Here is a 45104-nt window from a genome sequence, read left to right on the forward strand (position 1 = left end):
TTGCAGGGGAAGCAGCGGCAAAAAAAGCAGTAGCAAAGTTTAATACAATACGCGCTGCAAAAATCGGTGGAATCTATGGAGCTATAGCAGGAAGTGGTGAAGGGGAAGGTTGGGGGAATACTATAGTAACTACTGGATTTGGTGGGTTATTTGGTGGTGCTGCGCCTTTTGCTCTATCAGCAGCAGCGCCTCTTGTCACAAAACCAGCTAGTGCAACGCCTTCTTTTGTTAAAAAAACGCTTCCAAAATGGGTTCGTGGAAGTCAACCAGGTGAAGTTCAAATAAGCAACAAAGCGCTTAAAGAGATAAGTCGTGCTTTAGACAGTGCAGGTATTCATGATCTTGACAAGGCTTTAAAGTGGAAAGGCCCTGATTCAATGATCATTGATTTAAGTGATCAGCTTGCTGCACGGGCCTTAAGAGAGGCAAAAAAAGACTATCCTACACATTCAACAATGAGCAATCGTTTAGGAGCTAGGCAAGCTGAAAGTACTCAACGTGTAAGGGAAAGGCTGAATGAAGCACTTGGTGAGAAAGTCAATACACTTGATTTAAAGCAAGACATTATTAACAACGCAAAAAGAGAGGCTGAACCGCTCTATGAAAAGGCATTTACTGCACCCATTGCAGAGTCTGTTGTGAAGGATTTACCTCTTTTAGAGGACAGTCCTGCGTTTAATGATGCACGTAAAAAAGCAATTGCGGGTTTGTTGAATGTGGGAGATGAAACAGTTAGGGCAAATCGTAAAAATCCAGAAATGAGTATGCGGATTTTGCACAGAATAAAGGGCGATATAGACAATCAGATTAAATTAGCTCTCAGAGAAGACAATCAAACACATGCTGCAGATTTGATGAATGTGAAGGAACGTTTGCTTCGTGTTTTAGATACATCATCTCCACATTACACCCAGGCGCGCAAATTTTACCATGACGAGCGCACTCTGGGTAATGCCTTATCTCAGGGTGAAAAAGCGTTTGATAAGAATGTTACGCTTGATATGATCAAAAATCAGCTTTCAGGCTTGGAATCTAAAGAACTGGATGCGTTTAGAAAAGGTGCACGTTCACAGATAGAACATGCAGCAGCCAATGTACAAAGCCCTGAAAATAATCTTTCAAGTTTGTTTAATACGCAAAGTGGACAAGAGAAATTACGGCTGATTTATGGTGAGGATAAAGCAAACCAAATGGTGAAAGCTTTACGGCCAGAGGTTGAGAGATCAGAGTTATTTGCGCGCCTTCCAAGGAACGAGGGTGAGCTCGGATCAAAGGCAGGAGAAGCACTTGATAATGTAAGTAAGTCTAGCCTTCGTACTACAATAATGAATTTTTTTACAGGACCAGTAAAGCGTGGAGTGTCATCAATCGATAGAAATGTCGAGAGAGATATTGCAGAACTGATAACAGCCCATGAACGTGGGGATGTTAGGTTATCGAGACAAAAATCTGTTGAGTTAATTAACAAGTTTCGTAAAGCAGAACAGAAGCGTTTAATCACACAAGAAGAACTTGTAAAGTTCATCAATTTGCTTAATGTTCTATCGACGGGCAGCTATACTAGATGGCTTAAAAATTAATGATTAATTTTCATCCTCATGTTCACAGTGCCATTTCCCAAGCGGCACAAAGGTATGATTTACCCGAAAGCTTTCTTAAACGCGTTGCGATGATAGAAAGTGGTGGTGATCCCAATGCAAGAAATAAGAACAGTAGTGCAGGTGGGCTTTATCAATTTTTAGATTCCACAGCACGCCAATATAAGCTGGATAATAAGTTTGATCCCCTTCAATCGATTGATGCGATGGCGCGGTTAACCAAAGACAATATTCGTTATTTGCAAACAGCTTTGGGAAGAGCCCCTTCAGAAGCTGAACTTTACTTAGCACACCAACAAGGGCCAGCGGGGGCTGCAAGGCTTATTAAGAACCCCGATGCACCAGCAAGCCAGCTGTTAAGCGCCCAGGCAATAGCGCTTAATGGTGGCCGCCCTGGTGCAACAGCAGGTGATTTTATGAATCATGTTTATCAGCAGTACAATAGAACAGCACAACCTGAGCAAGGTTATAGGAATACAGTTCCACCACGTGGCATGCAAAGACTTCAAAATGTAATGCAGGGTGATCAATTGGTGGCACAGAATGCTCCATTGCAGGAGCAGGGTGGTCATGCTGATTTTCTAAAAAAAGGCGTGGCAGGTTTGACGCAGTTAATCAAAGAGAATGCGCAAAATTATGATCAACAGATACAGATGGCACAAAATCAAATGATGCAGCAACCTGTGTTTGCACAAGGTGGGACACGCCCTGCGGATTTAACGCCTTTGATTGATCCGTCACGGCGTCAACCTGTTTCTTCTTTAACTGGTCGACAAAGAGGAGATCAATTGCGCAAAGAGTTCTTAACAAGGGCAGGAGTTTATAATGTCTGATATTTATGATTGGTCACTGACAGCGGATACAAACGCACACTCAGATGATATTATTAATTGGGCACAAGGACAGCCGCCTAGTTCTGTTAATAATAGTGCCCGTGCTATGATGCAGCGTATACGAGAATATCTTGCAGATAATGGCGGGACAATTGAAGCAAAATTTATCGTCAATAGTGAAGGTAAGACAACATCAATTACATTGAACACGATTTCCCCCATCACGGAATATAAGAATGATGTCTTTATACGTTTTAGAGCAAGCGACACAAATGTTGGTGCGACAACAATAACCGTCAATCGTTTGAGTGAAAAGCCTGTTTATAAGATGACCGATGCAGGTGTTATATCCTTAGAAGGCGGTGAGCTGCAAAAGGATGGCATTTATGAGCTGATCTATAATAACAGCACACTAACAAGAAGTCTTGATGGTTGGTATTTATTAAACCCAACCCCAAAAACACCTCCTCAGATAGAAATTTTTCCCCCTGGGTTTATTGCGACATTTGCTATGAAAGCATTACCTAATGGTTGGCTTTTGTGTGATGGTGCAAGTTATGAGCGTGTAAAATATCCTCGTTTATTCAAAGCAATAGGTGAGCATTGGGGGACAGATAGTGATACTACTTTTAAGGTACCCGATTTTAGGGGGATGTTTTTACGTGGTTTTGATGATGGGCGCGGTATAGATAAAGATAGAAAGTTTGCTGAAAAGCAGCAAGATAGCTTGAAAGCGCATACACATAACTGCACCGTTCAATCAGCAGGGGCGCATGTGCACCAGTTTCAGTATGAGGCGTTAAGAATACCTGGCAGTCCTATTGGTGGAAAAAACCCTGCCTTTTATAACCAAAATATAAGAGCAAATACAGGCTCAGCAGGTGCACATACGCATAGTGCAACGATTTCTTCAACAGGTGCAGCAGAAACCCGCCCTGTTAATACAACGGTTGTTTACGCCATAAAATCATAAGGTTTTTTAAAGATGATCAATAGTCCCTCGGCAATTGATGAGATTGCCGACACAGGGCAGATTCGTGTTCTTTTTTATGCAAGTCATAGATTAGTTCATGCGCCCTTAAATAAGATCCTTGATAAGGTCAAAGACGATATTCAACATGATCTTTCAAGCGCTTTTACAGCTTATCAAAAAGAAACAGATCAACGCATTAAAGCTTTGCAAAAAGCCATTGATGAATTGCGTTTACAACTTGTCAATCTAATACATCCCGAGGATATAAATTAAGGAATTTAAAGCGATGCCTATTCCCTATCACACACACAAGTTTGAAATTGAACCAGCAACAAATAAGGAAGTCAAAGAAGGTGTTTTAGACAGTAAGGTTGTTGCACCCTCTTCATTAGGCAGTGCAGCGGCTTATTCTATGGGTTATTTTGCGACTGCTGCTCAAGGGAAGAAAGCTGATGAAGCCGTTGCAAAAAGAGATGTTGGAGCACTGGCTTACAAAGATACGGTTACAGTTAATGATATCAACACCAGTGGGGATCCTCATGAGAATACAGTTTTATCGGGTAGTGGCTGGATAAAGCTATCGCCTTTGGGAATTGGTGATATGAGTGTTGCTATTTATGATCCTACTCATGTGAGGTCAGATGCCTTCTCTATGGAGAATATGGTTGAAGGTGATACAAAGAAGATTTTGACTGCAGAAGAAAGGGTAAAGCTACAATGGATAAGTTCTGAATGCCCTACAATAGAAAAATGGAAGAAGGCAGATGAGGATATCAATTATCCTATATCGCCTGTCGATCTTAAAGATACCATCAATCATTTTGCATTATCAAAATCTCTTGCGATGTCAAAATCAGTTTATGATCCAGATAAAATAGCAAAAGATGTTTTTGCTATGGATCATATGAAAGAGGGAGAGAAGCATCTTATCCTAACGCCTCAAGAACGTATCCAGATTACAAAGATTGATCAAATTGAAGAGGCTGCACAACAAGCACAAACAACAGCTCAATGTGGGGTCAATCTAGCCGGTGAGACTAAGGAGATTGCGGAGAATGCTTTAAGCATAGCTAAAGATGCACAAAGCACTGCAAAAGATTCTCAGAGTACTGCTGATAAGGCACAAGAGACTGCTGTGGCTGCACAAGAGACTGCCGATAAGGTGCAAAGCACTGCAGAGGCTGCAAAAGAAACGGCAGCTGATGCTTTAAGCGTAGCAAAGGATGCAAAAGAAACTGCTGATAAGGTATACAGTAATGTCGTGGATGCAAAGGAAGCAGCGACAAGTGCAAAAACAGTGGCAGATAAGGCGCAAGAAACTGCCGATAAGGTGCAAGAAGAAGTGACAGGTGCCTTAAATACAGCAAAAGATGCACAAAGCACTGCAGTGGCTGCACAAAAGACTGCCGATAAGGTGCAAAAAGCAGTTGATCTTATTCATCCTCTTGAAAAGCAAGATTGGATTGATGGCATCAAAGCAGAAAATGCATTGATATCCCCGGCTCACCTTGTTGCTTCTATCAAAGCAAATGCTGGAAGTGGTAATGGTGGCAGCAGTAATAGTGTGGGTGTGGGCATTAGCAAACCTGTTGAGATTTTTATGACGGAAAGTGGGGAAATTGCATGGCCAGAAGGTGTTACTGAAGATACCGAGCTTGAAATATGGGCTTGGGGTGGTGGTAATGCTGGTGATAATAATGCTCGTCATGGTGGTAATGGTGGGTGTTGTGTTTATGTGAGAACAAAGAAAAAGTTTCTTGGCGACAGTAAAGTAACTATCGGCAAGGGTGGGGGGACAGCTGAGAATAGCAGTTTTGCTGGAAAAAACACAAAAGTTGGTCAATTTATTACAGCTTCTGGTGGTTCTTTCGGATACGATCCTAGTGGTATTCATGGTGCCAAGGGCGATAATGGAGCTGATGCAGAGGATCAAAATGGTATTGGGGGTGATGGCAAGAATGGTGAAGTTGGTAGGCTAGGTGGATTTGGTGGTAATGGGGGTGAAGGGGGCAAAGGCGGTAAAAATGGCACTGGAGGGCAAGGGGGCAGAGGGGGCATAGGGGGCGATAATTTTTTAAAAAGTGCCGGTAATGGAGGTAGAGGCGGTGAAGGTGGGCGTGCCGGTAATGGTGGTAAAGGCGGCGGAGGTGGCGATGGTGGAAACAGTATATATAACTGTGGCGGTGTTGGAGGTTGGGGTGGTCATGGGGGCTGGGTCAGTAGCAGCAAAAGTGGTTTAGGTGGTGAAGGCGGTCGGGGTGGTAAAGGAGGCAATAGTATGTGGGGTGGTGGCGGAGGAGGTAGTGTTGGAGGTAAAGGCGGTGATTGTGATCAAGGAATTGGTGGTAAAGGCGGCATGGGCGGTAATGGTGGAGACAGTGTTTATGGTGGTGGAGGAGGAGGGGCAGGGGGTGGCTTAGGTGGAAAAGGTAAGGAAAAAAACGGTGATAATGGTGTTAGAGGACGTGGGGGGCATAGCATGTGGGGTGGTCATGGGGGATGGGGGAGTGTTGGCAAAGATAAGAGTTACCATGGTGGCGGTGGTGGATATTTTCCCGGGAAAGATGCGACATCTTCATCGAGTGGTGCTGGGGGAGACGGCGCTGTATTAATTAAAGTGTATTTATAGAAATGGAATGAAACGATGGCACGAAGAATAAGTAAAGACTGTTTAAACTATTTAAAAAAATGGGAAGGTTTGCGACTGAACGCTTATCAAGATGCATCTGGTGTTTGGACCATTGGATATGGCCATACGGGAAAAGCTGGTAAACCAGATGTTGTTGAGGGTATGGTGATTACCAAGCAAAAAGCTGAAACCATGCTGTTAACTGATTTGCAGAAATATGAAGCAGCAGTAGAAAAATCAGTTTGCGTTGATTTAAGTGATGAGCAGTTTGGGGCTCTTGTTTCATTTTGTTATAATGTTGGTGTGAATGCTTTTCAACGCTCTACCTTGCTTAAAAAGCTTAATAAAGGGGATTATGAAGCTGTACCGGCTGAATTACAAAAATGGACAATGGCTGATGGCAAACGTTTGAAAGGGTTAGTCCACAGGCGTGCTGCTGAAGCGGGGTTATGGGCAACGAGTGCTTATGTTTCTTCTAATTATCAAGCAGTAGAAGCAAAAGAATCAACAAGTGCTTTTAAAGTAGAAATGTTAGCTCCCATCATCGGGTCTTTTTCTGGGCTTGGAGGGTTGCTTGCTGGTAATGGTCCGGTTCAGTGGGCTTTTGCTGCAATTATGGTTTTAGCAGCTTGTGTAGGCGTTGCTTTTGTTGCTCAACGTTTTTGGGAGCAACGGTTATGATTTGGTGGGGAAAGAAATACTTACTGATGGTGGCGGCGGCTTTTGCCGCTTTTTTTGTAACTTTAGCTAAGATTTTTCGGTTTGGAAAGAAAGTTGAGCAACGCAAACGGACTGAGAAAACTTTAAAAATAGCTATAACACGGTTTGAAGTAGAAGATGAAGTTAACAAGAAAAGTGATGTGGATATACGCTCTGATCTTTCTGAGTGGGTGCGCAAAAAATGAATACACTTCTTGTCTCGGGTGGTTGCCAATATATTTGGAGAGGCAAGATCTCAATGCAATCAGTCCAAACTTAGCACGAGACATTTTAAAGCATAACCAAAACGGAAAACGTTCCTGTGGGTGGAGACCTATTAACAAGAAATCAGGATGATCTTAATGCAGTTTGGAAAGACAAATTGCAAAATCCTATTCCCTAACCCTTATTATTTTATCCCTAACCTTAAATAAATAGCAATAAAATCAATGGGTTATACGCTATAAAAAAGAGGCTGGTGCCCAGACGCGGATTCGAACCACGGACACGCGGATTTTCAGTCCGCTGCTCTACCAACTGAGCTATCTGGGCACGTTTCAATAAATATATGAAACGTGTGCGGTTATAACATTAAAATTCTCGCTGTCTAGCCGTCAAAATAAAAATAATCAATTTTTACAAGTTTATCTTTATATTTCAGATATTATGATTATTCTTTTGTGAAATTAATTTGATAAGTATTTTGTGGTAAATTAGATGTGTTGTGGTTAGAATACTATCTTCTTTTGATGTAAATAAAGAACAATTTTAATTAAAAGTGCTCTTGATTGAAGTGTTATTCATAATGGCTTTTTTTATGTTTAATTTTATACAAAAAAATGGAAAACATTCTTTATGCTCGCATAATTGAGCTATAAGAGTAACGTTTTTATAAGCGATTTTTTTCAACGAAAAGTGAGCTTTTTGTCGGAATGGAATAATGATATTGTTGAAGGAGCCGTGTTCTCGTCCAAATAATCCTCATTTTTCTTCAGGTCCTTGTAGTAAGAGGCCTGGGTGGAGTGTGGAGGTTCTTGAAAATGCATTACTTGGGCGTTCGCATCGCGCCCAAATGAGCAAATTAAAACTTTCTGAAGTTATTAGTTTAACCCATGATATCCTTAATGTTCCTTCTGATTATCGTATTGGTATTGTTCCTGCCTCGGATACAGGTGCTGTTGAGATGGCTCTGTGGTCTTTATTGGGGGAACGCGGTGTTGATATGGTGGCTTGGGAAAGCTTTGGTTCAGGTTGGATTACCGATGTTGTTGAGCAATTAAAACTTTCTGATGTGCGTCGGTTGGAAGCACCTTATGGTGAATTGCCAGACTTAACACAAATTGATTTTGATCGTGATGTTGTATTCACATGGAATGGGACAACTTCAGGTGTGCGCGTTCCTAATGCATATTTCATTCCAAAGAAACGTGAAGGATTAACAATTTGTGATGCAACATCAGCAGTTTTTGCACAAAATCTTGATTTTTCAAGATTAGATGTTGTTACTTTTTCGTGGCAAAAAGTTTTAGGTGGTGAAGCAGCTCATGGTATGTTGATTTTAAGTCCTCGTGCTGTGAGGCGGCTTGAGCATTATAGTCCAGCTTGGCCTTTGCCTAAAATTTTCCGTATGACAAAAGATGGAAAATTAAACGAAGGTATCTTTAATGGTGAGACGATTAATACACCTTCTTTGTTGTGTGTTGAAGATTATCTTGATGCATTAAGGTGGGCAAAATCTCTAGGTGGTTTGCAGGCCTTAATAAGGCGAGCTGATGAAAACTTTGCCGTTCTTAATAGTTTTGTCCGCAGAACACTTTGGTTAGAACATTTAGCAAAGGTCCCTCAGACACGTTCTAATACATCTGTTTGTTTAACAATTGTGGATCCAATTATTGCTAATCTGGATATTAAAGGGCAGAGGTCTTTTGTAGAAGCGATTGTAACCCGTCTTGAGAAAGCTGGTGTTGCTTATGATATTGGTGCTTATCGGGATGCACCTCCAGGGTTTCGGATTTGGACTGGTGCAACAATTGAAGCTTCTGATCTTAAGTTATTAACAAATTGGCTTGAATGGGCATTTCAAGTTGAAAAAGCTCATCTTTAAATAACTTTTAATGTTTTCATAATGCTGTTTTTTAAGCAAATAAAATGAAAAAACTTATGTGATACTTTGTGTGTTTATATCAGCTAAATTATACAAACTATTGTTTAGGTTTTAAAGATCGGGATGTACAAATTAGTTATTCGCCATATGTTGGAAAAGACAAGAAAAAATGAGCTAAATTGGTACTTATGGTGTGATTTATCTTGATTATCGAGGAATTTGTGGCTTAATAATATAAAATCGGCAAAAAGTTGAAATGAAAAGTCGCACTTTTTATAGGATCTGTCTATAAAAAGCCTCTTGTTTTGGGGTGCTGGCGTTATTTCACCAAACACGACGGAGAAAATTATGGCCAATGTAGTAGTGGTCGGCACACAATGGGGCGATGAGGGCAAAGGTAAAATTGTAGATTGGTTGTCAGAACGTGCAGATATTGTTGTCCGATATCAAGGGGGGCATAATGCAGGTCATACATTGGTTGTTGACGGGGTGAGTTATAAATTATCACTTTTACCGTCAGGTTTGATTCGTGGAAAGTTGTCAATTATTGGTAATGGTGTTGTGGTTGATCCCCATCATTTTGTTGCGGAATTAAACAAGTTGTATTCTCAGGGTGTAAAGATTACACCAGAAATTTTGCGTATTGCTGAAAATGCTCCTTTAATTCTTTCTGTACACCGTGATCTTGATACAGTGAGAGAAAATAATATTTCAAGTTTGCCAATTGGTACAACAAAGCGTGGTATCGGTCCTGCTTATGAAGATAAAGTAGGCCGTCGATCTATCCGTGTGATGGATTTGGCTGAAGCTGATACACTTATGGCTAAGATCGAGCGGCTTTTGGAACATCATAATGTTTTACGTCGTGGTATGGGAATTGCAGAAATTAATTCACAAACTCTATATGATGAATTAATGCAGGTGGCGGATAAAATTATACCCTTTATGGATTGTACATGGCGTCTTTTGAATGAAAGCTGTCAAATGGGAAAGCGCATTCTTTTTGAAGGTGCGCAAGGCGCGTTGTTAGATAATGATTTTGGGACTTATCCTTATGTGACATCGTCTAATACAGTTTCTGGGCAAGCTGCTGTAGGGTCAGGTATGGGGCCTGGTTCAATCCATTATGTTTTAGGTATTACAAAGGCTTATACAACACGTGTGGGGGAGGGGCCATTTCCAACAGAGCAGATAAATGATGTTGGTGAATTTCTTGGGACGCATGGGAATGAGTTTGGTGTTGTGACTGGCCGAAAACGTCGATGCGGTTGGTTTGATGCTGTTTTAGTACGTCAGACGGTAGGTATTTGCGGCATTCATGGTATTGCACTGACAAAACTTGATGTTCTGGATGGCTTAGAAGAAATTAAAATTTGTGTGGGTTATGAACTTGATGGTAAAAGAATTGATTATTTACCATCTTCTATGGAGGCGCAAGCTCATGTGAAGCCAATTTATGAAACATTAAAAGGTTGGAAGGAAACGACAGCGTGCGCAAAGAGCTGGGCAGAATTACCGGTGCAGGCTATAGAATATATACGCTATATTGAGAAATTGATAGGTGTACCAATAGCTTTATTGTCAACTGGCTCTGAGCGTAAAAATACAATTATGATTACTGATCCTTTTGCAGATTAGTCGTTGTTTATAAATTTCAATATTGGCTTTAATCCTATATTTTCTTTATTTTTTATGCGTTTTAAAACTGCTACAGTATTTTGTGCCAATAAATTATAATCAATTTATAAGATTCAAGAAGAGAGACTGCAAACGGTTTAAGCTTTTGTGAACTAAATTTTTCTTAAATTTGAGAAAGACTATATAAAATATGGTAGATTTCATTGGGATTTTAAAAAAGAAAATTGATGCACAAAATAATATTACACCACAGTTGCGTGAGCGGATTTATAAACAAGCCTTTGAAATACTAGAGCATAAATTTTTAGAAATAAAAATGCCCCAAAAAATGGCAGATGCACAAAGACAGGCTTTACAAAGTGCTATTGTGGCTATTGAAGAGGAATATTTAACTGCTGAAAAAGAGTTGCTTTCTTCGGTTATGGGGTGGGATCTTACAGGTAAAGATAACAATAACGAAAATGTACAAAAGTCTATACTATCACAAAGTGGTGATACATCAGCTGTAGTTACAGAAGAAAAAAAGCAACAACCACCTGTTAGTGGTAGAAAGAGTAAAAAAACGCCTGATAAGCTTTCTGTAGAATCGAAAGTGTCAAATACAGAGCCTACCGATATGGATACTTCTTTAGCTCCTTGTTCGAGTAAAGTGCATTTGAATATTAAAAAAAATACTCGAAAAAATGTAGCTTTACAAACAGATACTTCTCATGTTGTTTCACATATTTTTGCTCAGGCTCTTCGGCGTGCTAATCGGTCAATTATAAAAAAGCGTATCTTAATAGGTATCGTTATTTTTATTGTTTTTTTAATTCTATTGATCGGCGCTTTTTTTGTTGGTGAATATATGTTCACATCATACAATAATCAGATACAAGAGGTAAATATTCAAGCTTCTAATGGATTACAAAAAGAGGGCCAAGCTAATCAAAAGTTGACGCAACGCTTATTAGAAGATGGGAGTGAAATTGATGCTGGTTCAATTGAAAAAAAAGATAAAAAAACAGAACTGAGTGAGGAAGAGGCATCAACAGTTGTTGCTGGCAATTCGAAAACAATTGAACATCCAGGTGAAGCTATATTCTATAAGACACATGCAGATCATGATTCAGAAAAAGTGGTAATGGGTAATGTTTGGTGGTCGCTTATAAAAGAAGCTTCTGTTAAAAATGCACCAGAAGAATTAGCTATACGAGGTGATATAAACATTCCAAGTGAGGGGTTATTATTACAGTTAACTTTGCGCCGTAATGTTGATCCATCTTTCCCTACAGCTTATATTATGGATCTTGTTTTTATGACTACTGATAAATTTTCAGGTCAAGCAATACATGATATTAAAGAGTTAACCTTTAAGGCCAGTAAACAAGCAGTCGGTCAACCCTTAGAAAGAGCTTCTATAGCTAAGATTGATGATGATTTTTTTCTTTTTGCATTAAGTAACAATCATCCATTTCTTGACCAAAACTTACAAATAATTCGCGAATTAGATTGGATTCATTTGGTGATAAGTGACAAAAACGGCCATATGAGCGAATTAACTTTTACAAAAGGGCCAACAGGCAAGGCTATTTTTAATGAAGTTATTGAACAATGGCTTGCACAAACAGCAAAACAAACAATTTTTGATTAGGAAATAATATATTAAAATGAAAAAAGAGCTCAACCCCTATAAACCAACCTTTTAATAGGTTGGTTTAAGATGGGTTGAGGTATCTCTCTACTTTAATTCCGATTCACTTCACAAATGCGCAAAGAGCGCTGTTGTTGTGCTTTTTTCTGGGATAGAATAGCTGCTTTAATAGAATTGCGCACTTTTTCAAATGCACGCATTTCGATTTGTCTTACACGCTCTCGACTGATGTTGAATGTATTTGAGAGTTCTTCAAGTGTCAGCGATTCATCACTTAAACGGCGTGCTTTAAATATATGCTTTTCACGCTCATTAAGATTATCTATAGCGTGTATTAACATAGAGCGGCGGTTTTCTAATTCGTCTTGTTCAATTAAAAGTTGCTCTTGGCTATTTGAATCATCAACTAACCAATCTTGCCATTCGGTTTTCTCACCTTCTTTTGTACGAAGAGGCGCATTGAGTGAAGTATCGCCGCTAAGCCGATGGTTCATGGATACAACTTCATCTTCCGTGACATTTAATCGGGTTGCGATCTCTTTGACTTGTTCTGCATTGAGATCACCGTTGTCAAGAGCTTGAAGTTTATTTTTTAGTTTACGAAGATTGAAGAACAAACGCTTTTGATTAGCAGTTGTTCCCATTTTTACTAAACTCCAAGAACGTAAAACATATTCTTGGATCGATGCTTTAATCCACCACATCGCATAAGTTGCAAGACGGAATCCACGTTCTGGTTCAAAACGCTTAACAGCTTGCATAAGTCCAATATTACCTTCTGAAATAACCTCTCCAATAGGTAAGCCATAACCTCGATATCCTATTGCAATTTTAGCTACGAGACGTAAATGACTCGTTACTAGTTTATGCGCAGCTTTTGGATCGTCATGTTCACGATACCGCTTAGCTAGCATATACTCTTCTTTTGGCTTAAGCATTGGAAAACGACGTATTTCTTCTAAGTAACGATTTAAACCTCCATCACCTGCTATGATTGATGGCAAATTTACATGGGCCATATAGCACCCTCCTTTCATATGAATTCCCTAATAAGGCGAATTCTATTTCCAAGTACTATATAAGTATTTCTTTCTTTTTTCCATCACTATAATTTTTAATTTTGTTCGAAAATGGATATTTTATTATTGAAATCATTGAGATGGGTAAAAGTTCCAATCAAGTTTTTTAAAATGATTGATAAGTTCAGCCATATCTTGAGGAGGAGGTGAGGAAAAAGACATAATTTCACCTTTAGCGGGATGCTCGAAAGTTAGGCTAACTGCATGAAGTGCTTGCCGGTTGAATTGATCAATAGCATTTTTAATCGTCGAATTAAGAGTATTCGCTTTTGTTTTAAAGGCATTTCCATAAACTGTGTCACCTACAAGTGGATGTCCGATATGGGCCATATGAACACGGATTTGATGTGTGCGTCCAGTTTCCAGGCGACATTCCAGAAGGCTGGCGAAGGGTTCTGCATCCGCACAGGTTTTATATTTTTCAAGTAAAGAAAAATGCGTAATAGCATGGCGAGCATGAACATTTTGGTGGCGGACAACAGTTTGCTTTATTCGGTTATGGGGGGAGCGGCCAAGGGGCACATCAATTGTTCCAATGTTGCGACGTGGAGCGTTCCAAATCAAAGCATGGTAGCGCCGATCTAATGCGCAAGTACGCCCATGGTCAGAAAATTGGGCACTGAGACTTTTATGAGCAAAGTCATTTTTAGCAACAACCATCACCCCGCTTGTGTTTTTGTCAAGACGGTGGACAATACCAGGGCGTTTAACACCACCAATACCAGATAAACTATCACCACAATGGTGAATAAGGGCATTAACCAATGTTCCAGTCCAATTTCCATTACCAGGATGGACAACAAGACCAGCTGGTTTATTGATAACAATGACGTGATCATCTTCAAATAGAATGTCAAGTACAATAGCCTCGCCTTCAAGATGTACGTTCTTGAGAGGAGGTATTATCAATTCAATCGCCTGGTTAGGTTGCAATTTTGTTTTTGGTTCTTTTATTAATTGACCATCAACTTTAAGGTAACCTTCACGTATCAGAGTTTGCAAACGTGAACGCGATAGCTCATTATGATATTTTTGGGCAAGCCATTGATCAATACGTTGCCCAAGAGCGCTTTCATCTGTTATTTGTTGTATCACCATACGGTCCTGTTTTTGAAGTTTTTTATGAGATTCTTTTACCAGTACGAAATTGCTTTGGTATCCAGAAATTCTTCAATTCCCCATCTTCCACCTTCACGGGCACGTCCGGAAAATTTTACTCCTCCAAAATAACTACCATTTGGTAAGTCATGTCCATTAATTTCCACCATGCCAGAACGCAATTGTGCAGCGATACGCCGACATTTAGCTTGATCTTGCGATTGTATATAATTTGTGAGTCCATATTCTGTGTCATTGGCCAAGGCTACAGCCTCATCTTCTGTATTAAAGGGAAGGATCGAAAGGACTGGACCAAATATTTCTTCTCGGAAAATGCGCATGTCAGATTTAACATCGGCAAAAACTGTTGGGCGTACATAATAACCACGTGTCATTCCTATGGGCAAACCAATTCCACCTGCGACAAGAGTTGCACCCTCATCAATTCCAGATTGAATAAGGGCTTGGATTTTATCATATTGCTGTTTTGAGACTACAGGGCCAATATGATCTCCTGCTTTGTGGTTTGGGGCTACTGTGGTTGTTTGCGCAATATGCTGTGCTGTTTTTACAGCTTCATTATAGATTGAATGTTCCACAAGCATGCGCGTTGGTGCATTGCAACTCTGCCCACTATTGTAAAAACAGTGCCGTACACCGCGTTGAACGGCATCTATATCGGCGTCGGCAAAGATGATATTGGCTCCTTTACCTCCAAGTTCTAGACAGACCCTCTTTAAAGTATCACTAGCGTTTTTAGAAATAATTTTTCCTACTCTGGTTGAGCCGGTAAAACTAATCATTGCTATATCTGGATGAGAAGATAAATAAGAGCCTACGTTATCTCCATCGCCATTGATGAGATTAAAAACACCGGCAGGTAGAGCAGCTTCATCTAAAATTTCAGCAAAGAGCATGGCTGAAAGAGGAGCAATTTCAGAGGGTTTTAAAACCATAGTGCAACCAGCCAATAATGCGGGGATAACTTTAAGGGTTATTTGATGTATGGGCCAATTCCATGGAGTGATCAATCCTACAACACCGATAGAATCATACTGAAGGATTGCGTTATTGTTTCCTTCTATTAAAGCTTTTTGGAATAAAAATTCTTCAAAAGCTTTAATGAAATCGCGAATATTATCACTACCAGCTGCAGTTTGCGCATTGCGTGCCATATCGATAGGCGCACCCATTTCCATTGAAATGGCTTTAGCCATATCTTCAGAGCGTTTTTCATAGATTTCTAAAATTTTTTTAACAAAGGAAAGACGTTGACTCGGTGTGGTTGTTTTCCAGTTTTGAAAAGCCTTTTTAGCGGCTACAATCGCTTTATCTGTATCTTGGATACTGTTAATATTGATAATAGCGCAAGCTTCTTCTGTTGAAGGGTCAATGACATACAGATCATTGGGAGTACTCGGATCATTCCAGAGGCCATTAATATAAAATTTTCGTTTATTTAACATGGCTTGTTTCCTATTTTTTCGTTTTTAAATTGTATACTACTAGATTTTTATAACAAGAGTATTTTGCTTAAGTATGCGTGAACGTTAATTATTATATCGCAAGTGTGCACTTAAGCATATTTGAGATGGTGGGGTTTTGCCAAATTGAAAAAAGGTAATAATTATTTTTATATAATTTTATAAAATAGTGTTTGCATTAATAGAGCAGTTGGTTTGACATATTGTTCATAGAGTATGTCTTATGAAAAGTTTTCAGTATTGAAAGTTTATGAGGAAATAAAATCAAGCTCTTCTTATTAGATGGATTTCTGAAGTTTTTAGATGCATTTAAATTTTTCTTAATAAAAATACAATTAATGATGCTTATTTTTCGTTTAAAATTGGCTGATGACAAAAGGTTATTAACCTTCATAGTGTATCGTTTGCGCATTCTTTTTTGAAAGATCATTCTCGTTACTATAATTTTGTTGGATATTATGCGTAATTTAAAAACTATATCTATGTCTACGTCTTGTTTGGTTGATAAGGATGCAGAAAATGCATCAGAACAAAACTCATCTGGCAGTTCTGATAAGATGTTTTCTTATCCGACAGTGTGGAAAAAGGCATTTACTCTTGAACAGAATGTGCGTTTCACTCGAACTCCAGAAGTTGAAATTTTGCGTCGTCGTATAGAAGAAAATCCAATTTTTGCAAAGCGATTTGAAACTTTTGCAAAGCAAGAACCGCAGAAATTAACGGATGTTGCAGAATTTAAAATGCAACCTCAATTGACAGAAGAGGTATTTCATTCTCAATCACTTGAAAATAAAGTATCACTTTATTGTTCAACAACTCTTGGACAATCAGTGCAACAGACTATTAGTACACCAATCGAAAAAAATACAGTTGAGAATACCTTGCAGGTAGAGAGTGTAGCGCAAGAAACAAAACCTGTTTCTTATCTTTCTGATGATGCATTTTTTGAGTGTGAGCCCTTTTTACTAGAGCAAGTCAATGTTAAAATTTCACAAGAAAAAGATGCATCTGTTAATTTAGAAAATAATAAGGCTTTGTTGGGAAAGACTTCTTCTTTTGATGAATCAGTTTCTACTTTTTACCGTGTGCTTGAATGCCATTTCCCGCAATCTTGTAATGTGACTGTGCCAGAAGTTTCAGAAAATGATGTTCAGGGTAATGAGGGAACTTCTGATTTAGATCATACTAACGATGAAATTGTTAGAGAGGCTCAAATACAGAGCACTGAGCCTGTTTTGGGAAAAAATGAAGAAATTGAAAAGGTTCAAGAACTGTCTGTTGTTGAAACGCCTAATCATGAGATAAGCGACGTGATAGACACTGCAGTAGGCGATGATCCCCATAACATTGCTAATTGTATGACAACTGATGTAACAAAAAGTGTGGAAGATCTTTCTGTAACAAAAGCAGTAGGAAGTACGATGGAAACTACAGATATGTCGTTTAGCAATCATACTTCTGCTTTTATACCAAGCTCTCAATCTGTTAACAGTAATATTTATGAATTACCTCCGATTGAATTATTACAAGAGCCTGTTTTTCAGGATGATACAGCGATTTCTCAAGAAATGCTGGAGCGCAGTTCTGGACTTTTAGAAAGCGTTTTGGAAGATTTTGGTATTAAAGGCGAAATTATTCATGTTCGCTCAGGACCGGTGGTAACAATGTATGAATTTGAGCCCGCTGCTGGGGTAAAATCATCGCGAGTTATAGGTCTTTCTGATGATATTGCTCGTTCTATGTCTGCCATGTCTGCACGTGTTGCTGTGATTCCTGGGCGTAATGTTATTGGAATTGAATTACCAAATGCAGTACGTGAAACTGTTTATTTGCGTGAATTAGTTCAGTCGAGCACTTTTCGCGATAGTGAATTTAAATTAGCTCTTGCTTTGGGGAAGGGAATTAATGGTGATCCTGTAATTGCAGAATTAGCAAAAATGCCTCATTTATTGATTGCAGGCACGACAGGGTCGGGTAAATCTGTTGCTATTAATACAATGATTTTGTCACTTCTTTATCGAATGACACCAGAGCAATGCCGTTTAATTATGGTTGACCCTAAGATGTTAGAGCTTTCTATCTATGATGGCATTCCTCATCTTCTAACACCTGTAGTAACTGATCCAAAGAAAGCTGTAACAGCTTTAAAATGGGCTGTTCGTGAAATGGAAGAACGTTACCGCAAAATGGCAAAACTAGGTGTACGTAATATTGATGGCTTTAATGCACGAGTTGCGCTTGCGGTCGAAAAAGGTGAAACAATTATGTGCACCATTCAGTCCGGTTTTGATAGAGAAAGTGGTGAAATACTTTATCGTGAAGAAGAGATGGATTTAACACAATTGCCTTATATTGTTATTATTGTCGATGAAATGGCGGATCTCATGATGGTTGCTGGTAAAGAGATTGAGAGCGTCATTCAACGTTTAGCACAAATGGCGCGTGCTGCAGGTATTCATCTTATTATGGCAACACAGCGTCCTTCTGTTGACGTGATTACTGGCACAATTAAGGCAAATTTTCCTACACGTATTTCTTTTCAGATAACTTCAAAAATTGATAGTCGTACAATTTTGGGAGAGCAAGGTGCTGAAACACTTTTAGGTCAAGGAGATATGCTTCATATGGTTGGTGGAGGACGCATTGAGCGTGTTCATGGGCCTTTTGTTTCTGATGAAGAAGTTGAATCTGTGGTTGCACATCTTAAAGTACAAGGAACACCTGATTATTTAGCGACAGTAACAGATAGTGAACACGATGATGATAAAATGGAAGATGCTCATTCGGTTGCTGAAATTATTGCTGCAGGAAGCTCTAGTGAGGATGGTGAAGAACTTTATATGCAAGCTGTTAAGGTTGTGATGCGTGATAGAAAATGTTCAACATCCTATATCCAGCGTCGACTTGCAATTGGTTATAATAAGGCTGCTTCTCTTGTTGAAAGAATGGAAGAAGAAGGTATTGTTGGAGCTGCCAATCACGTGGGAAAACGTGAGATTTTACTCAATGGGCGCAATGATCAAGATGGTTTTAAGAGTACATAACGACAGTAATTTTAAAAACTAAAAACTTGATTTTATTTCATAAGGGCGGACATTATTTCCGCTCTTATTTTTTGTCGCGAAATATTAAAAAGAATTTATACAGAAAGACAAAATAGAAATGCTATCTTATATTTACGATTATTGGTAGGTAGTGCAGATGAATAGAAAAGAGGTTGAAAATGTCTTTAGCATTTTTAGATTATCTAAAATGTAAAGAAATTAAACAAGCCTTTATAAAAGGAAAGGTAGCTTTTGTCTTATCCTTCGATGGTAGAAATATTCTTTGGTTAAATGGTGCTGCAGCGTGCTTTTTTGGTCTTTCTTCTGTTACAGATGCAATTAAACAGCAGTCTTTTTTTGATGAAGAATTGCGTCGCCAAATATTAAATAATGCTCAATATACACGCTCTATTACGTTGCGTGGTTTAAAACGCTGTGCTGAATTTTCTATAGCTTCTATTGATATTACTGGTTTAGGTAAAGCATTTTTACTTGAAGCTTTGCTAGAAGAGAATGTCTCTCTTATTACTGGTTTGGATGACGCAACAATGTCTGCTGCAATCATTGATCAACATGCAACTGTGTTGGAGGCTTCTTCTCATTTTAATTTTGTTGATGAAACAATTAAAATTCTACTCAAAACGATTGATGATGATCTTCCGGTGAAAACTGTTTTACCTATAGCAGGTGTTAATACACAAGTCGGTGTAATCCGCTTAGGAGTAAAGCCAACGAGTTTTTTAGTGTTATATGCGCAATTGAATGGGGATGAATTGAATAGAGGTCAGGGGTCTTTTAGTTTTAAGCCACATCTTTTACCACGGCGTTTTATCTGGAAAATGGATGCAGATGGCTATTTTTATGAGGTTTCAAAAGAGTTAGCTGAAACTGTCGGCCCTATGTCTTCCCGTATTATAGGATCTGATTGTCATAAACTTGCTGATCAATTTAATGATGAAGGATATCGGTCATTAAGTAGCTTTATTGAAGCTGCTATACCTTGGAGAGAACAGAAAGTTCAGTGGCCTGTTGATGATTGTCTAGAACGGGTTGATGTTGAGTTGTCCGCTGTTCCAGTTTTTGATACTAACCGTCAGCTTAAGGGATTCCACGGTTTTGGGGTTTTAAAGGCGCAAGAAAATATACAAGATAAAAGTGATAAAAAGCCGGGTATAAAAACATCGGGTCTTTCAGAAATAGAGCGCTCAGCTTTTCATGAAATTGCAGAACGGTTGCGCGGGGAATTACATTTGTCTTTAGGGTATGAAAATACAGCTAAGGAAATACCAGTTCAATTGCCATGTGCACAGACATTATCGGTGAATATCATAAAACAGGCTTTAATCAAGGAACCTGAAGTAATTTTGTCATTGTTGGATACAGTAACTGATGGCGTTTTGTGGCTTGATGGACAAGGCTGCGTTCAGTTTGCTAGTGATGCTGCTTTGGCATTGATTGGCTATGAAATAGATGAGTTACTGGCGCAGCAGTTATCATCATTATTTGCTTTTCAAAGCCGAGATTTGATTGAAGAGTATTTTAAATTGATTCGTATGAGAGGAAAAAATCAAATATTTAATCATGGTGAGACAGCTGATTTAATGACAAAAAATCATGAGAATATGAAGGTTTCTATGACAATTGTACCTTTGACTCTACAAGACAATTATGTCGTTATGTTGCGTGATATGACAGGGATGGCTTTATCACCTTTAGATAAAATATCAGAAGAAAATAAAATGATTGAAGTTGTTCATGAAATGCGAACACCTTTGAATGCTCTTATTGGTTTTGCAGAAATTATGAAAAATGGCCGTTTTGGTTTAATAGAAAATGAGCGTTACCGTAGATATTTACGTGATATTGTCTCGTCTGGAAAACATATATTATCTCTGGTTAATCAATTATTAGATCACTCTAAAGCAAATTATTCTAGCTCCAATAGCACAATTGATGCACCTCTTATGACCCAAAAATTTGATGTAAAGGCTTGTTTACGTTCCAGTATAGCTTTTCTTGAAACGCAGGCGAATCATAATGGCATTATTATGCGTATTGTTTCACCGGCACGTGTGCCATTTATCGATATATCGCAACAGATATTTCAACAGATTATATGGAATCTTCTTTCCAATGCCATCCGTTTTACGCCTTCAGGTGGACAAATTGTTATTCATGTTTCCTATGGAAAAAAAGAGCGAGTAAAGATTTCAATTAGTGATAATGGTCTTGGGATGAGTGATGAAGAGGTTGTGCAAGCTATGCAACCTTATGGTCAGGTAGAACGCAAAGATAGCCAGTGTGGAGACAACATATTTGCCGGGACTGGTTTAGGGCTTCCAATATGTAAAACAATGGTGGAAGAGGTTGGTGGTCAGTTTTTGTTATTTTCAAAACCCAATCACGGAACAACTGTGGAGATGTTTTTTCCTATACTTCGTGAGTGAAGCTATGGAATGGATTTATTTTTTTCGGTTAATAAGTCTCTGATTTCTGTCAAGAGTTGTTCTTCAAGAGACATTTCTTTTAGCTTTTCCACTTCTTCTTTTTCCCGGCGCATTTTATTTAAGCCTTTGACAAACAAAAAAAGGATCCAAGTAATAATCAAAAAATTGATAAAAAGTGTTATAAAGTTTCCATAAGCAATGGTAGCGCCTGCCTCTTTTGCAGCACTTAATGTGGCTTTTTTCTCTCCAGCGAGCTGAATAAACATGTTAGAAAAATCAATGCCGCCTGTGATAAAGCCGATGATTGGCATAAAAATGTCGTTAACAATTGAATTGATCAAGCCACTAAAAGTGCTACCTATAATCACACCAGTAGCGATATTGATCATATTTCCTTTTAAGGAAAATTCTTTGAATTCTTTAAGCATTGCATTTCCCTCCTCGTGTATATGATGTACAGCAATTTTAACTATCACTTTTGGTAAAAAAAGAAAGAGGGAGAAGTTTAGTTTCTTGAAAAATTACATTTCAAATATCAGCATTCTTTTCTTATAGTATTACAATGTATAAAAAGTGCTAATTAATGTTTCATTATATGATAGTGTGCTTTTAAGGTTCAGATGAATAGAAAGCTTCTTGCTAAAAGGCTGTATATCTTCTTCTTTTCAATGATAAAGTGAGAAAATATATTTGATTGATGAAATCATTTCAGGAATTTTATAGAAAATTTTGAAAAAGAGGATGCATTTGCGAGACCACCTTTTTCTCTTCGAGGAAATTAGTCAACTTTTTAATATGTGGGTGGGTTATTAAAGGAAGTAGGAAAGAATTTTCGAAATAAGGACAATCTTTTAACCACTCGATGTTTTTTTAATAAACTTGATTAATTGTTTCTTCTCGTTATGGGAGTTAATTTCTGTTATTTGTATAGTATATTTTATTGGTATTTTTTATTTTGAGAAGTTTAAATGAGATGAAAAGGGTAGTTTTCATTTTATGGAGGGGGGTTTTGTGAGTTTTTTTCATTGTATTGGTCGTTCTGTTTTATTTATGTTGGATCCAGAGCGTGCGCATCGTTTGGCCATTGCTGGATTGAAAACGGGGTTGAGTGGGTATCAAAAAATTTTTGATGAGCGTTTGTGTGTAACTGTTGCAGGCCTTAAATTTAAGAATTTTGTTGGTCTTGCTGCAGGTTTTGATAAAAACGCAGAGGTTATAGATGCTGTTTTAGACTTAGGATTTGGTTTTACTGAGATTGGGACAGTTACACCAAAACCGCAAATGGGAAATCCCAAGCCACGAATTTTCCGTTTGGTGGAAGATGAAGCTATTATTAATAGAATGGGTTTTAATAATGACGGACATCAGGCTGTTTACAAAAGGATTTGCATGCGTAAGCAGGCCGGTATTGTAGGGATCAATATTGGTGCTAATAAAGATACGGTCAATAAGATTGACGATTATATTGCAGGCATTACTTGCTTTTATGATGTAGCTGATTATTTCACGATTAATGTTTCTTCACCTAATACACCAGGTTTGCGTGATTTGCAGACACGTAGTAATTTGAGTCTTTTAATGAAGGCTGTTTCACAAGCGCGCAATGAAAAAAAGAAAAAACATGGTGTCTCTGTTCCGATTTTTTTAAAAATTGCGCCTGATTTAACGGAGCAAGAATTAGACGATATAGCTGAGGAAATGAAACTATCTGATTTTGATGGTTTAATTGTTTCCAACACCACTCTTTCACGTCAAGGCCTTAAGAATAGTGCATTGATTGGCGAGGAGGGAGGGCTATCAGGACATCCACTGTTTGAGCATTCCACCGTTGTACTTGCGAAAATGCGTAAAAGATTGGGTAAAGATATTGCAATCATTGGTGTTGGTGGTGTACATGATGGACAAACGGCTTTAGAAAAAATCAAAGCCGGAGCAGATTTAGTTCAGCTCTATAGCGGAATGGTTTATGAGGGGCCGGAACTTGCCGTAACTATTATGAGGGATGTTTTACAAATTATGCAGCAAGATGGCGTTGATACTATAAAAGCTTATCGCGATCATCATGTTGAAAATTGGGCAAAACGTGCACTTCTTTTATCATGAGGTTGTTGTATTTTCACAAAAAAATGTAAGATTCTTTTTAAGGGGCTTGCAAACTCTCTTGATCTTCCGTATGTCACACAGATAGAGGATAAATATTTTTTAGGCGGTTGTAGCTCAGTTGGTTAGAGCGCTGGTTTGTGGCACCAGAGGTCGTAGGTTCAAATCCCACCAACCGTACCACTTTTCCAACATATTTTAAGATAATGGAAAGCTTAAAAATATCACGAAGCGCATTTTATCTTGATAAAGGTTGTGATGTTTTGTAAAACAAATTAAGTTGATGCAGTTTTACACGGTGTTTGTGCATAAAATGATGCCATAAAAAGGGGGAGCTTTAATTGTTTTTTAAGTTTGTGTGTTATAGCTGTGAGAAATAGCGAGCCAATGAAACGCAAAGGTTATAAGCCTGTTTCTGATTTTCTAAAAAGTTTGCGTGGTGTAAATAATTGGGAACAAGTTTCGCAATGGCTTTCATTCCGAGATGTGGAAGATATTGAGTGTATCACACCCGATCAGGCGGGGGTAGCGCGTGGCAAGATGATGCTTTCTAAAAAATTCACATCAGAGACATCTTTAGCATTGCCTTCAGCAGTTTTTATGACAACAATTTCAGGATCTTATCCTGAGGATGGAAATGGTTTTGAATATCCAAAAACAGATGGTGATTTACGTCTTGAGCCTGATCTTTCTACACTGAGTATTGTGCCATGGGAAGATGCACCTACAGCGCAGGTGATTTGTGATCTTGTATATCAAAATGGGCAGGCTGTTGATTATACACCACGTAATGTTTTGCGCACAGTAATTGATTTTTATACTCAAATGGGGTTGAAACCGATTGTTTCACCAGAAATTGAGTTTTATTTAGTGGAAAAGAACCCTGATCCTGATTACCCTTTGGTACCTCCAGTTGGTCGTTCTGGGCGTTCAATTGGTGGTGGACAAGGCTACTCGATTGCGGGTGTTAATGAATTTGATGAGCTGATTGACGATATTTATCAATTTTCAGAGGCACAAGGATTGGAAATTGATACTCTCATTCATGAGGAAGGAGCCGGTCAATTTGAAATTAATTTACGTCATGGTGACCCTATTGAATTAGCTGATCAGGTTTTTATGTTTAAACGAACAATTCGTGAAGCAGCACTTAAACATAATATGTATGCAACTTTTATGGCTAAACCTATTCAGGGGCAACCGGGGTCTGCCATGCATATTCACCAATCTGTTATCGATCAAAAAACTGGAGACAATATTTTTACAGAGAAAGATGGTGGGGAAAGTATGCGTTTTCGCCACTTTATTGGTGGTTTGCAAAAGCATATGGCAGGAGTATTTGTTATGCTTGCTCCTTATGTTAATTCTTATCGGCGCCTTATGCCGTGTTTTTCTGCACCGGTTAATTTGCGGTGGGGGTACGATAATCGTACTACAGCGTTTCGTGTGCCACGTTCTGTTCCACAGGGACGACGCGTTGAGAATAGACTTCCTTCATCGGATGCCAATCCTTATTTAGCACTTGCTGCTTCTTTAGCTTGTGGTCTTATTGGTTTGCAGAACAAGCTTGAACCAGATGAGCCGGCAGAAAAAACTGTAAATGCTGATAATATTGAATTACCGCGTGGGTTAATTGAGGCGGTCAATTTATTTGAACAAGATAAAGCATTACGTGCTATTTTAGGAGATGCATTTGTAAGCACTTATGCTGCTATTAAACGACAAGAGTTTGAAACTTTTATGCAAGTGATTAGCCCGTGGGAGCGTGAATATCTTCTGCTTAATGTTTAAATATTATTACTATGATTAATTCTCATCAAATTTCTCCAGGAGTCTCTTGGTATGAGGATACGTTGGAAGAGCGTCCTTCTTATCCGTTGTTTATTGGTGAACAGATACAATGCGATGTAGTTATTGTTGGAGGCGGATTTACAGGGCTTTCAGCTGCTTATCATTTAGCTAAGGCTGGAATGAGTGTTATTTTGTTTGAGGCTTCATGTTTTGGCGATGGCGCTTCGGGGCGCAATGGTGGGCAATTGGGGACAGGTCAACGACAATGGGTAGAAACACTAGAGAACAAGTATGGTTTTGAACGAAGTAAAATATTATTTGATTTAGCTGAAGAGGCCAAAAGAGATATTTTATCTTGGTGCACCATGCCTGATTGTAATATCGACTTTATAGCAGGCCAACTTTCCGTTACCCATAAAAAACGTGAGATCAGAGCTTATCAACAGCATGTTGAGGCTATGCAGCGTTATGGTTATCGTGGTCTTACTTTTATGGATAAGGCTGAAACAGATGAACGGCTTGGTTCGTCTTTTTATCATGGTGGTATTTATGATGTAGATACTGGCCATATCAATCCATTAAAGTTAATTGTTTGGTTGGCAAAAAAAGCAAAGAAAGTTGGCGCTAAACTTTATGAGAAGACTCAAGTAAAAGCGATAGAGCGCAGCAATAATCAATGCGTGGTGGTGACAGAACGAGGCAATATAAAGGCTGAGAATGTATTATTGGCGACCAATGCATATAATCTTGGGCTGCAGGATTTTGTGCAGAAACATATTTTTTCTATTCGCTCTTATATTGGAGCAACTGAACCATTATCAGAGTGTAGTCGGATTCTTCCTAGAAGAGAAGCGGTAGATGATTCCCGTTTTATGGTTCGTTATTTTCGAAAAAGTATCGACAATCGTTTATTATTTGGTGGGGTGGAAAGTTATAGTAACCAGTATCCAGTTGATTTAGATGAGCGTATACGTCGGCAAATTGTTGAAATTTATCCACACCTTCAGTCTATAAATTTGACCCATCGTTGGGGAGCAACAGTAGCAATTACATTTGAGCGTATGCCTTATGTTCGCCAACTTATGCCAGGTGTTACTTATTGTGGAGGATATTCAGGGCATGGGGTTATGCTTGCTCCCTTTATAGGAAAATTATATGCTGAATGTTTATCTGGAAAACGTGAACGTTTTAAGTATTTTCAGGATTTAAAGATTTCATCCTTTCCGGGTGGTAAGATTTTTCGTTATCCGCTTATATTTTTAGCAATGAACTACTTTTCTTTGATGGACCATTTTTAATCAGTTACTATTTGAAATGAAGAAAATTAATGGTTTGTTTAATATCTGTCTATTGTAACGGTAAAAGCTTGTGTAACTGAGCGGAAAAATGAATAAGTCCGTGATAGTTAGTGAAATTATTCCAATATCTTTTTCTGATTGTGTTTAATGGTAGTGGTATTTGACGGAACGAAAATTGTTCTTGTTTTTATCATTGTTAATATGTGAGGCAGTTTAGTGAGCCAACAGTTGTATTATAAAAGTTTTAAGATTTCTTCTGAGCAACGAAAAATGGTGCAATTTTTCATTCTTTTTCTTGAAAAGCATATTTATTACGTAGTTTTCAATCAGGCTAAATTTGATCACTTTCTTATGTATTTACCTCTTATATTTCTACTGAGATTATGTTGAACTGAGAAGACAGAAAAATCTTACTTTGTTGTTGTCGAAAGATACGGTTAATATTTGAACTTTTTATTTGGTAGTTAGTTTATCACTTTTTGGTATCTCATAATTAAATTGGGATAGAACGGTTTAGTAACGTCCGCTACACGTGAGTTTTTATTTATGAAAATCCAATTGTCCGTGATTAAAAACGGCAATTGAATTAAAGATACATTTGCGTAGATATTTGATGAAAGGCAGATTTTTTTGCATTAATCATTATCTTAAAAGGAAATAGCGCAAATCAAGGAATACTATTGTGATGGCAAAATGAGAACACAAAACGCAGAGAATTTACGTGCATGTGGTAAAAGTGCAAGAAATTTTAAAATTTTGGTATAGGTAATTTATGTGCTTGAGCAGCAGCTTTAAGCGTATTGACCATAAGCATGGCAATTGTCATAGGACCAACACCTCCTGGTACAGGGGTAATAGCAGCAGCTTTTTCTTTAACTTCTTCAAAATCTACATCACCAACAAGACGGGTTTTATTAGTACCTTTTTCTGAAGCTTCAATCCGGTTAATACCAACATCAATAACAATAGCTCCCTGCTTTACCCAATCTTTCTTAATGATATGTGGGCGACCAACAGCTACAACTAAAATATCAGCACTACGACACACTTCGTCAAGATCACGGGTACGACTGTGGGCAATTGTTACGGTAGCATTAGCTGCCATTAATAAGACTGCCATAGGTTTGCCAACAATATTAGAACGTCCAACGATGACCGCATCAAGACCTGATAAATCTCGCCCACATTGTTGTTCGATTATCATCATAACACCAGCAGGTGTACAGGGAATGATAGTATCTTCAAGTATATTTGCTGCAAGTTTTCCTATATTGATATAATGAAAACCATCAACATCTTTTTGGACGGCGATAGCTTGCGTTATTTTGTTCGTATTGATATGAGCAGGTAGGGGGAGTTGTACCAAAATCCCGTGGATTTTAGGATCGGAATTTAACGTTTCAATGAGTTGTAGGAGTTCTTCTTCTTTCGTGTCTTGGGGAATTGTATGCTTAATTGAAAGAAAACCACATTCTTCAGCTTTTTTACTTTTTGAGGTAACATAAACCTGACTTGCAGGATCATCTCCAACAATGATAACGGCTATCCCGGGCTGTATTTTATGATTGTTATGGAGTTTCTTTGTTTCTTTCTTGACTTTATTAATAATGTTTTCAGCAAGCTTTTTTCCGTCAATAATATTGTCCATGAGGAGAATCCTTTCAGGTAGGGATATTCAGTTTTAAAGTATTTGCTGATAGTAAAAAGAGTTTTATGGCACTATTTGAATAACCATAATTTACATGGTTTGCCTATCTTTTTTCTTTTGGAGAGTAATGAAAAATAGTTGCCTTATAAAGAGAGAGTAACATTGTTGTTTCAATAAAATTTGAATAAAAATAAAGATAATTGAGTTATTAAATAGATATAGCAGATTATAAGATTATCAAAACCATTTTTTAATGATCATTTAGTTTCATTTTAATCTATTATAGGGTAAAAAATATAGAGGAAATTGTGCTCATCAGAATAATAAAATTTTTGAGTGGGGTTTTTGTAGCAGTTGTTTTTTTGCTTGGAACTTCTGTTATCGTTTTACCTTATCTTGTATCAACAGACGCGATTCGTGTCCGAATGGCACAAGATTTAAGCGCGTGGACAGGCTATAATGTGCAATTGCGTGAACCACCACGTTTAAAACTTTTTCCTTATCCAAAAGCATTTCTTTCAGGAATTACTTTAACATCCAAAGTTGATGATATTGCACCTTTAATGGAAGCAGAATCGATAGAAGTAGATCTTTCTTTAATTGATCTTCTTAGGGGATGTGTTTCTTTTTCAGAAACACGAATTGTGCGTCCACAATTTGTTATGGAAAAACCTTTTAAAACAGTGTCTGATTTTTTTAATACACTTTCAGGATCGCAAGGTACTTTGGGGTTAGCAGTACGTAATGCTCGTGAAATTGTTAAGCTCAATCCTGATCAACCAGATATAGAGAGCTTTTTAAACCAACCTTTTGGACGTATTGTTATCGAAAATGGTGTTCTTATTTATCGTGATAGTGTTTCTGAGGTGACAGAAAAAATAACAGGACTGAATGCAACTATCGATTGGTCAGAATCAACACAAGCAGCGCGGTTTCGCGCAAATGCTCGTTGGCGTGGAGAGTTAACGGAATTATTAATTAATGCTGATCAAGCTTTATTGCTTTTAGCAGGGGGGCAAAGCTCGCTTAGAGTGAGCTTCAATTCTTTGCGCGGTGGTATAACGTTTACGGGGAAAGCACGATTATCTGAATATTACATTTTTGACGGAAAAGTATCGATGCGTTCTCCTGGCTGGAATCAGACATTGGCTTGGATTGGTGGAAATCAGTTTTGGGGAGGAAGATTAAAGCTACCTATTGTATGGGAATCTCATTTTTTAGCACAGCCAAAACGTATCGAAATGAATAATATTACATTTAATATGGGTGTTGTAAATGCGCGTGGAGCTTTGGAATTTGATTTTCAAAACCATGTTCCTAATATAATCGGATCTTTAGCTTTTGATAGTATGAATCTCAATATATTGGAGTCGATATTTTCACCATTTGGTGAGGAAAATAAATTCCTTGATACAGCAATTTTTGATCGTATTGGATTAGATGTGCGAATTTCAGTACCTCAAGCAAAAATAGGTAAAATTGCACTTACAAATTTGGCAGCAGCAATGCAAATTAAAAATGGGCATGGGATTTTTGATCTTGGAAATGCAAATATTTTTGGTGGATCTATTCAGAGTAATGTCCAAATTGTACCAAATGGTAAAAAGGCGCGTTTTGAAGGACGCATTTCGGGGACTTCTGTTGATGCGCAAACTTTTTCAGAGGCTTTAGGACTAACTCCATCTATACAGGCTAAAACTGACTTCATTGTCACAATACAAATGCTTGTTAGTAGTTGGTCAGAAGTCCTTGAAAAAATGCAGGGACAATTAACAGTGAATATGCCTTCTGGCCGATTATTGAGATATGATTTAAATGAGTTGCAACACAAGCTTTCAGAGAATGAACAGTTTTTTTTAGTAAATAACCACGCGTTTTCAACACCTTTTGAGCGTTTAAATATTAAAGCAAAATTTTCTGATGGCATAGTGACGCAGATAGAATCATTAATGCATACGGCAGATTGGAATTTATCTATTGGTGGTTCGATTGCAGTGCCTATCACCAAGAGAAAGAAGGAGGATTTTATATTGCAAGGACGATTACAGAAAAATAATCGTTCAGATACTTTATGCAAAGATGTTCAGTGTCTTACTAATAGCCTTGTGCGGCCTTTTAGTTTTTCACTTAGCTCTACGAGGCAATCTCTAGGACAATTTTTTGTTAAGAAAAATATCGATGAGAATTAAATCTTTGTTTTTCATTGTTGATTTTGATTTTAGAAAATCACTCGAAAAATATTGTTTTAAAATGAAATTTAAAGACTACAACTTTTAAGTTGTCTAACGCATCTGAGAGGAAATACCATAACCATCTGTGGCAATTATATGCTTTCCCTTTGTTCCAACTGAGCTAATTCCTATGGTGATCAGAATAAAGGCTAAAATTGTAGCAATAGTAATAACAGTGGCTCTTTTAGCAGACATATCTTCCTCCAATCATAGGGCAAATCGTTGAGTGTAAGAGAGAGTATTTTGTAATCAATTTTTATGCAAACAGAATCATTTAATATTCTATTTGTTCCAATTATTGTAAATAAAAGTAAATAATTCTACTACTCTTCAATATATTGTAGCTTTATGGAGCTGATTTTTTTGATTGTACTTTTTATTTTATCATCTTGACGATTGTGATTTGCTCTGTCACAAATTTTTTATGCGTGTGAATTATAAATTTCAAAGGTTGTTTATTCAGCAACCACTTTCTTTGAACAGAGAAATAGAGATAGAAGGAGTTCAAGTTTCTTACCTTGTGCATGTTTTGCGCATGAAAGAGGGAGCTCAGATTTTGCTTTTTAACGGGCAAGATGGTGAATGGTTGGCCAAGATTACCGCTATTAAAAAAAAGTTTGTAGTGGTTCAGCTTATTCATCAAACAAGGCTTCAAACAACATGTTCAGATCTTATTTATTGTTTTGCTCCACTTAAACATGCGCGTTTAGATTATATGGTACAAAAGGTTGTAGAAATGGGGGTATCTGTTTTGCAGCCTGTTATAACACATCATACACAAGTTTCTCGTATCAATATGGCACGTATAAAGGCTAATATTATTGAAGCAGCTGAACAATGTGGCATTTTATCTTTACCGGAATGCTTACCTGCTGTATCATTAAAAACACTTTTAGCACATTGGGATAAGACACACTCTTTGTTCTTTTGTGATGAGTCGCATGAAATACAAAATCCATTATCTCTTTTAAAGAAGCATGGAACTATTCCGCTTGGTGTTCTTATTGGACCAGAAGGAGGATTTAGTGAAGAAGAACAGGTCCTTTTAAGAAAACATTCTTTTGTGATTTCTATATCATTAGGTCCACGTATTTTACGTGCTGATACTGCAGCTGTTGCGGCTTTGGCCCTTATTAATACTACAATAGAGGCTTGGTCCATCGATTAAGAAGCTTGCAATATCATTTAAAACAATTCATTTAAAATAGTGGAACTTATTGATAAGGTAAAATAATTTATGGCGCTTGATACAGCTGATGAAAGTGAAATTCACAATTTAGATTCTCTAGTTGGTTATCTCCAAGAGGGTTGTAAAGCAGAAAATGACTGGTGTATTGGTACAGAGCATGAAAAATTTCCGTTCTATATAAATGGTTTTCGTCCTGTTCCATATGAAGGTGTAAAAGGTATTCGTGCACTTTTAGAGGGGATGCAACAGGCTCTAGGGTGGAAAGCTATTTTAGATGAAGGAAATATTGTTGGGCTTGTAGAATCAGCGGGACAAGGTGCAATTTCTTTAGAACCTGGTGGGCAGTTTGAACTATCTGGTGCACCATTGAAAACGGTTGGCCATACTTATTATGAGCTGATGGAACATTTGACTCTCCTCAAAAAAATTTCGGGACCATTAGGTATCGGTTTTTTAGGTATTGGAGCTAGTCCAAAATGGACTTTAGCTGAAACACCGCAAATGCCCAAATCACGTTATCAAATTATGACTAAATACATGCCAAAAGTTGGTCATAATGGTCTTGATATGATGTATAGAACAGCGACTATTCAAGTAAATCTTGATTTTTCATCTGAAACGGATATGCGGCGGAAAATGCAAGTGTCAATGAAATTGCAATCCATTGCAACAGCATTATTTGCCAGTTCACCTTTTATTGAGGGGCGACCAAATGATTTGTTGTCGTGGCGTTCTCATGTTTGGTGTAATACTGATAATCAAAGAACAGGAGTACTTCCTTTTATATTTTCCGAACGCTTTGGGTTTGCTGATTATGTTGAGTGGGCACTTGATGTACCAATGTATTTTATTATACGCGATGGGCATTATCATGATTGTACACATATAACTTTTCGCCAATTTATGAATGGAGCATTGAAAGGGCAAATTGTAGATTCAACACCTAATATAGGAGATTGGGTAGATCACTTGTCGACTTTGTTTCCTGAAGTGCGTTTAAAACGCTTTTTAGAAATGAGAGGTGCTGATGGCGGGTCTTGGCAACATATCTGTGCATTATCTGCTTTTTGGGTTGGTCTTCTTTATGATAGCGAAGCACTTAATGAGGCAGAAGCTTTGACGAAAGATTGGTGTTTTGAAGAAGTTTTGGATATGCGTAGACGTGTTCCAAAAGAGGGATTACAAACGCCTTTTCGTCAAACGATGATTTTAGAATTAGCACGTCAGGCTATTGCGATTTCACGCAAGGGTTTAAAAAATCGCAAGCAATATGATACTGGCGGTTATGATGAAGAAAGTTTTCTTAATCCTTTAGAAGAAATAATTGCAGTGGGTCAAACGGATGCTGATAGGTTGTTATCTAAGTATTATTCTATTTGGAGCGGATCTGTAGAACCAGTGTTTTTAGAATGTGCTTATTAGATTTTTGAAGTAGGAAAATTTTTGTGTCTTTATGGTAAAAAACCATACACGTACTTTCTCTTGTCTATTCTTTAGGAATAGCTAAAATTTTTGTAATTATGAAGCTCTCAACAATAGATGAGAATCGGTAATCATATTTAGGAACAGAGTAAAGTTTATTTAAAATAAAAAGAGAATTTTATTTACAGATTACCATTTAAGACTGGATATTTAATATCAGATAACTCTCTTGTTTGAGCTATTTTGAGCGCATAAACAAAAAATATATTATCGTGCAAAAATAGCTCGACCGTTACTAATGAGGCCTTCTCTTTGCGCGCGTTTACGAGCAAGTTTACGTGTACGACGAATAGCTTCAGCCTTTTCACGAGCCCGTTTTTCCGATGGTTTTTCATAATATCCACGCATCTTCATTTCACGAAAGATGCCTTCGCGCTGCATTTTCTTTTTTAGCGCACGCAATGCTTGATCAACATTATTATCACGAACGAGTACTTGCACAGTTTACCTTACTTTGTTTCAATGTTCTAAATAAATAGGCAAAAGCCCATCACCCTTTGAACAAAGTCAAAAGGATTACATTAGCAATGCGCATACCATATAAATAAGGTGGTTGTCTATATTGCTTTTCAAAAACTCTATTTTTTTTGCTACACGCGGTTTTTTACAATGAATAATTGCACTTACAAATATGTGTTTATAAAAATTGCTAATTTCATTGTTTAAATCAAAAATCAAGATGAATTTTTCAGTGAAAAGTAGGGTTAGACACAGATTATGCTGTTCTAGCAATTGCTCTATACCAAGGTGGCTAATAGAAAGCGATTCAACATAAAAATAATCAAAAAGCTGCAAAAAGTTGGGGGGGGAGAAATCAAGAATTCATTAAAACTAACAAAATCAAAAGCCTTTAATTACTCTATAGCTTTTTGATTCTACTGATATTTGGCGCACCCGAAGAGATTCGAACTCCTGACCCCCAGATTCGTAGTCTGGTGCTCTATCCAGCTGAGCTACGGGTGCATAAATTTTCAGTCTCTTAATATCGTTAAGACATTATATTATCATTAAGATATTGGGGTTCCTAATCGTTTCGTTGATGAATTGCAAGTAAAACTTGGTAAAAAAGTTTTTTTGTTTAAAGTTTAAGGTATTTATGATTTCTATAAAGCGTCTGTGTAGTGTTGTTATTTTCTTCATTTGGTTCATGGTAAAAATCTAAGATGAACGATAGTTAACTTGACGGTCTGTTCCATGAAAGATAGTCAAATTAAGATGAGATACGTTTTTGCAGTGTGGTTACACTCTTTACGATTCGATTTTTGCAAAATTCGAATGTTGCTGCTAGAGACTATTTCAAATGCATTGGTGTAGGTAAATGACGAAGCAAGGATAGATGTATGGGGCCGCTGAAAAAGATCATTCCATTAATGCTTTTGGGTGTTATTTGTATTGCTATTTATTTTTGGCCAAAACACAATATAGAATACCTTGTTCATACAGAAGGTACAACAAAAAATGCACCGCATGCTGCATCAAAAGCACCAATGGGAATGCCGCCGGTCAATGTTGTCGTTGATCTTGTTAAAGTTCAGGATTTTTATGAACGTCTTAATGCTATTGGTAGTGGACGGGCTATTGCAGCGGTCAATTTAACTCCTTGGTCAGGAGGTGTTGTTGATAAGATTTTTGTGTCTGCTGGTACAAAAGTGCAGGTGGGTGATGCAATTGTAAAGCTTGATTCTAAAAAGGAAGAAATAGCAGCTGCAAGAGCGAAAGTTCAACGCGACAATAGTGCCTTAACGCTTTCACGTATTCTTAAATTACGCGCGACTAATACAGCAACAGAGGTTCAAGAGATTACTGCGCGCTTGGAATTAGAGAATGCAAATTTAATTTTGTCTGATACTGATTTAGCGCTTGATCGGCGAACAATTCGTGCACCAATTAGTGGAATTGTTGGTATTTTACCTATTGATGTGGGAAATTCTGTTGGTCTTGATACTGTGGTAGGTCGTATTGAGAATAACGAACGTATTTTGGTTGATATCTGGGTGCCTGAACGATATGCATCACGGATCCATAAAGGGGATGAAGTGACTGCAACCTTAATAGCCCAGCCGGATAAGACTTTTGTTGGCCATGTGTATGCGCTTGATAATATGGTTGATGCACAAAGCCGCACACTTCACGTTCAAATTGAAATTCAGAATGAAAAAAATGTACTTATGTCTGGTATGTCTTTTTCTGTTACGTTTCAATTTCATGATGGTTCTTTCCCGGTTGTTGATCCTCTTGCCATTCAATGGAACAGTAAGGGATCATTCGTTTGGCGTGTGAGAGAGGATAAAGTAGAATACGTTCCAGTATCGATTATTCAGCATAAAGCAAATCAAGTATTTGTAAAAGCTTCCTTGGAAGATGGTGATCAGATTGTCGTTCAAGGGGTACAAATGCTTCGTCCAGGTGGTCATGTCATTATTAATGATTCAAAGGCTCATCAAAAGCAATTATCAGAAGCTAATGGGCAGGATGGGCAATGAGTCAAGAAGTTGAGAAACAACAGCCTTTAACAAAGTCAGAACAAAGCGGTATAATGGCGTTTTTTATTCGTAGGCCGGTTTTTACCTTTGTTTTAAATGCTATGATTGTGATTGCAGGGATTTCTGCATGGATGAGCGTTGATGTGCGTGAATTGCCAGATGTAGATATTCCAGTGGCAACAATTAAGACGACTTTTACTGGTGCATCAGCAGAAACAATTGATCGTGAAATTACGAAAGTTATAGAAGATGCCGTTTCTCGTGTGTCAGGTGTTAAAACAATTTCTTCAACTTCCTCTTTTGGTCGTTCCCGTGTGGAGGTTAAATTTAATGTTGGTGTTGATTTAAATGTTGCAGCATCTGACATTCGCGATGCTATCTCCCGTGTTACCTATTCTCTGCCAAAAGATGCGCAGCCACCTATAATCATTAAAGCAGATTCAAATGCTGCTGCGATGATGTATTTGGTTGTAACATCACCAACAATGAATATTGATGATTTAACAACGATTGTGAACGATCAAATTGTTGATGCACTTTCTGCTGTTGATGGTGTTGGCGATGTGCAGGTTGATAACGCGCGTGTGAAGATTTTTCAGATTGATATTGATCAAGCAAAGCTTGCTAGTTATGGGTTAACTGTAGGGGATATTTCACGTGTTTTGTCTGATATGACCACTGATGCACCTGTGGGGTCATTGCGTAATTCCGAGCAAGCTTTAATTGTGCGTGCAACCGCTCGTTTAACAACACCAGAAGCTTTTGAACAAGTTGTGTTAAAGCCTCATGTACGTCTTGGTGATGTGGCGCATGTTACTTTGTCCCCTGATGTAGAAACAGTTATTCTTCGTGTAAACGGAAAGGTGGGGATTGGGTTGGGTATTGTGCGTAAGGCACAGTCCAATACTCTTGATATTTCCAAAAATGTTCGGGCAGTTGTTGAGCATCTCAAAACTGTTCTCCCTTCTTCTGTCCATATAAGTATTCCTAATGACGATGCTATTTTTATTAAGAGTGCTCTTCATGAAGTTGAGGTTGCATTAATTATTGCTGTGCTTAGTGTTGTTTTGATCATTTTTTTATTTCTAGGAGATGTTCGTGTAACACTTATACCCGCTGTGTCTATTCCAGTGGCTCTGATTGGGACAATTGCTGCAATTTATCTTGCGGGCTTTTCCCTAAACATTCTCACGTTTTTAGGGCTTGTTTTAGCGACAGGGCTTGTTGTGGACGATGCAATTGTTGTTCTTGAGAATATTGTTCGGTGGCGCAATATGGGATTTGGTGCTCGGTCAGCAGCGGTGTTGGGAACGCAGGAAGTATTTTTTGCTGTTGTGGCAACGACATTAACTTTGGTGGCTGTTTTTGTGCCTATTTCCTTTCTTCCTGGGCAGATAGGGGAGCTTTTTAGAGAATTTGGTTTTGTGTTGGCAGTGTCTGTTCTGCTTTCTTCGGTTGTTGCTTTAACTCTTTGTCCTATGCTTGCTTCACGCTTTCTTAAAGAAGAAAAGCATATTGAAAATGATGAACAAAAGGAACATCGTTTAATTTTTCTGTCTCGGATGAGTGCTTTCTTTAGTAGGGGGTATGCTCATAGTTTGCATAAATGTTTGGAACGACCTTGGACTGTTGTCTTTGGTTCGCTTATTTTCTTTATCCTCTGTCTTGGAGGCTATATGACGCTTAAGCAGGAGTTGACGCCAGCAGAAGATAGGGGGATTATTTTTTTAGTTATTAGTGGGCCGCAAGATATTTCAGTACAATATCTCAATGAACAAGTGCAGCAAATTGAAGCAAGCTTAAAACCGTTGCGTGATACTGGTGAAATTGTTAACAGTTATTCTATTTCTGGAGCTGGAGGTTCATCTAATAATGGTTTTCTTATTTTGTTGCTTTCGCCTTGGGACAAGCGTTCACGTAACCAGCAAGAAATTTTAAAAGATGTTAATGCAAAAGTTAGGCAGTTTCCGGGAGTTTTTGCTTTTGCTGCACAAATTAGTTCTTTAGGGGTTTCAGGAATTGGCCAAGGATTGCAATTTGCGGTTGTTGGAGATAATTACACCCAACTGCAATCAATTGCTGATAAGCTTGTGAGCACTTTGCGTACCAATCCGCAATTTGTTCGTCCGCGGCTTACTGTTGATGCGACGCAACCTCAATTTTTTATTGAAATTGACCGAGAAAAAGTTTCTGATTTAGGGATTGATATCACTAATTTGGGTAATACATTGCAAACAATGGTGGACGGGAAGCAGATTGGCTCGATTTATGTGGATGACCATGCCTATGATGTAAAACTTACATCGCGTAAAAATCCTATTAATAACCCTGCTGATTTAGAGAATGTTTTTTTAAAAACAAAAGACGGTAAATATGTTCCCTTGTCGGTTATTACGGATTTACATGAAAAAGCTATTGCTCCTCAATTAAAACGAGAAGAACGCATGAGCGCTGTCGTTATAGGTGCAAATCTTGCTCCAGGAGTTTCTTTAGGAAGTGCTTATAAGACTGTAAAAGAAGCCGCACTTCCTTTATTGTCAGAGGGAAATTATATTATTCCTTTAGGAGATGCAGCAACTCTTGGTGAAACGTCTTCTGATTTAATGATCGTTTTTGGAATTGCTTTTGTAATTATTTTATTAATTTTAGCTGCGCAGTTTGAAAGCTTTATTTCAGGCTTTATTATAATGGCTACTGTACCATTAGGAGTTGGTTGTGCAGTAATTGCCATGCTTTTGGGTGGTGTTAGTCTCAATATTTATAGTCAAATTGGTTTGATTTTATTAATTGGTATTATGGCTAAAAATGGTATTCTGATTGTTGAATTTGCAGATCAACTGCGCGATCAAGGTAAAAGTGTACGTGAAGCTGTAGAAGAAGCAGCTAATGTTCGTCTTAGACCAGTTTGTATGACGATGATTTGCGCTATTTTAGGAGGTATTCCTTTGGTTTTAGCAAAGGGTGCTGGTGCAGAAGCACGTGTAGCTTTAGGTTGGGTTATTGTTGGTGGTTTGGGTTTGGCAACTATTTTTACCCTTTATGTAACGCCAGTTGTTTATCTATTTCTTGGACGTTTTATAAAATCAAAAGCAGAAGAAGCTGAACATTTGACAAAAGAATTAAGCCAAGTCAAATAACTGCTTTCGAATAGACGATTGACACAGTTTTTTACTTTTGTCTAAAAGATGCCATTTGAGTGCTTATCTTTCTATTTTTGTGTTATTTCATATGTGAGCAGTCAAAATAGGTTAGAGTATAGGAACTATCCTCTATTTTAGATTCATTTGTGTTTTGATATTATTGTCAATGACCATGGGAAAATAATTATGGTTCGCAATGAAAGAGCCTTTGAAGTAGCTTTGAAGGCTTTGAAAAGGCATATTATAGAAGACAAGGTTTGTGATATTCGTCGACATTTTGCAGAAGATAAACAGCGCTTTACTCGTTTTTCTTTAAAACTTGATGATTTCCTTTTTGATTTTTCAAAGTGTGGTGTAACGTTAAATACGCTGAAACTCTTAGATAATCTTGCTATTGCAGCAGATATTTCAGGCAAGTGTAAGGCGATGTTTTTAGGCGAAGCTATTAACGTAACTGAAAAACGCTCGGCTCTTCACACTGCGTTGCGTTTGTCTGCTGATGAAGTTTTTATGTTGAATGAGCGTAATATTGTTCAGGACATCCAAGCAGTTCTTACCCGTATGGAAAAATTTTCTGAAATGGTTCGTTGTGGTAACTATAGAGGGTATAGTGGTGAGAGGATAACTGATATTGTAAATATTGGTATTGGGGGGTCTGATCTTGGACCTGCAATGGTTACCTATGCTTTAAAACCTTATCATGATGGACCACGTTGTCATTTTGTTTCTAATGTAGATGGTGCACATATTGTTGATGTTCTTACTAATTTGAATCCGGAAACAACACTTTTTATTATTGCTTCTAAAACTTTTACAACATCTGAAACAGTAGTAAACGCTAAGGTTGCACGCCAATGGATCAGTTCATATTTGGGAGAAGAAGCAGTAAAAATGCATTTTGTTGGCGTTTCCAGCGCGGCCGATAAAGTGATGGAATTTGGTATAGATTCTTCAAGGTTTTTTGAATTTTGGAATTGGGTTGGGGGGCGTTATTCAATTTGGTCAGCGATTGGTCTTGTTGTTATGCTGGCAATTGGTGGTCAAAACTTTCGCCAGTTTCTCAAGGGTGCGCGCCAGATGGACGAGCATTTTAAAACTGCACCTTTGCATAAAAATATTCCGATTCGATTTGCTCTTTTAGGATTCTGGCATCGTGTTATTTGTGGTTATTCATCACGTGCAGTCATTCCTTATGCGCAGCGTTTAGTGCGCTTTCCAGCTTATTTACAGCAACTTGATATGGAATCAAATGGCAAGCATATTTCTTTAGATGGCAAGCCAATAAGCTTTTCAAGTGGTCCAGTTGTTTGGGGCGATTCGGGAACAAATGGACAACATGCTTTTTTTCAATTTCTGCATCAAGGAACGGATATTATTCCTGTGGAGTTTGTTTTATTTATCAAAGGGCATGAACCACATTTAAGTCATATGCATGATATATTAATGGCTAATTGTTTGGCGCAATCAGAGGCCTTGATGGAAGGCCACATTATTAAGGACAGTTGGAACACTGTTGTTAATAATGCAATTGATGGTAGTGAAGCAGATAATTTGGTGCTTCATAAAAGTTTGAGAGGGAACCGGCCAAGCATTATGCTAATTCAGGATTTATTAACACCCTTTGCGCTTGGTCGTTTAATGGCGCTTTATGAGCATCGTGTTTTTATTGAAGGTGTTTTGATGAATATTAATTCATTTGATCAATGGGGTGTTGAATTTGGTAAAGAATTAGCAAATGAATTGTTACCCGTTATACGTGGAGAATCTAAAACTAATAACCGCGATAGTTCAACGTTAGGACTATTGGCACATATTCAAGCGAGACGTGTTGAATAAAAAGATTTGAAAATTATCTCAATTTTCTTAGTATTGGCGGAGAGAGAGGGATTTGAACCCCCGATAGGGTTGCCCCTATGCCGCATTTCGAGTGCGGTGCTTTCAACCACTCAGCCATCTCTCCATATGTAAATGCAGTAAAGTTTTTCATTATATAATTTGTGTATGGATGCTTGATAATCTTCAATTGTTTTAAGTACAACCTTTTTTTGCTTCTTTTTTGGCTTTTCTTGACAGAGAATAGAAATTCTATCATATATGTAAATGTTAAGGGAGTTTGCGCTCTAAAAGGTGCTGTTTATCCCTTTTAAATTATTACGACTGATAAAAAGAAGCCTATTTCCCTACTGAACTAAAGCAGAAGTGAAATAAGAGCGGGATCGAACGAAAGGATAAAAAATGTTCGCAGTCATTAAAACAGGTGGTAAGCAATATCGTGTTGTTGCTAACCAGGTATTAAAAGTTGAAAAGATCATTGGCAACGCTGGTGATATCGTTAAATTCGATAATGTATTGATGGTAGGTGAGGGAGAGAATGTAGTTATTGGTGCACCTGTTATCGCTGAGGGGTTAGTTACAGCTGAAATTGTAGAACAAGGGCGTGCTCGTAAGGTTATTGCATTTAAGAAACGGCGTCGTCAAAATTCGAAGCGTACTCGTGGTCATCGCCAAGAAATAACGACACTTCGTATTTTAGAAATTTTAGCGGATGGTTCAAAGCCTAAAAAAGCAGTAGCTAAGTCGGTTGAGAAGAAAGCAGCTGTACCAAAAGAGGCAAAAGCTTCTATTCCTTCTAAGGAAACTGCCACAAAAACTGCTAAAAAGAAGGTTGCGTCACAAAAAACAGCTGCGATATCAAAAAGTAAAGAAGACTAAGGGAGAATTCCATGGCACATAAAAAAGCTGGCGGTTCCTCACGTAATGGCCGCGATTCAGAATCAAAACGTCTTGGCGTTAAGAAATTTGGTGGTGAAGCTGTTATTGCGGGAAACATTATCGTACGTCAACGCGGTACACGTTGGCATCCTGGTGAGAATGTTGGTATTGGAAAAGATCATACTCTTTTTGCGCTTTCAAATGGGAAAGTTTCTTTTCGTAAGAAAGCAGATAACCGCGCTTATGTTTCAGTCATTCCTATGTGACGGGGACAGAGATAATCTGAGTATTCTTTAAAATAGATCGGTATATATTGGATTTCGGTTTTAAAATTTTGGGGCATTAAAAAAATAATGTCCCATTTTTATTCTAGCTATACGATAAGTGTTAGGACTATATAAGAAGCTGACACAAAACAGAATTTTCTGATTATTTTGCTGAAAGATTCATTTTAGGTTTCCTTTATCTGAAGATGTTGAGTGATAATTTGGATTCTACAACAGATTTTTTCTGTTTATACAATTTTACTTGAAAATGAGACTTTGATTGCTCAAGTTTGTCCTTTGAGGGTGGAATACTTATGGTATTGCTTGATCTTAGAATCGAGCAGGTAGGCACTTCGTAAGTGTATGTTAAAGATAAATGGTTCTTTATTGAGATGTGCTCTGTTGAATTATTTATGCTGGGTATTTAATGTAACTGAACTCAAATCCACGGTATAGGTTATTCATTTTTAAATAACATTTCACTTAGTGTCATTTTACAGACAATTTATCATTTTTGATACAGTTTGGCTTTGACTGCACAAAAGTTGTGAGGTTGATAACGACATTTGGGGATAATATTTCATATAGTTATTTTATTAGCATACGCTTGATATTTTAGTAATTTTTACTATAAGAATCAATATTTTAGCATTAAGATTAAGTAGGTATTGCTTAGTGAATATAGGCAACTGTTATTATAACTAGTCTTATGAAGAGATAGCCATAGGCGCTGTCTATTACGTTAGCACTATCTGAAAATTTGTTTATTAATTAATTACCACAACGATGATAAACATGATCCTGTTTATAGTATCAATTCTTTTCTATTGAGTATTTCTGAATTATTTGAACGAGAAAAATCGTAATGAAATAAATTGGTAATTTTTATTTAGGGTTATTTATTGATACATAAAAAAACTTTACTTCACTCTTGTGTGGGCTATAAATGATTTCTGAATTAGTTACAGATTTTAAGGATTCTATCTCTACAATGAAAACAGCTACAAAGCAGGTATTTTTACACGAGAATTATCCTGATGATGGTACTTTGTAGTTTTAATGTTGTTGTTAGGTGAGTATTTAAATATTATTGAAATGTTTTTTGAGCAGTCTTTCCATTAATTTCTAATGATTTTACTGATAAGCACATTATGCTATTTATATGTTATACAAAAATAAATATATAATGATAAATTATAAAGTTAAAATATCAATATTTTTATTATCTAAACAATCAATTACATCTGTACAGTATTTTTCCATAAAACAAATTAGCAATACTGAAAGATTTTTTGAAATTGTCTGATAGTTGTATCGTTGGCTATAATAACGATTATTTCTTCAGCCTATTATTATGTAAGTTTCAAGATTTTAAAGGTGTACTGTAGATATCATTGAACATAAAATGTGTTTCAGTGTTCGTTGGAACCCGTCTTATAAAAATACAAAAAAATTATTTATTGGTGCTCTTGCCATTTTATTAATGCGCGTTATGTAAAGAACAAATTGATATTTAATAAAGAAATTTTTACAGCAAAATGGATTATATTTTTGATGGAGGTTATGCAATATTTTTAAGAATAAGTTGTATATTTTCTTTGTTTGAAGGCCTTTAATTAAAAAGGCTCTAATCTTTTCTAAGCTTCAATATTTTTAAGAGATTTTAGAACGATGCTGAAATAAATCGTAGCATCGAAAATTTTTTTTACCTTTTTTCATTTTTTTCTAGTGCGCAACAGTGGCTTTGCGAAGAGCTTTTCTTTGCCTTCTGTGCTGCTGCTGGTCTCTGTTTAGAGTTCAATATATTGCCTTATTTCAAGGGGTGTTATGCAAAAATTGTATTTAAGTTCAAGAAACAATGAATTGAATTGTTGTCATTTTCTCTATAAGTCGTCTTGGGTCAAGGTGGTTTTGTTAAGTGCTACAGTGGTAATGTTTCTGTCGAGTGTTTCTCCAGTTTTTGCTTCTTCGAATAGTCAAGGTGTTATTGTGCAGGGTTCAAATGCAAAAGCAGAAAAGCAACAAGATGTTGCAATCGGTAAAGATGCGCGGGCTAAAGGGGATGGTGCTACGGCTGTAGGCTCTTCTAGTGAGGCTTTGCAGTCAAATTCTACAGCGGTAGGTTATTACGCAAAGGTGAGGGGATATGGTGGGACAGCCATAGGTACTTTAGCTACTACTATGGTTAATTCCAGTGATGCGACTACGTTAAATACAACATTAGATACAGCTATTGGTTATTATGCACAATCGCTTGTATGGGGCGGTGTTGCTTTAGGTAGTCACTCTAAAGCTGATGTTAGGGAAGGAATTGCCGGTTATAACCCTGGAAAGGATGGAGACTCATTAGACACGTCATTTGTATGGAAAAGTACTAGAGGTGCAGTTAGTGTTGGTGATGTATCCCAAAGTATAACACGTCAAATTACGGGGATAGCCGCTGGTCTTGAAGATACTGATGCAGTGAACGTTGCACAGCTGAAAGCGTTAAAAGAATGGATAAAAAAAGAAAGTGATGTTTGGCAGCTTTCTGTGAATGGCAAAAATCCTACAAAAGTTACTAGCAACAATAAGGATGGGCTCAATTTAACTTCTGAAAATAACAATATTAAGATTACAAAAAGCAGTAATGGAGTTATGTTTAATTTGGCTGATAAGCTTCAAGTATCGAATCTTTTAATAAAGAATGGTGGTCCCAAGATAAATAGTAATGGGATTGATGCTGGAAATAAAAATATTAAAAATGTGGCAGAAGGAAAAATTGCTCAAGATTCGACAGATGTAGTGAATGCCGGTCAGATTTATGCGTTAAACAACGACATTGCAACTCATTTAGGGGGTGGTGCAACAGTTCGTGAGGATGGTTTTTTAGGGCCACAATATACTTTATCTAGTGTTTCTACAGATGGGACTGTGAAACAGGCTGTCTTTTACAATGTTGGTAGTGCTTTTAGAGAACTTGATGCAAATATCAAGAATGTAAATAGTCACCTAAAATATGTGTCTGGTAATTTTACGGAAGCAATCGATAAAATTTCCAAAAAATTTAAGCATAGTACTTTGTTATGGAATAGACGTGAAAGGGCATTTGTCGCGCTTCATACAGAAGGGGGAAAAAGGAAAAATAGTAAACTTACGTTTCTTATGGATGGAGATATTGCTCCTAACTCCACTGATGCTGTTACAGGTAGGCAGCTTTGGAAGACGAATGAGAAGGTTAACAGTCTTAAAGATAAAGTTGATAATGTGATTGATCAAGTTAACACTCTTACTGCCGAGGTTATTACCTATGATAAAGATAAACAGGGCAACAAAATCAATAGTATCACTTTAGTAGGGGGTAAAGAAGATGAGCCTGTGCTCATTGACAATGTTGCAGATGGTAAAATTGAAAAAGGTTCAAAACAAGCAGTCAATGGTAGTCAACTGAAAGAACAGATGAGCGTTGTTCTTGCAGACGCAAACAAATATACAGATAAGAAAATAGAAAATATAGTTGGTGCTG

At 37.6% G+C, this 45104-nt stretch carries 30 protein-coding genes, 4 tRNA genes and 1 pseudogene; 25 read left to right on the top strand and 10 right to left on the bottom strand.

From position 1 onward, the window contains the following. The 7 genes from J7R05_RS05995 to J7R05_RS06025 all read left to right on the top strand — a co-directional run. The coding region (locus tag J7R05_RS05995) for a hypothetical protein (protein ID WP_208541610.1) at positions 1-1580 on the top strand (1580 nt) is incomplete at its 5' end. Next, entirely contained in the window at positions 1580-2431 is an 852-nt protein-coding gene (locus J7R05_RS06000; protein ID WP_208541611.1) for a transglycosylase SLT domain-containing protein, read from the top strand. The genes J7R05_RS05995 and J7R05_RS06000, both read left to right, overlap by 1 nt. After that, the gene (locus J7R05_RS06005; RefSeq protein WP_208541612.1) at positions 2424-3404 is read left to right on the top strand and encodes a tail fiber protein; all 981 of its coding nucleotides are present in this window, start codon (positions 2424-2426) and stop codon (positions 3402-3404) included. Before J7R05_RS06000 ends, J7R05_RS06005 begins: the two co-directional genes overlap by 8 nt. 12 nt (positions 3405-3416) lie before the next feature. Next, complete coding sequence (locus tag J7R05_RS06010; protein WP_208541613.1) at positions 3417-3677, top strand: hypothetical protein; 261 nt, start codon at positions 3417-3419, stop codon at positions 3675-3677. A 13-nt stretch (positions 3678-3690) separates the two neighbouring features. Then, complete coding sequence (locus tag J7R05_RS09535; protein WP_208541614.1) at positions 3691-6033, top strand: hypothetical protein; 2343 nt, start codon at positions 3691-3693, stop codon at positions 6031-6033. A 15-nt stretch (positions 6034-6048) separates the two neighbouring features. Beyond that, on the top strand, positions 6049-6714 hold the full coding sequence (locus J7R05_RS06020) for a lysozyme (RefSeq protein ID WP_078689430.1): 666 nt from the start codon (positions 6049-6051) through the stop codon (positions 6712-6714). Then, the gene (locus tag J7R05_RS06025) at positions 6711-6938 is read left to right on the top strand and encodes a hypothetical protein (RefSeq protein ID WP_078689431.1); all 228 of its coding nucleotides are present in this window, start codon (positions 6711-6713) and stop codon (positions 6936-6938) included. The genes J7R05_RS06020 and J7R05_RS06025 overlap by 4 nt, the downstream gene beginning before the upstream one ends. A 270-nt stretch (positions 6939-7208) precedes the next feature. Here the strand turns inward: J7R05_RS06025 and J7R05_RS06030 are convergent. Beyond that, positions 7209-7284 (bottom strand) — tRNA-Phe (locus J7R05_RS06030). A 388-nt stretch (positions 7285-7672) separates the two neighbouring features. Between J7R05_RS06030 and J7R05_RS06035 the strand changes: the two genes are divergently transcribed. The 3 genes from J7R05_RS06035 to J7R05_RS06045 all read left to right on the top strand — a co-directional run bounded on the left by J7R05_RS06035 (position 7673) and on the right by J7R05_RS06045 (position 12107). Next, positions 7673-8836 (top strand): phosphoserine transaminase, encoded by a 1164-nt coding sequence (locus tag J7R05_RS06035; RefSeq protein ID WP_208541615.1) that lies wholly within the window; start codon positions 7673-7675, stop codon positions 8834-8836. A 348-nt stretch (positions 8837-9184) separates the two neighbouring features. After that, positions 9185-10474, top strand: a complete 1290-nt coding sequence (locus J7R05_RS06040; RefSeq protein WP_208541616.1) for an adenylosuccinate synthase — start codon at positions 9185-9187, stop codon at positions 10472-10474. 190 nt (positions 10475-10664) lie between these two features. After that, complete coding sequence (locus J7R05_RS06045; protein ID WP_208541617.1) at positions 10665-12107, top strand: hypothetical protein; 1443 nt, start codon at positions 10665-10667, stop codon at positions 12105-12107. A 92-nt stretch (positions 12108-12199) separates the two neighbouring features. On the opposite strand, the gene rpoH is transcribed toward J7R05_RS06045, so the two are convergent. The 3 genes from rpoH to J7R05_RS06060 form a co-directional block, all read right to left on the bottom strand. Further along, positions 12200-13126 carry an RNA polymerase sigma factor RpoH gene (gene rpoH / locus J7R05_RS06050; RefSeq protein ID WP_208541618.1) on the bottom strand — a complete coding sequence of 309 codons (927 nt, stop codon included), beginning with the start codon at positions 13124-13126 and terminating at the stop codon, positions 12200-12202. A 132-nt stretch (positions 13127-13258) separates the two neighbouring features. Next, complete coding sequence (locus J7R05_RS06055) at positions 13259-14284, bottom strand: RluA family pseudouridine synthase (RefSeq protein WP_208541619.1); 1026 nt, start codon at positions 14282-14284, stop codon at positions 13259-13261. Positions 14285-14319: 35 nt separating this feature from the next. After that, entirely contained in the window at positions 14320-15750 is a 1431-nt protein-coding gene (locus tag J7R05_RS06060) for an aldehyde dehydrogenase family protein (RefSeq protein WP_208541620.1), read from the bottom strand. 476 nt (positions 15751-16226) lie between these two features. Here J7R05_RS06060 and J7R05_RS06065 point away from each other — a divergent pair, with 476 nt between their 5' ends. Together J7R05_RS06065 and J7R05_RS06070 are read left to right on the top strand one after the other, a co-directional pair. Beyond that, positions 16227-18812: a DNA translocase FtsK gene (locus J7R05_RS06065; protein ID WP_208541621.1), complete on the top strand. Its 2586-nt coding sequence runs from the start codon at positions 16227-16229 to the stop codon at positions 18810-18812. Between the two features lie 179 nt (positions 18813-18991). Then, entirely contained in the window at positions 18992-21259 is a 2268-nt protein-coding gene (locus tag J7R05_RS06070) for a PAS domain-containing sensor histidine kinase (protein ID WP_208541622.1), read from the top strand. Positions 21260-21261: 2 nt separating this feature from the next. Here the strand turns inward: J7R05_RS06070 and mscL are convergent, their stop codons facing one another. Next, the gene (mscL, locus tag J7R05_RS06075; protein ID WP_208541623.1) at positions 21262-21687 is read right to left on the bottom strand and encodes a large conductance mechanosensitive channel protein MscL; all 426 of its coding nucleotides are present in this window, start codon (positions 21685-21687) and stop codon (positions 21262-21264) included. A 583-nt stretch (positions 21688-22270) separates the two neighbouring features. Between mscL and J7R05_RS06080 the strand changes: the two genes are divergently transcribed. From J7R05_RS06080 to J7R05_RS06095, 4 genes are all read left to right on the top strand, one after another. After that, the gene (locus J7R05_RS06080; RefSeq protein WP_208541624.1) at positions 22271-23362 is read left to right on the top strand and encodes a quinone-dependent dihydroorotate dehydrogenase; all 1092 of its coding nucleotides are present in this window, start codon (positions 22271-22273) and stop codon (positions 23360-23362) included. 103 nt (positions 23363-23465) lie between these two features. Next, positions 23466-23542 (top strand) — tRNA-His (locus J7R05_RS06085). A gap of 204 nt (positions 23543-23746) precedes the next feature. Next, positions 23747-25150 carry a glutamine synthetase family protein gene (locus J7R05_RS06090; protein WP_418214938.1) on the top strand — a complete coding sequence of 468 codons (1404 nt, stop codon included), beginning with the start codon at positions 23747-23749 and terminating at the stop codon, positions 25148-25150. Positions 25151-25161: 11 nt separating this feature from the next. Continuing rightward, positions 25162-26448, top strand: a complete 1287-nt coding sequence (locus J7R05_RS06095) for an NAD(P)/FAD-dependent oxidoreductase (protein ID WP_208541625.1) — start codon at positions 25162-25164, stop codon at positions 26446-26448. A 748-nt stretch (positions 26449-27196) separates the two neighbouring features. Here J7R05_RS06095 and folD read toward each other — a convergent pair. Next, positions 27197-28096: a bifunctional methylenetetrahydrofolate dehydrogenase/methenyltetrahydrofolate cyclohydrolase FolD gene (gene folD / locus J7R05_RS06100; RefSeq protein WP_208541626.1), complete on the bottom strand. Its 900-nt coding sequence runs from the start codon at positions 28094-28096 to the stop codon at positions 27197-27199. Positions 28097-28404: 308 nt separating this feature from the next. Here folD and J7R05_RS06105 point away from each other — a divergent pair, with 308 nt between their 5' ends. Then, complete coding sequence (locus J7R05_RS06105) at positions 28405-30285, top strand: AsmA family protein (protein ID WP_208541627.1); 1881 nt, start codon at positions 28405-28407, stop codon at positions 30283-30285. Positions 30286-30378: 93 nt separating this feature from the next. Here the strand turns inward: J7R05_RS06105 and J7R05_RS06110 are convergent, their stop codons facing one another. Next, positions 30379-30522 carry a hypothetical protein gene (locus J7R05_RS06110; RefSeq protein WP_007477862.1) on the bottom strand — a complete coding sequence of 48 codons (144 nt, stop codon included), beginning with the start codon at positions 30520-30522 and terminating at the stop codon, positions 30379-30381. A 229-nt stretch (positions 30523-30751) separates the two neighbouring features. Here J7R05_RS06110 and J7R05_RS06115 point away from each other — a divergent pair, with 229 nt between their 5' ends. Both J7R05_RS06115 and J7R05_RS06120 read left to right on the top strand, forming a co-directional pair. Then, complete coding sequence (locus J7R05_RS06115) at positions 30752-31495, top strand: 16S rRNA (uracil(1498)-N(3))-methyltransferase (RefSeq protein WP_208541628.1); 744 nt, start codon at positions 30752-30754, stop codon at positions 31493-31495. 69 nt (positions 31496-31564) lie between these two features. Continuing rightward, entirely contained in the window at positions 31565-32938 is a 1374-nt protein-coding gene (locus J7R05_RS06120; RefSeq protein ID WP_208541629.1) for a glutamate--cysteine ligase, read from the top strand. Between the two features lie 267 nt (positions 32939-33205). Here J7R05_RS06120 and rpsU read toward each other — a convergent pair whose 3' ends face one another. Then, positions 33206-33439, bottom strand: a complete 234-nt coding sequence (rpsU, locus tag J7R05_RS06125; protein WP_208541630.1) for a 30S ribosomal protein S21 — start codon at positions 33437-33439, stop codon at positions 33206-33208. A gap of 445 nt (positions 33440-33884) precedes the next feature. After that, positions 33885-33961, bottom strand: a tRNA-Arg gene (locus J7R05_RS06130). A 377-nt stretch (positions 33962-34338) separates the two neighbouring features. Here J7R05_RS06130 and J7R05_RS06135 point away from each other — a divergent pair. The 3 genes from J7R05_RS06135 (at position 34339) to pgi (ending at position 40457) form a co-directional block, all read left to right on the top strand. Beyond that, on the top strand, positions 34339-35481 hold the full coding sequence (locus J7R05_RS06135) for an efflux RND transporter periplasmic adaptor subunit (protein ID WP_208541631.1): 1143 nt from the start codon (positions 34339-34341) through the stop codon (positions 35479-35481). Next, complete coding sequence (locus J7R05_RS06140) at positions 35478-38618, top strand: efflux RND transporter permease subunit (protein ID WP_208541632.1); 3141 nt, start codon at positions 35478-35480, stop codon at positions 38616-38618. The genes J7R05_RS06135 and J7R05_RS06140 overlap by 4 nt, the downstream gene beginning before the upstream one ends. Before the next feature lie 189 nt (positions 38619-38807). Further along, a complete protein-coding gene (gene pgi / locus J7R05_RS06145; protein WP_208541633.1) occupies positions 38808-40457 on the top strand; it encodes a glucose-6-phosphate isomerase in 1650 nt (549 codons plus the stop codon). 34 nt (positions 40458-40491) lie between these two features. Here the strand turns inward: pgi and J7R05_RS06150 are convergent. Then, positions 40492-40581 (bottom strand) — tRNA-Ser (locus tag J7R05_RS06150). 275 nt (positions 40582-40856) lie between these two features. On the opposite strand from J7R05_RS06150, the gene rplU reads away from it, so the two are divergent. From rplU to J7R05_RS06165, 3 genes and pseudogenes are all read left to right on the top strand, one after another. Then, on the top strand, positions 40857-41333 hold the full coding sequence (rplU, locus tag J7R05_RS06155) for a 50S ribosomal protein L21 (RefSeq protein WP_208541634.1): 477 nt from the start codon (positions 40857-40859) through the stop codon (positions 41331-41333). 11 nt (positions 41334-41344) lie between these two features. Beyond that, complete coding sequence (gene rpmA, locus J7R05_RS06160) at positions 41345-41599, top strand: 50S ribosomal protein L27 (protein WP_010703393.1); 255 nt, start codon at positions 41345-41347, stop codon at positions 41597-41599. Positions 41600-43504: 1905 nt separating this feature from the next. Further along, positions 43505-45104: pseudogene (locus tag J7R05_RS06165) on the top strand (hypothetical protein); the annotation flags it as partial.

Origin of the sequence: Bartonella capreoli (genome assembly GCF_902813205.1) — a bacterium.
Classification (GTDB): Bacteria; Pseudomonadota; Alphaproteobacteria; order Rhizobiales; family Rhizobiaceae; genus Bartonella; species Bartonella schoenbuchensis.

What these genes read in the sequence shown, in the direction of transcription:
- J7R05_RS06035 (WP_208541615.1), top strand. Translation starts at nt 7,673, where the DNA reads ATGATATTGTTGAAGGAGCCGTGTTCTCGTCCAAATAATCCTCATTTT.
- J7R05_RS06000 (WP_208541611.1), top strand. Translation starts at nt 1,580, where the DNA reads ATGATTAATTTTCATCCTCATGTTCACAGTGCCATTTCCCAAGCGGCA.
- J7R05_RS06110 (WP_007477862.1), bottom strand. Translation starts at nt 30,522, where the DNA reads ATGTCTGCTAAAAGAGCCACTGTTATTACTATTGCTACAATTTTAGCC.
- J7R05_RS06120 (WP_208541629.1), top strand. Translation starts at nt 31,565, where the DNA reads ATGGCGCTTGATACAGCTGATGAAAGTGAAATTCACAATTTAGATTCT.
- J7R05_RS06065 (WP_208541621.1), top strand. Translation starts at nt 16,227, where the DNA reads ATGCGTAATTTAAAAACTATATCTATGTCTACGTCTTGTTTGGTTGAT.
- J7R05_RS06055 (WP_208541619.1), bottom strand. Translation starts at nt 14,284, where the DNA reads ATGGTGATACAACAAATAACAGATGAAAGCGCTCTTGGGCAACGTATT.
- J7R05_RS06140 (WP_208541632.1), top strand. Translation starts at nt 35,478, where the DNA reads ATGAGTCAAGAAGTTGAGAAACAACAGCCTTTAACAAAGTCAGAACAA.
- folD (WP_208541626.1), bottom strand. Translation starts at nt 28,096, where the DNA reads ATGGACAATATTATTGACGGAAAAAAGCTTGCTGAAAACATTATTAAT.
- rpmA (WP_010703393.1), top strand. Translation starts at nt 41,345, where the DNA reads ATGGCACATAAAAAAGCTGGCGGTTCCTCACGTAATGGCCGCGATTCA.
- J7R05_RS06135 (WP_208541631.1), top strand. Translation starts at nt 34,339, where the DNA reads ATGGGGCCGCTGAAAAAGATCATTCCATTAATGCTTTTGGGTGTTATT.
- J7R05_RS06005 (WP_208541612.1), top strand. Translation starts at nt 2,424, where the DNA reads ATGTCTGATATTTATGATTGGTCACTGACAGCGGATACAAACGCACAC.
- pgi (WP_208541633.1), top strand. Translation starts at nt 38,808, where the DNA reads ATGGTTCGCAATGAAAGAGCCTTTGAAGTAGCTTTGAAGGCTTTGAAA.
- J7R05_RS06010 (WP_208541613.1), top strand. Translation starts at nt 3,417, where the DNA reads ATGATCAATAGTCCCTCGGCAATTGATGAGATTGCCGACACAGGGCAG.
- J7R05_RS09535 (WP_208541614.1), top strand. Translation starts at nt 3,691, where the DNA reads ATGCCTATTCCCTATCACACACACAAGTTTGAAATTGAACCAGCAACA.
- J7R05_RS06095 (WP_208541625.1), top strand. Translation starts at nt 25,162, where the DNA reads ATGATTAATTCTCATCAAATTTCTCCAGGAGTCTCTTGGTATGAGGAT.
- J7R05_RS06070 (WP_208541622.1), top strand. Translation starts at nt 18,992, where the DNA reads ATGTCTTTAGCATTTTTAGATTATCTAAAATGTAAAGAAATTAAACAA.
- J7R05_RS06025 (WP_078689431.1), top strand. Translation starts at nt 6,711, where the DNA reads ATGATTTGGTGGGGAAAGAAATACTTACTGATGGTGGCGGCGGCTTTT.
- J7R05_RS06115 (WP_208541628.1), top strand. Translation starts at nt 30,752, where the DNA reads ATGCGTGTGAATTATAAATTTCAAAGGTTGTTTATTCAGCAACCACTT.
- rpoH (WP_208541618.1), bottom strand. Translation starts at nt 13,126, where the DNA reads ATGGCCCATGTAAATTTGCCATCAATCATAGCAGGTGATGGAGGTTTA.
- J7R05_RS06090 (WP_418214938.1), top strand. Translation starts at nt 23,747, where the DNA reads ATGAAACGCAAAGGTTATAAGCCTGTTTCTGATTTTCTAAAAAGTTTG.
- rplU (WP_208541634.1), top strand. Translation starts at nt 40,857, where the DNA reads ATGTTCGCAGTCATTAAAACAGGTGGTAAGCAATATCGTGTTGTTGCT.
- J7R05_RS06045 (WP_208541617.1), top strand. Translation starts at nt 10,665, where the DNA reads ATGGTAGATTTCATTGGGATTTTAAAAAAGAAAATTGATGCACAAAAT.
- J7R05_RS06040 (WP_208541616.1), top strand. Translation starts at nt 9,185, where the DNA reads ATGGCCAATGTAGTAGTGGTCGGCACACAATGGGGCGATGAGGGCAAA.
- J7R05_RS06060 (WP_208541620.1), bottom strand. Translation starts at nt 15,750, where the DNA reads ATGTTAAATAAACGAAAATTTTATATTAATGGCCTCTGGAATGATCCG.
- mscL (WP_208541623.1), bottom strand. Translation starts at nt 21,687, where the DNA reads ATGCTTAAAGAATTCAAAGAATTTTCCTTAAAAGGAAATATGATCAAT.
- J7R05_RS06020 (WP_078689430.1), top strand. Translation starts at nt 6,049, where the DNA reads ATGGCACGAAGAATAAGTAAAGACTGTTTAAACTATTTAAAAAAATGG.